Below are 56,659 nucleotides of genomic sequence, written 5' to 3'. Positions count from 1 at the left end.
CTGCTGCGCGAGAACCTGGAGGCGCATGCCTGGGATGGCCGCTGGTATCTGCGTGCCTGGTTCGACGATGGCAGCCCGCTCGGTTCCAGCCGGAGCGAGGCGTGCAGGATCGATTCGATCTCGCAGAGCTGGTCGGTGCTGTCCGGCGCGGCCGATCCCGCGCGTGCGCGGCAGGCGATGGACTCCCTGGACCGCCATCTGGTCAAGCGCGAGGCGGGTCTGATCCAGCTGCTCGAGCCGCCGTTCGACACGACGTCGAAGGATCCAGGCTACATCCGCGGATACGTCCCGGGCGTGCGCGAGAACGGCGGCCAGTACACCCACGCCGCGGTCTGGGCCGCGATGGCGTTCGCCCAGCAGGGCGATGCCGAACGGGCCTGGGAGCTGGCGCGCATGATCAATCCGATCCGGCACGCGCAGGACGCGAATGCGGTCGCCGTCTACAAGGTGGAGCCCTACGTGCTGGCGGCCGACGTGTACGCGGTGGCGCCGCACGTCGGGCGGGGCGGCTGGACCTGGTACACCGGCTCGGCCGGCTGGATGTATCGCCTGCTGACCGAATCGCTGCTGGGCCTGCAACGCAGGAGCAGCGAGCTGGTGCTGGCACCCTGCCTGCCGCGCGACTGGCCCGAGTACGAGCTGCGCTACCGCTTCGGTTCCAGCCTGTACGTGATCTGCGTGCGTCAGGTCGACGCCGGCACGGCGACGCTGCACCTGGATGGCGTCGAGCAGCCTGGCTTCGGTTTCACGCTGCGGGACGATGGCGACGTGCATCAGGTGCAGGCATGCTGGCCGCGAGCGCCGGCCTGAGCTCAGGCATGGCCGTCGAGGCGGGCACGGCGAGCGAGCGGCCGCGGTGCATGACGGCCGTCTCGAGCCGCGCCGAGACGGGATCCGCCTCGATCGCGACACCGCCGTTCGGTCGGGGCCGACCGGTGCGCCCGGCGCTCGGATGCGAGCGAGCCGGGATTTTCCGGGGCGGTTGGCCAGAGCCTCGCCGGTCGGCGTAGCATCGGCCCATGGCTTCGCTGCATCGACTTCCGATCGCGGCCCTGCGCGGCCTCGTCGCCTCGGTCTGGGCGCACGACCCGGGTCCGCCGCCCCTAGCGGCGGAGCGGCGACCCGTGCTCGAACATGTGCTGCCGACCGGTGCGACGCATATCGCCGTGCGTGTCGGCGGCGAGCCGCTGCGGATCTTCGACGATGCGGCCGACCGGCGCGGACATCGTCTCGGCCATGCGGTGGCCGGCGGCGCGCGCACGGCCTATCACCTGCGCGACATCTCGCAGCCGTCGGTCTCTGTCGGTGCCGTGCTGCGTCCCGGCGCGGCGGCCGGTCTGCTCGGTGCGCCGGAATCCGCATTGGCGGGGCACCATACGCCGCTGGAGTGTCTGCTGCCTGCCTACGAGGTCGATGCTCTGCTGTCGGCCTTGCATGCGTGCCGCGATGCGGCGGGGCGACTGGCCGTGTTCGAGCGCTGGTTGTGGGAGCGTGCCGGTGGCCGCGGCTCGGCCTTGCATCCGGCCCTGTCCGGCATCGTGCTGCGGACGGTCCGTCACGGCATGCGCGTCAGCGAACTCGTGCAGACGAGCGGACTCAGCCATCGGCATTGCATCTCGGTGTTCCGGCAGGCGACCGGGCTGGCGCCGGCCGAATGGCTGCGGCTGCAGCGGTTCTCGCATGCGCTGGATCTGGCGTGCGACCCGTCGCTGGGTTGGGCCGAGATCGCGGCCGCGAGCGGCTTCGCGGACCAGGCGCATCTGTCCAATACGTTTCGCGCCGCGGCGGGGCTGACTCCGTCGGCATGGCGGCTGCGGGCCGATCCGGCCACGCCGCGTCATGTGCCGCGCTGAGGCGGCTGATCGAGCCCCTGTAAGAAATTTCTTACACGAAGTCACCGCGATTTCGTATCGCGCGAGGAGGTGATCTCTGACGTAAGCTGCCGCGCAAGGTCAAATGGTTGAAGAGCGCCGCTTCCGATGGCAAGAATATACGTCGTGTGCCATGGAGACGCTCAATGAAGTGGTTGCCATTTTTTCTGGTGCTGTTGTCGCTACTGGCCGGCGCGCGAACACCCGCCGATGACGTGTCTGCCTTCTACCTGTGCGATACCTGCACGTCCGAGGATCAATTCAAGCGCTCGTTGATGGGGCAGGTGCCGGGTGAAGCGGGGCAGTTCTCGGTGTTCATCGGAAATACCAAGACCTGCGTCCTGTATCTGATCCACTATACCGCCGACGACAAGGCCGCCGCCGGCGACGCGCCGATTCGATTCGACCTGGTTGAACGTCAGGACGAAGCGACTGAAGCGCATTTCCGAGACTTGATTGAGGCAGGACGCGAGGCGGGCTAGTCCGTCCTTTCTTCTAGCCAAGGGGATCCAACGTGATCAAGTTAATCGGAACACTGCTGACTCTGTGTCTGCTGACCTCGGGTGCTGCACAGGCTGAAGAATGGGTATTCTGCGACGCGTGCGATGTCGCTGCGGACTTCAATGCCGCTGCCGTCGCCGAGGCGTCGAATGTTTCGGGCTATCAGGAATTCTGGGTCGGCAATACAATCTCGTTCAAGCTCTATCGGGTTCAGACCTATACCAGCCTCGACAACGAGGCGCCCGCATCTGGCGGTGGCGGCACACCGGTCACCAGCATTGTGTCGAGTTACCGTGAAACCGCTGCGACCGAAGAGCATTTCGGCGAGTTGATCACGCTTATTAAGGTCGAGGTGGAGGACCGTGGACGCCCCACGGTCCTGCCCATCAAGCAGGATGGCTTCGGATCGTTCGCAGGACGTGATCACTCCTTGCTGTCGGATTACCTGTGGAGCCGGTGGGGGCATCTCTACCAGAGACCGCAGTCGAACATTCCGCAGGCCGCTTTGGAAAAGCTGTTTCAGGCGGTATTTGGCGTCGCGAAGTTTCAAGTTTGCCTGATCTTTCAGAACGGTGATCTGGCCTGTTTCTATCTTCCGGCGACGGAGGACGCTGAGGCCGAGTACGTTGACGGCACCGCACGGGACAAGGACAACGTGCCGATTGGGACCACCGGCGGCACCGGTGGCAGGTACCACACGGTTCCCGTCACGCCGACCAACACGCGCTACGGCCCGATCGGCTACGCGTCCGACGGTTACCTCTATCTGTCCTGCACATTCGTCAACGGTAAGCTCGTGGAATGCACTGTCACCTGGCTACCGAACTGAACCTGCGCTCGTTGAGTAGGTCAGTGTGGAGCTCGAAGTCATACCGATGCCAACGAAGGCAGCGTCGGTAGGCCCGACTCGCGGCCACAAGCGGCTCAGCCGATCAGGCGCATCCGTCCGATACGCTTCGCGCCGCGGCGGGGCTGACGCCGTCCGCATGGCGGCTTGGGCCGATCCGGCCACGCCGCGCCACGTTCCGCGCTGAGGGACAGGTCAAATCGCTGCAAGACGGCGTCCGATCGGGACTTCACAATGACGCCTCGTCCAATGAGGAGTGCCCATGGCCGTCCATGAACTCTATGCCTATCTGTGCGTGCGCGATGCCGCGGCCGCGATCGATTTCTATGCGCGCGCGTTCGGCGCGCGCGAGCTGTTTCGCCTGACCGAGCCGGGCGGCCGCGTCGGTCATGCCGAGATCGATCTGGACGGCCACGTGCTGATGCTGTCGGAGGAGTATCCGGAGATGGGCGTGCGCAGTCCCGAGGGGCTCGGCGCGACGCCGGTCACGCTGCACTTGCACGTCGAGGATGCCGATGCGCTGGTCGCACGCGCCGTGGCGGCCGGCGGCACGCTCGAGCGCGGCCTGCAGGACCACTTCTACGGCGAGCGCTCCGGCACGGTGCGCGATCCGTTCGGTCACCGCTGGCTGATCGGGCATGCCATCGAGCAGGTGACGCCGGAGGAGATGCAGCGGCGCTACACGGCCCTGTTCGAATCGGCATCCTGACGACCTGGAGCCGGCGCGGAGGCCGGTTGCGACTCTGGCGTTCTTGCGGTGATCTGCGCGGCGCCCCGTCGGTGGCGGCGCCCCGATCATCGCAGTGGCCCGCTGCGGGATCGCGCGATGGCTCGTCCGCGCGGACGCCATGGCCGCGCCAGGCCACGCCTGTCCGCCGCGATGCGACCAGCGCCTCGCATTGATCGCGCGCATGCACGACACCGTGCGCGATCGCGCTGCCGGGGCCGGGCACCCGCGCCGTATGCTGCGGCGATGCAATCGGACGAATCCTCCGTGCGTTTGCGCGGCCAGCGTATGCAGGCGCGGCCAGCTGCGCTTCGTCTGCGGCTCGGCAGCGGCGCGGCCGGCATCGAGCGCCTGGAGGCGGCCTTCGTCGGACGGCCGTTCTCGCCGCATCGCCACGACACCTATGCGATCGGCATCACCTCGGCCGGCGTGCAGACCTTCGGCTATCGCGGCGCGCGCCGTCATTGCCGAGCAGGCGACGCGCACGTGCTGCATCCGGACGAATTGCACGACGGCGCCGCCGGCACGGAGGCCGGGTTCGGCTACCGGATTCTCTATGTCGATCCGGCCGCGATCCAGCAGGCGATCGGCGCGCGGCCGCTGCCGTTCGTTGCCGATCCGGTCATTCGCGCCGAGGCGGTCGACACCGCCTTGCGCGCCTGCCTGGCCGATCTCGACGCGCCGCTCGACGAACTCGACGCGACCCAGATGCTGGCCTCGATCGGCGACCTGCTGCTGTGCCATGCGCGCGTACAGCCGCTGCGGTCTGCGCCGCTGGCCTGGCCGGCGCTGCTGCGCGTGCGCGATCTGATCCTCGCCGATCCGCTCGCGCGACAGCCGATGGCCGTCTACGAGGCCGCCGCGGGCCTCGATCGCTGGACGATTGCGCGCCAGTTCCGCCTCGCGTTCGGCACCAGCTCGACCCGATTCCGCACGATGCGCCGGCTCGACCATGCCCGCCGCGCGATCGCCGCCGGCAGCCCGCTGCACGAGGCGGCGCTCGATGCCGGCTTCGCGGACCAGAGCCATCTGACGCGGCTGTTCAAGCGCGCCTACGGCCTGACGCCGGCGGCCTGGGCCGCGGCGCTCGCACCAGGCGGCCGTGCGGTCACAGCCCGCCGCTGACCGGCAGCACCGCGCCGGTGACGTAGGCGGCCTGCGCCGACATCAGCCAGGCAACGGCGGCGGCGATCTCGTCGGGCCGGGCGGCGCGGCCCATCGGGATCCGCGCGGCGACGCGCACGGCGCGATCGGGCATGCCGGCACGCGCGTGGATCGTCGTGTCGGCGGTGCCGGGCGCGACCGCGTTGACGCGGATGCGCTCGGCGGCGAGCTCGCGCGCCAGGCCGATGCTGAGCGTCTCGAGCGCGGCCTTGGTCGCGGCATAGGCGACGTATTCGTGCGGCGAGCCGGTGCGCGCCGCGACCGAGGACAGGTTGACGATCGCCGCGTCGAGGCCGCGGCCGCGCCAGTGCCGCGCCGCCTCGCGACACAGGCGGACCGTCGCGAGCAGGTTGACCGCCACGACACGCTGCAGATCCGCGTCGGTCAGGTCCGCGAACGCTCCGATGCGGCCGGTGATGCCGGCATTGTTGACCAGGCCGGTCACGCGGCCGAGCGCCTCGGCCGCGTCGAACAACCGCGATGCTGCGTCGTCGGTCGCGACGTCGACGCGTACGGCTTGCGCGACGAAGCCGGCCTCGTGCGGCGCGGTCTGGAGCGCGGCGGCTTCGTCGTCCGAGCGCGAATGCGCGAACACGACCGCATGGCCGTCGGCACAGAGCCGCTCGACGATGCAGCGGCCGATGCCGCGCGATCCGCCGGTGACGATCGTGACCGAGCATACGGGGGCGCTCACGACGGGCCTCCGCCCGCATGGTCGGTGCGCGCCTCGATCGCGCGGATCACCGCGGCCATGTCGGCCTCGCCATGGCCGAGCGCGAGCGTCTCGGCATACAGCGCGTGGCAGGCATCGAGCAGCGGCGAGGCGATCCGTGCGCCGCGGGCCGCTTCTGCGATCAGGCGATTGTTCTTGAGCACGTCACGGATCGCGGCCTGTACCGAATAGTCGCCGTCGACGAGCTTGGCGGTCTTGGCACGCGAGACGATGCTCGCCATCGGGCCGGCGTCGATCACCTCGGCGACCTGCCGCAGGTCCAGTCCCTGGCGCGCCGCGAAGTGCATCGCTTCGCACAGGCCGGTCACCTGCGTGATCAGGAACAGATTGACCGCGAGCTTCATCAGCGAGGCGCCCGGCACCGCGCCGCATGCCGTGGTCTGCCGGCAGATCGGCGCGAGCAGCGGCCGGACCGTGTCGACCGCCGCGGCGTCGCCGGCCAGCATCGCGATCAGCTCGCCGCGTTCGGCCGGACCGCGCGAGCCGGAGACCGGGGCCTCGACGTAGCGGCCTCCGGCGGCCTCGATCTCGGCGGCGAGCTCGCGCGAACGGTGCGGTGCGATCGTGCCCATCTGCACGATCGTGCGCCCGCCGACGCGTGCCGCGAATGCGGCCGAGCCACGCGCGAGCACCGCGTCGATCGCGGCCTCGTCGGCCAGCATCAGCAGTACGATGTCGGTGCGCGAGAGCACCTCGGCGGCATCGGCCGCGACCTCGGCGCCGGCCGCGCGCAGCGGTGCGCAGCGTTCCGGCGAGCGGTTCCAGACCAGCAGCGGCTGGCCGGCCTGCGCGAGGCGCAGGGCCATCGGCTGCCCCATGACGCCGAGTCCGATGAAGCCGATCAGCATGGTGGTCTCCTGTTCGGTATCGGGCGGGTGCCCGCGGCACGATCACGGTAGCCGGTACGCGGACGAGCGTCTTGAACGTTCGTGCAGCGCGCGCATGGCGCGCGGGTGGTCGCTCTCGACGCGGAATCCGCTGCGAGCGGTTCGGCTGCGTCGTGACCCGGAGTGTCCCGGCTACGGGGCGCGATCGGTCTGCGGGACGGCGACGGGCAGCCGGATCTCGACACTCAGACCGCGCCCGTCCAGCCCGATGCCGCAGCGCACCCGTCCGCCATGCGAGGCGACGACGCGCTCGACCAGCGACAGGCCCAGGCCGATGCCGTGGGTACGGCGGCCGTTCTCGGCGCGATAGAACCGTTCGAACACGCGCCCGGCTTCGCCGTCGGGAATGCCCGGGCCATCATCGGCGACGACCAGGACCGCGACCCGGCTGCGGCCCTCGTCCTCCAGGCGCGTCTCCACCCGTACGCGGGTGCCGGGCGCGCCATGGCGCAGGGCGTTGTCGAGCAGGTTGCGGACCAGGATGCCGAGCTCGTCGACGTCGCCGCGCACCGGCGCGTGCCGGTTCTCGATCTCGATCGTCCGGCCGGCACGCAGCGCGAGCAGCGCGAACTCGTCGGCGACCATGCCGGCGATCCAGGACAGATCCACGTCAGCGGAGCGGATCGCGGTGCCGCCGGCATCGATCCGGGCGGCATCGAGCAGCTGCTGCGCCAGCCGCGAGGCGCGCTCGATGCCGGCGATCAGATGCTCCAGTGCCTCGCGCGCCTCGTCGCGATCGCTGGCGTGCTCAAGCACCTGGGCCTGCGCGAGCAACGCCGCCAGCGGCGTGCGCAGCTCGTGCGCGGCCTCGCCGAGGAATTCGCGTTCGTGCTGTAGCGCGTGCGCCAGACGCGCCATCAGCTGATTGAACGCGCGCATCAGCGGCGTGAATTCGTCCGGCAGTCCGTGTTCCGGCAGCGGCGTCAGATCGAGCGGCGCGCGTGCGGCGAGCGACGCGCTGACCCGCGCCACCGGCCGCAGCGACCAGTGGATCACCAGCCAGATCGCGATGCCGATGCAGAGCAGGAGCGATATCGCCGTCGCCAGGCTGGTGTGGAACCAGCGCCGCAGCTCCGCCTGCAGGGCCGCCTCCGGTATGCCGACCTGGACCTGCACGCGACGCTGCGTGTCGCTGATCGCCACCGTCCGCCATGCTGCGCCGGCGATGCGGGTGTCCGCGAAGCCGTCCGCGAAGTCGGGGACCAGGGCGTGCTCCGGTGCCGGCCGCGACGACATCAGGCGGCGGCCCGATCCGCGCTCCCAGACCTGGAATCCGAGTGCGGAGAACTTGCCGCTCATCGGCCTCGCCTCGCCGTCGAGCGCGAACTGCCGCTGCGCACCCGCCGTCGCGATGTCGGTCGGCAGCGACTGCAGTATCTGTTCGGCGACATTGCGCAGCATGCCGTCGGCTTCGCCGTACTGGCGCGCCATCATCTCCAGATACTGGATCGTGAACCAGCCCGCCCAGGCCGTCAGCAGCACGGCCGCGAGTGCGATCAGCAGTCGGGTGCGCAGCGCGCGCATTCAGCTTTCGTCTCCGATGCGATAGCCGAAGCCGAGCTCGGTCACCACCACCTCGTCGCCGAGCTTGCGCCGCAGCTGGTGCACGTAGACCGCGACGGTGTTGCTGCCGATCTCGGCATCATTCCCGTACAGCCGGTCCTGCAACTGATCGCGGCTCAGCACGCGGCCGCCGGACTCCAGCAGCACGCGCAGGATGCGGAACTCGTTCGCGCTGAGGCCGACGCGGCGGCCGCCGCGCGTCACGGTGCGGGCGGCGGGATCGATCTCGACGTCCCGCCAGCGCAGCAGCGGCGTCACCGCGCCGCGGCTGCGACGCAGCACCGCGCGCAGCCGCGCCAGCATCTCGTCGCGCTGAAACGGCTTGACGATGTAGTCGTCGGCGCCGGCGTCCAGTCCGCGCACGCGATCGCTCAGCTGGTCGCGCGCGGTGATGATCAGTACCGGAGTCGGATCGTAGCGGGCGCGCATTGTCGCCAGCAGGTCCAGGCCGGAGCCGCCCGGCAGTCCAAGATCGAGCAGGACCGCGACGAAGGCGTGGTCGACCAGGGCCAGACGCGCCGCTCCTGCGTTCTCGCAATGGACGACCTGCCAGCCTTCCTGGCCGAGCGCGGCGGTCAGCGCACGGCCTAGCATCGGGTCGTCTTCGACTAGGAGGATCGCATCCACGGCATTGCACGCGAACAAGGAATGGCCGGCGATGTTCTCACGTCGCGATGAGGACCGGATTAAGACCTTCATCCGCGGCATGCGCGGTGCCGTGCGCCACACGATGTGCGCTTCGAGCGCCTTAAACGGGACTTAATCGGCCCGCCGAACACTGCGTCCGCATTCGGCGCCGAGCCGAGCGGAACGCAGCATCCGGCGGTCCGCTCACCGTGCGCCACATGCTCGAACGACCCTGCAAACGAGGAACGACGACCCATGAGCCGAGACGCCACACCGACGAGCGCTGGCCGGAATCTGCTGCGGACCGCACTGAACCTGCGTCGCGAGGAGGTCGGTCCGGTGCTGATCGCCGCGTCGTTCTTCTTCTGCGTGCTGACCGCGCTGATGCTGTTGCGGCCCGCGCGCGACGCGCTCGGCATGGAGCGCGGCATCGAGAGCATCCGCTGGCTGTTCGTCGGCACCGTACTGGTGACGCTGGCGGCCAATCCGCTGTTCGGATGGCTGGTCGCGCGCCTGAGGCGGCTTCAGGTCATCGCGGTGACCTACGGCTTCTTCGTACTGAGCCTGGTCGGGTTCTGGGTGCTGCTGAGATTCGCCCCCGCCGCGGTCGGCGAGCGCAGCGGACAGGTGTTCTACGTCTGGTTCAGCGTGTTCAATCTGTTCGTGACGATGGTGTTCTGGGCCCTGCTGGCCGACCGCTTCAGCCCCGATCAGGGCAAGCGCTGCTTCGCGCTGATCTCGGTTGGCGGCACGCTCGGTGCCATCGTCGGCCCCTGGCTCACCTCGCGGCTGGCCGAGCCGCTCGGTACGCCCAGCCTGCTGCTGGTCGCCGGCGGATTTCTGCTGCTGGCGCTGGTCGCGTCCAGGCTGCTCGTGCGGTTCACGCCGGATCGCGTCGATGGCGACGCCGAGGCAAGCGACGTCGACCCGGGCGCGGCCGATGAGACCCGCTCGATCGGCGGCAGCGCCTGGGCCGGCCTGTACGCGGTGTTCCGGTCGCGCTACCTGGCCGGCATCGCCGGCTACGTGCTGCTGATGACCGTGGTCGCCACCTTCATCTACTTCACGCGTCTGCAGATGGTCGCGGCCGCATCGGACGACCTGGACGCGCGTGCTGCGATCCTCGGCAGCATCGACCTGTGGACGCAGGTGGCGGTGCTGGTCCTGCAGCTCAGCCTGACCGGCAAGCTGATCCAGCGTTTCGGCTTCGGCTGGGCCCTGGCGCTGCTGCCGATCGCCACCGCCGCAGGCTTCATCGGTCTGGCCGTCTACGGCTCGTTCGTGGTGCTGATCGGGCTCGAGGCCGTCAATCGTGCCGTACAGCGCGGTATCGCCCGGCCGGCGCGGGAGGCGCTGTTCACCGTGGTCAATCGCGAGGAGAAGTACAAGGCCAAGGCCTTCATCGATACCTTCGTCTACCGCACCGGCGACGTCGTCGGCGCTCAGGTCGAGGGCGTCCTCGGGCGGCTTGGACTGGCCGTCGGCGGACTGGCCGGCGTGGTCGTTCCGATCGCACTGCTCTGGGCCGTGCTGGGTATCTGGCTCGGCCGCGCTCAGGCACGGCGTGCGTCCGGGACGGCGGCGGACGTGACGTCCGCGTCGCCCGCTGCCGAGCACGACGCCGCCGTTGCGCCCACGGTGCACCCCGCTTTCGCTTCCACACGGCGCGTCTGACCTCGCCCATCCGGGCGGCGGTCGCGCCGATCCCATTCCTCGCCACTGGACTGATCGAATGAATGCGACACCCCGCAGCATGTTCTCTAGGCTCGTTCTGCTCGCGCTTCCGCTCGGCGCGTCCGCTCAGGAGCCGGCGCCGCCGACCGGCATCGGGTCGGTTGGTATCGGCGCGGCCGTCATCGACAGCCCCTACGCCGGCGAAGGATCCCGGGTCCGGCCGTTTCCATGGGTCACCTACGAAGGAGAGCGCTTCTTCTTTCGCGGCATCTCCGGCGGAGCGCACCTGTATCGGGCCGGCGGGTTCACCATCGACGCGCTGGTCTCGGCGCGGCTGCAGGGATTCGACATCGACGACCTGGGCAGAGCCGAGCTGCTCGCCAATGGCCTGGACGCCGATCGCCTGAGCGACCGCGACGACGGTCTGGACGCCGGCTTCCGCGCGAGCTACGGCTCGACCTGGGGCACGATCGCGTTCGAGGCCGTACACGACGTGACCGACGCCAGCGGCGGCTACGAGCTCTCGCTGGACTATCGCTACACCTGGCGATTCGAGCGCACCGCGCTCACGGCCGAGGCGGGCGCGAGCTGGCTGTCCTCGGATCTGGCCGGCTACTACTTCGGAACGCTCGAGGAGGAAGTCGCGCGCGGTGTCACCGCGTACGCGCCGGGATCCGCGGTCGTACCCAACGTCGGCCTCACGGTGACGCATGCGATCGGATCGAGCCGATGGCAGTTCGTCGGCTCGGCGCAGTACCAGTTCCTGCCGAGCGAACTGGCCGACAGCCCGCTGCTGGAGCGCGATCGCGACGGGTTCGGCCGCGTGATGCTGGGCCTGAGCAGGCGTTTCTGAGCCGGCGGATCGCCGGTCATGCGGACGCCACCGTGACGGTGACGTCACGCAGCGGTGCCCGGCTCGCTCGCGAAGGCGGCCGGACACCTTTCTCGTCGAGACCGGCACGGTCGGTCTGCGACGTACTCCCCCAACCTGAGGACATGAAGATGATCGATGCATTGCCAACGAAGCACACGGCCGCGAACCGGCCCGGATCGCGCGGCCGCCTCGCCGCGTTCGGCATGCTGCTGAACGCAGCGATGGCTGCCAGCGGAGCACTGGCGCAGAACACGCCCAAGCCCGACTGGAGCGCCGCGGACATGCCGTCCCAGCGAGGACGCATCGTCCTGATCACCGGCGGCACCAGCGGCATGGGATTCGAGGATGCCAAGGCATTGGCGGCAGCCGGCGCCCGCGTCGTCATCGCGGCCCGCAATCCGCAACGCGGCCAGGACGCGATCGACCGCATCGAGGCGGCCGTACCCGAGGCCCGTGTCCAGTTCGAGCGCGTCGATCTGTCCGATCTGTCCTCGGTGCGTGCGCTGAGCCAGCGTCTGGCCGCGACGCTGCCCCGGCTCGACGTGTTGATCAACAACGCGGCGATCATGGCCCCGCCGGAGCGCGGCCTCTCCGTCGATGGTCTGGAAATGCAGTTCGCCACGAACTACGCGGGCCACTTCGTGCTGACCGCCGAGCTGCTGCCGCTGCTGCGCAAGTCCGCCTCGCCGCGCGTCGTCACGGTGTCCAGCATCGCCGTGCATCGCGGCGCGATCCACTTCGACGATCTGCAGTTCAAGCAGGCCTACGAACCGATGGCGGCCTATGCCCAGTCCAAGCTGGCCGGGCTGATGTTCGCGTTCGAGCTGCAGCGGCGCAGCGACGCGGCGGGCTGGGGTATCCGCAGCGTGGCGGCTCATCCCGGCGTGGCGGTGACCGAACTGGTCGCGCGCGGGCCGGGCCTGGACAGCGAGCAGGGACGCCAGTGGTCGGCCAATCGCGATCGTTTCCAGACTGCCGAGCAGGGCGCGGTTTCGACGCTCTATGCGGCCACCGCAGCCGATGCGCGTGGCGGCGCTTATTACGGGCCGACCGGCGAGCAGCAGGTCAGCGGGCCGCTCGGCCTGGCGATCGTGCCCGCTGCGGCCGGCGACGTCGCGGCTGCGGCTCGCCTGTGGGCGATCACCGAGGAGCTCACCGGCACGCGCTTCCCCGCAGACGCCGCCCGATCGGGTGCGGACCGGGCCGACTGACCCCGAGTGCCCGGCCGCAGCGTCGCGTCGCCGCGCGACGCGGCCGGGCGAACCCGCCGCGCAGCGGCGGGTTCGGTGTGCGTGACGGTGCCGCAGATGCGGGCGGCGCGCGTGGAGCGCAGCGACTGCGGTGATGAGGGCGCGATCGTCGCTGCGCAGGTCGGCAGGTGCCGGCCTGTTCATCATCGGGCTCGGCACGCGCCGCTGCGGTGTACGCGCCTCAGCCGGCCTTGCGGAACGTCAGATTGACGCGGCGGCTGCCGAGCAGCGGATGCGGCAGATCGCGCAGCGGCCGCACGCCGTGGAAGCGCAGGCGATCGACGCCGCCCCAGACCACGACGTCGCCGTGCGTCAGCGGCACCGGCATCGCGCGGTCGCCGCGGGCGTGGCCGCCGAACAGGAATACGGCGTCCATGCCGAGCGAGACCGAGACGATCGGCGCAGCGAAGTCGCGCTCGTCGCGGTCCTGGTGCAGGGCCAGCCGCGTGCCGGGCCGGTACTCGTTGATCAGGCAGGCGTCCGGCTCGAAGCCGGCAAAGCCGGCAGCCGCGGCGGCATCGCGCGCCAGCTCGCGAAACGGCGGCGGCAGCGGCGGCCAGGGCTGGCCGCTCAGCGGATCGACCGGTGCGTAGCGATAGCCGCGGCGGTCGGACGTCCAGCCGAGCGCGCCGCAGTTGGTCATCGCGACCGACATCGTATGGCCGCGGGACGTCTGCATGTGGCGCAGCGGCGCGCATTGCGCGACCGCCGCGACCGCCTCGAGCAGTGCGTCCGCACGGTTCCTTGCGAAGCCGCGCAGCACGAAGGCCTCGTCGCCGAGCCGGAGGCGGCCGCCGTCGTGGGTGCCGAACAGATCCTGCGTCATCGTGTCCTGCCGCGTGTTACGTCGCTGGCCGGCGGGCGGCTGCCGGGGAGCCGTTACAATGGCGCGTCCTCATCCGGAGACCCGCATGAAACCGTTCGGCACGCCGCATACCGATTCCGCCCTGCGCGTCATGCTGCTCGGCTCGGGCGAGCTCGGCAAGGAGGTGGCGATCGAGCTGCAGCGGTTCGCGGTCGAGGTGATCGCGGTGGATCGCTACGCCGACGCGCCGGCGATGCAGGTCGCGCATCGCGCGCACGTGATCGACATGCTCGACGGCGCCGCGCTGCGCGCCCTGATCGAGCAGGAGAAGCCGGACCTGATCGTGCCGGAGATCGAGGCGATCCACACGCCGACCCTGGTCGAACTCGAGCAGGAAGGCTTCACGGTGGTGCCGACCGCGCGCGCGACCTGGCTGACGATGAACCGCGAAGGCATCCGCCGCCTCGCTGCCGAGGAGCTCGGCCTGCCGACCTCACCGTACCGGTTCGTCGACACGGCCGAGGAGTACCGCGCAGCGATCGCCGAGATCGGCCTGCCGTTCGTGATCAAGCCGGTCATGAGCTCGTCGGGCAAGGGACAGAGCGTCGTGCGCGAGGCGGCCGACGCCGAGGCGGCCTGGGCCTATGCGCAGGCCGGCGGCCGTGCCGGCCGCGGCCGCTGCATCGTCGAGGGTTTCGTCGCGTTCGATTACGAAATCACGCTGCTGACGGTGCGCCACGTCGGCGGCACCGCGTTCTGCGCGCCGATCGGCCACCGCCAGGAGGACGGCGACTACCGCGAATCCTGGCAGCCCCAGCCGATGAGTGCGGTGGCACTGGCCGAGGCGCAGCGGCAGGCGGCGGCGGTCACCGCGGCGCTCGGCGGCCGCGGGCTGTTCGGCGTGGAATTCTTCGTGCGCGGCGACGAGGTGATCTTCTCCGAGGTCAGCCCGCGGCCGCACGATACCGGCCTGGTCACGCTGATCTCGCAACCGCTGTCGGAGTTCGCGCTGCATGCTCGCGCGATCCTCGGCCTGCCGATTCCGGGCATCGAGCTGGCCGGTCCGTCGGCCTCGTGCGCGGTGCTCGGCGAAGGCCACGGCCGCACGATCCGCTACCGCGGCGTCGCCGATGCGCTGACCGAGCCGGATACGATGCTGCGCATCTTCGGCAAACCCGAGGTGCAAGGACAGCGCCGCCTGGCGGTCACGCTGGCGCGTGCCGGGACGATCGAGGCGGCGCGCGCCAAGGCCGTCGCGGCGGCGGCCTGCCTGACGATCACGGTCGAGTAGCGTCCGGCGGAGCGTGCCCCGGCGCTGCGGGCGCCGCTGCGTCGGCGTCGATCCAGCGCCCGGCACGCAGGATCTGCAGCGGCCGGTAGCGCCGCTTGTAGTCCATCTTCGGATGGCCGTCGATCCAGAAACCCAGGTACAGGTGATCGAGGCCGCGCGCCCGCGCGATGCGGACCTGCTCGGTGATCGCGAACGTGCCGAGGCTGTGCGCATCCTCGCCGGGATCGAAATACGTATAGACGGCCGAGAGACCGGTCGTGCAGACGTCGGTGACCGCCACGGCGATCAGGCGGCCGTGCAGACGCCACTCGACGAAGCGCGTCGGGCTCCAGTCGGTGTACAGGAACCGCGCGAAGTCCTCGGGTGTGGCGTCGTCCATGCCGCCGTTGGGATGGCGCGAGCGCAGATAGTCGCAATACAGCGCGAAGCGCTCGTCGGTATAGCCGGCCGGCAGCACCTCGGCACGCAGATCGGCGTTGCGGCGGATGCAGCGGCGCTGGCTGCGGTCCGGCTCGAAACGCTCGACCGGAATGCGGCAGGCGACGCAGGCGCGGCAGCCGCTGCAATGCGGGAAGTAGACGTGGCCGCCGGCGCGCCGGTAGCCGCGGGTCAGGGCCAGGTCGTAGATCTGCGCCAGCTGCGGCACGCTCGGATCGACGACGAGGTTCTGCGCGTTGCGCGTCTCGAAATAGCCGCAACGGTGGGGCAGGGTCTGGAACAGCCGGACGACATCCGAGCGCATGCGCCGATTCTAAGCCGTTCGCCGTGCCGCGAAGGACACACCCGCTGCGGCCTTCAGCGCGCGTTCGCGCCGGGCGGCGTTCAGCGGCCGAGCTGGCTCAGCGCAATCAGCACGATGACGCCGCCGATCAGCGCCAGCAGGACCAGCTTCATGCGCTTGGACAGCGCATTGTGGCGGCCGGGTTCGACGATGCCGCGCGAGGCGGCCAGCTCGTCGGCGAAGCGCGTGGCCGGCTCCAGGCCCGAATCGCGCAGGATCTGGCGCGCGCGCACCTGGTCGTCGGAGCGCACGACCCAGACCTGCGGCCAGCTGTCGCGGCTCTGGCCGCCGGCGCTGTAGCTGAAGCGCTTCCAGCTGCCGCCGCGCCAGTCGCTGCGGTTGGTCGTGGTGGTCTCGATGCCGTGCGACTGGAGCAGCGCGACGACACGCTGGACGTTCTCGTGGCGGGGCGAGGTGTAGATCTGGCGCATCGGTCAGCCCTGCAGGCGGATCAGGCCTTCCTGCGCGGTCGAGGCGACCAGCCGGCCGTCGCGCGTGAACACCTGGCCGCGCGCCAGGCCGCGCGCGCTCTGCGCGGTCGGGCTGTCGCACGAATAGAGCAGCCAGTCGTCGGTTCGGAACGGCCGGTGGAACCACAGCGCGTGATCGAGGCTGGCGACGGTGACGTTCGGCTGCAGGTACGAGACGCCATGCGGAAACAGCGTCGTGCCGATCAGATGGAAGTCCGAGGCGTAGGCCAGCAGCGTGCGGTGCAGCACCGGGCTGTCGGCGACCGGTGCGATCAGGCGGAACCAGACCGGCTGGTACGGCGGGCGCCTGGGCGGATGCAGATCGCTGCGCGGATAGACCGGCCGGAACTCGAACGGACCCTGCCGCGTCAGCCAGCGCTGCACCTTGGCCGGCGCCTTGGCCAGCTCCTCGGGCGACGGCGACGGCGGCGGATCGAGATCGTCGGGGTCGGGCACGTCGGGCATCGAGGCCTGGTGCTCGACGCCGTCCTCGGCGATGTGGAACGAGACCGTGCCGTTCAGGATCGGCTTGCCGTGCTGGATCGCGACGACGCGGCGCACCGAGAAGCTGGCGCCGTCGCGCGTCGGCTCGACGTTGTAGACGATCGGCGCTTCCATGTCGCCGGGCCGCAGGAAATACGCGTGCAGCGAATGCGCGGCGCGGTCCGGCGCGACGGTCTGCTGCGCCGCCGACAGCGCCTGGCCGAGCACCTGGCCGCCGAACACGCAGCGCGTGCCGATGTCGCGGCTCTGGCCGCGGAACAGGTTGTCTTCCAGGCGTTCGAGCTGCAGCAGCTCGACGAGTTCGGCGACGACGGTATGGCTCATGAGCGATCGGGCAGCGGATGAGGCCCACGAGTATAGCGGCCGCGCCGGTCGCGCCGATGCGAACGCACCGGTGATCGGGGCCCGGTGACGGCTCGCGCGAGGCATGGCCGATCGGCTGCGGTCGGGAGCAGGCGCTGGGCGTGGCTCGTCGGTCGCGTCGCGACCGGCGGGGTGCACCGGCCGCACGCGTGCTAGTCGCCGTACCAGCGCGGCAGCCCGGTCGCCGCGAGCACCGCGTCCCACGGAAACAGCGGGCCGGGATCGCGGCGGCGCGGCAGATCGATCGCCGGGTCGTCGCTGGCCGGTTCGAGGCGCCGGTCCAGATCCTCGTGGCCGGCGATGCGGCGCAGGTTCGGCAGCGTGCGCTTGAGGTCTTCGAGCAGGCCGATCAGCGCCTCGATCTGCGCGGCGGGGTAGGGCTCCTCGAAGCGCTGATGGCGCGAATCGGCCCAGTGCGGATAGCGGCCGAGATTGATCAGCTCGATGCCGATCGAGCGTTCGTTGAGGCCGGCGACGTGATGGGCGATCCGCGTCGGCTCGACGAAGCGCCAGCAGCGGCCGTCGCGGTCCACGTAGTCGTGGCCGCAGGCGCCGGTGCCGCTGTCCGGATAGCGGATGCGCTCGCCGAACGCGCGCGCCATCGCGATGTCCGGCAGCTCGGTGCAGTGGATCACGACGAGGTCGACCGCCTCGGCCGGCCGCGTGGCGAGCCGCGTGCGATACGGAATCGGCCAGTCTTCGACGAGCGGGGCGGGCATCGGGCGGCAGGTCGGGGATGCATCCGGGGCGAGGATGCTGCGGGTGTTAGCATGCCCGACTTTGCACGCGGCGACAGCGATGAAAGGTACCGTCGTTCTTTCCCATGGCCTGGACAGCGGGCCGCAGGCCAGCAAGGTCACGGCCCTGGCCGAGGTCGCCGAGGCGCTCGGCTGGGCCAGCGTCCGGCCCGATTACCGCGACCTGGACGCCACGCGCGATCCGATGGCGATCGACGAGCGCATCGCGCGCGCGCTGGCCAATGCGCCCGCGAATGGACCGGTCGTGTTCGCCGGCTCGAGCATGGGCGCTTTCACGTCCGGCTTCGCCTCGTGCCGGCGGCCGGCCGAGGCCCTGTTCCTGATGGCGCTGCCGCTGTCGATCCCGGACTATCCGCGGCCGTTCGAGGCCGCGCGCGTGCCGACCGTGCTGGTGCACGCCTGGGACGACGAGCTGTGCCCGGTCGAGGCCGCGATCGCATTCGCGCGCTCGCGCGGCGACACGCTGCATCTGGTGCCGGACGATCACCGCCTCGGCGCGCACGTGGCCTATTGCGCCGAGGCGTTCGCGCGCCTGCTGCACGGGCTCGAGCGTCGATGAGGGCGTACTTCGCGACCTGTCCGAAGGGTCTGGAATACCTGCTGCGCGACGAACTGGCCGCGCTCGGTGCCAGCGAGGTGCGCGAGGCGCTGGCCGGCGTGCATTTTCACGGCACGCTGGAAACGGCCTATCGCGCCTGCCTGTGGTCGCGGCTGGCCAGCCGCATCCTGATGCCGCTGGCCGAGTTCGACGCGGCCGACGAGGACGCGCTCTACGACGGCGTCGCGCAGATCGACTGGTCCGGACACCTGGCCGTCGACGGTACGCTGGCGGTCGACGCGCACGGCGGCAGCGAGGCGCTGCGTCACACGCGCTATCTCGCGCAGCGCGTCAAGGACGCGGTGGTCGATCAGTTCCGCGACCGCGATGGCGCGCGGCCCAGCGTCGACACGCGCGAACCCTCGATACGTCTGAATCTGCTGCTGCGCAAGCAGCGCGCGATGCTGGCGCTGGATCTGTCCGGTACGCCGCTGCACCGGCGCGGCTACCGCGTCGGCCAGGGCGAGGCGCCGCTGAAGGAGAACCTCGCCTGCGCCTTGCTGCTGCGCGCCGGCTGGCCGGCGATCTTCGCCGCCGGCGGCGCGCTGGTCGATCCGATGTGCGGATCGGGCACGCTGCTGATCGAGGCGGCCTGGATCGCGGCCGACGTCGCGCCGGGCCTGCAGCGCCGCTATTACGGCTTTCTCGGCTGGAAAGCCCACGACGGCGAAGCCTGGGCCGGGCTGCTGGCCGAGGCGAAGGCCAGGGCGCAGGCCGGCCTGACCGCACTGCCGGCACGGTTCTTCGGCTACGACCACGATCCGCGCGTGCTCGAGGAGGCCAAGCGCAATGCGCAGCAGGCCGGCGTTGCCGGCTTCGTGCAGCTGGCGCGCCGCGACGTCGCGCATCTGGAGCGGCCGGCCGGCTGCGATGCACCGGGTCTGGTGATCACCAATCCGCCATACGGCGAGCGCATCGGCCGTCAGGAGGGCCTGGTGCCGGTCTATCGCGCGCTCGGCGCGCGTGCGACCGCGGAGTTCGACGGCTGGCGCCTCGCCCTGATCACGTCCGACGAGGGCCTGGCGCGCGCCACCGGTCTGCGCGCCGACAAGCGCTACGCGCTGTTCAACGGCGCGCTCGAGTGCCGGCTCTACACGTTCGCGCTCGGCCGCGAACCGGCACACCGGCCGCCGAGCGACGCCCCCTTGTCGCCGGGCGCCGAGGCCGTCGCCAACCGCATCACCAAGACCGCGCGCCATCTGCGCAAGCGGCTCGAGCGCGAGGCGGTCGGCTGCTGGCGCGTCTACGACGCCGATCTGCCCGAATACGCCGCCGCGATCGACCTCTATACCGGTCATCCCGAAGACGCCGGCGGCCCGGACGTGACGTATCTGCACGTGCAGGAATACGCGCCGCCGCGCGAGATCCCCGAGGCGGTCGCGCGCACCCGCCTCAACGAACTGGTCCGCGGTGCCGGCCAGGCGCTCGGCGTGCCTCGCGAGCGGATCGCGATCAAGACCCGCTACCGTGCCAAGGGCGGCAGTCAGTACGGCCGCCACGACGTGCGCGGCGAGTTCCTCCTCGTCGAGGAGGGCGGCCTGCGCCTGCGCGTCAACCTGCACGACTACCTCGACACCGGCCTGTTCCTCGACCACCGGCCGATCCGGCTGCGCATCGGCCAGTCTCCCCGCGGGCTGCGCTTCCTCAATCTGTTCTGCTACACGGCCTCGGCCAGCGTGCACGCCGCAGCCGGCGGCGCGGCGGCGACGACCAGCGTCGACCTGTCGGCGACGTATCTGGACTGGGCGGCGCGCAATTTCGCGCTCAACGGCATCGGCGGACCGGCACACCGGCTGCTGCAGGCCGATTCGATGCAATGGCTCGAACACGATCGCGGCGTCTACGACCTGATCTTCGTCGATCCGCCGACGTTCTCCAATTCCAAGCGCGCCGACGACTTCGACGTGCAGCGCGACCACGTGCGCCTGCTGCAGCTGTGCGCGCGGCGCCTGGCGCCGGACGGACTGATCGTGTTCTCGAACAACAACCGCCGCTTCCGCCTCGACGCCACAGCCCTGCCGGATCTGGCGGTACGCGACATCACCGCATCGACGGTGCCGTTCGACTTCGCGCGCAATCCGCGCATCCACCAGTGTTTCGAGCTGCGCACGGCCGCTGCCGTGGAGGCCGCCGGCTGATACGACAACGCGCTGATTCCGAACGCCGATTCTGAACGCTAATACTCAGTGCGCATTCAGCGCGCCGACCCCAGCATCCGCTCCGTTGCAGACGTCGGATGGAGAGCGGTCATGGTATCGAAGGTGTCGAAGCGGTCGCGCTGGGCGTGGGTGGCGATCGCGCTGGCCGGTTTCCTGATCGGCGTGCCCGCGGCCCAGGCCGGCGGCCGTCACCACCATCATCATGGCGGAGGCTGGGGCGTCAGCATCGGCTTCCCGGGCATCGGCCTGAGCTACGTCGACGGCCATCGCGGCGGCTACTGGGGCGGCTACGTCAATGCCTACCCGCGCCCGTATTACGGCGGGCGGTATCGCTCCGCGTATTACGACTATCCGCCGCCGCGCTACTACGGCGGCTACTACCCGAGCTATGGTGTGGTCTATCACGAGCGACCGGTCGTGCGCCGCGTCGTGCGCACCGTCTACGTCGATGACGACCGCCGTGATCGCCATTACGACCGCTACGAGCGTGACGAGGACTACGGCGGCCGGCGCGCGCGCTACTACGACCGCTGAGCGGGCCGCTGAGCGGGCGGAGCCCGCATGCGGCAGGCTCGGCGCCACGATTTCTTTCGATCGTGCAGCTTCAAGGTTCAACGTCGGACGGCTCCTCCCCCTTCTGCCGTCCGGCGTTCGGCCCCGCGACGATTTCCCCTGATCGTCGCGGGGCCTTCTTTTGTTCTCCCAGCCGTACCCTCTTGCGTTGCAGCCGAGCCTGGACGTTATGATGCGGCCTTCGCCCTGCCGGTATCGTCCATGAGCCATTTCCGCCGAAAGGCCACGGCGGCGACCTGCGAGTCGCCGGTTGCCTGGACGTTCTTCCGGCAATGGCTCAAGAATCCGCTGTCGATGGCGGCGTTTTCGCCGTCGGGCAAGCAGCTGGCGAGGGCGATGGTCTCGCAGCTGCCGGCCGGCGCACGGCGCGTGATCGAGCTCGGCGGCGGCACCGGCGTGTTCACGCGGGCCCTGCTCGAACACGGCATCGCGCCCGCCGATCTGATGGTCGTGGAGCTCAACGAGGCTCTGCACCGCCTGCTGCAGCACCGCTTCCCGGGCGTGCAGGTGGTCCGCGGCGACGCGCGCGAACTGGCCGATCTGGCGACGCAGACGCATTTCCTCGATCACGGACCGGCCGATGCGATCGTCAGCGGACTCGGCCTGCTGTCGATGTCGCGCGGCATGCAGCGCGACATCCTGCGTTCGGCGTTCTCGGTGCTGGCGCCGCACGGGCGCCTGATCCAGTTTACCTACGGGCCGGCCAGTCCGGTCTCGCGCGAACTGTTGACCGAGCTGGGCTTGAGCGCGCGGCGCGGGTCGGTCGCCTGGATCAACGTGCCGCCGGCGACCGTCTACACCTACACGCGCAACCGCTCCACCGCGATCCCGGCGCGTACGCCGGTCCCGCGCTGAAACCCCTCGTCACGGCGCCGCTGCTCGCGGCGGGGCGTGGCTCGGCCGGCGGCGATCCTGCGCCGTGCCGCGCCGGCGCGATCGCGCCGATCCGGATCGACCGATACGCGCCGCGAACGGCTCAGCCGGCGATGTAGCGCTGCAACTGCTCGATCTCCTCGGCCTGCTCGCTGATCACGGCCTTGACGAGATCGCCGATCGAAAGCACGCCGAGGATCGCGCCGCCGTCAACCACCGGCAGGTGGCGGACGTGGCTGCGCGTGCACACCTGCATGCAGTGGTCGACCGTATCGCTCGAGGACACGGTGATCGCCGGCGCGGACATGATCGCCGAGACCGGGGTATCGGCCGACGAACGGCCCATGAGGATGACCTTCCGCGTGTAGTCGCGTTCGGACACGATGCCGACCAGCGCGCCGGCATCGAGTACGAGCAGGGCGCCGACGTTGCGCTCGGCCATCGTGCGGATCGCCTCGAGCACCGGCGCGCCGGGCGCGGTCGAGTAGATCGCATCGCCTTTTTCGTTCAGAAGTTGCCTGACCAGGATCATGGGCCCTCCTCGTTGCGCGACCGGAACAGACGGTCAGTCTACTCCGGAGCGGTTGCCGTGCCCGGCGCCGCGGCGGCCGCCGCCTGCGGCGGATGCCAGGCGTCGATGAAATAGAGCGGGCGCTGCTTGGCCTCGACGTAGAGCCGGCCGATGTATTCGCCGAGCACGCCCAGCGCCATCAGCTGGACGCCGCCGAGGAACAGGATCACCACCATCAGCGACGGGTAGCCCTGCACCGGGTCGCCGTAGAGGATCGCCTTGCACAGCACCCAGATGCCGAACAGGAACGCGATCAGCGCGACCGTGAAGCCGAAGTAGGTCGCGATCTTCAGCGGCGCGCTCGAGAACGAGGTGATGCCGTCGATCGCGAAGTTCCACAGCCGCCAGTAGTTCCACTTGCTCTGGCCGGCGAAGCGCGGATCGCGGTCGTAGACGACCGCCTTCTGCCGGTAGCCGACCCAGGTGAACAAGCCCTTCATGAAGCGCTGGCGCTCGCGCACCTGCGACAGCGCCTGCAGCGCGCGCCGCGACAGCAGGCGGAAATCGCCGGTGTCGCGCGGGATCGGCGTCTGGCTGAGGCGGTCCATGACGCGGTAGAACGCCGAGGACGTCAGCTTCTTGAGGCCGGTCTCGCCGGCGCGCGAGGCGCGCGTGCCGTAGACGACGTCGTAGCCTTCGTTCCAGTACGTGATGAAGGTCGGGATCAGCTCCGGCGGATCCTGCAGGTCGGCGTCGATGACGACGACGGCATCGGCCTCGACGTGGTCGAGGCCGGCGGTCAGCGCCAGCTCCTTGCCGAAGTTGCGCGACAGCCGCAGCGTCGCCACGCGGGCGTCGCGCATGCGCAGCGCCTCCATGACCTGCCAGGTGTCGTCGCGGCTGCCGTCGTCGACGTAGAGGACCGAGCAGGCCAGACCGTCGAGACCGTCGAAGACCGCGGCGAGGCGGTCGTGGAACGTGTTGAGGCCTTCGCTTTCGTTGTAGGCGGGGACGACGACGGCCAGGGAGCGCATGGGCGGTATCGCGGCGGGGATGCGCGCATCCTAGCCGACCGCCGGTTGCGGGGGAATGTCGGTCCCGATGCGGCCGCGGCAGCGATTCAGCCGCCGCGGCCGGCCGGTCACTTGACCGTGACGCGCTTGCGGTTGTCCTCGGAGCTGCGGTCGACCAGCTTGTTGTACGGGTCGATGCCGGCCTCGTACGGCAGTTCGTCGACGATCAGCTCCAGCGTGGTGTCCTGCTCGGTGACGTGATGCTTCTGGAGATACAGCACGCGCTCGTCGGACTCCTTGCCACCGGGCGGTCGCGCGAACACGCCGATGTCGACCCACTGGTCGAGCGGCGCCTCGGTCTCGGCGCCCTTGCCGTCGGTCTGCAGCATCGCCGAGCGCAGCTTCAGCGTGACCGCGTACTTGCCGTCCTCGCGCTTGACCGCATCGGCCTCGACCGCGCGGTTGTCCCAGAACGTGATCTTCTCGAACAAGTTCTCGATGAACCGGTGGACCTTCGGATCGGTGCCCTCGCGCAGGTAGCTGAGGAACTCGCGCGTGGTCGTGTACGGCGGCTGCTGGAAGCCCTTGTCCTTGAGGAAGCGCGCCAGCACCGCGTTCAGCGTGTCCTCGCCGATCATGTCGCGCAGCGCGTAGAACACGACCGAGCCCTTGCGGTAGTGGATGTAGTCCTGGTTCTCGTTGAGTGCCAGCGGCAGCTCCTCGACGCGCTCGGTCGCGCGGCTCATCAGATAGCGGTCGAGCTCGTACTTGAGGAACTTGCGCATCTTCTGCGGGCCGTACTCGTGCTCCATGACCATCAGCGCCGAGTACTGCGCGAGCGATTCGGACAGCATCGTGGCGCCCTGCACGTTGGCGCCGATCACCTGATGCGCCCACCACTGGTGCGCGGCCTCGTGCGCGGTCACGTAGAACACGTAGTCGATGTCCTCCTGGTCGCGCAGGTCGGCGATGAAGCCGATCGATTCCGAATACGGGATCGTGCCGGCGAACGCCTGCGCGAAGCTCGAGTAGCCCGGGAATTCCAGGATCCGGAACTGCCGGAACTGGTACGGCGAGAAGTTGCGCGTGAAGTAGTCGAGCGACTTCTTCGTCGATTCGATCATGCGATCGACGTTGTAGGGGTGCTTGGCGTCGTAGTAGACCTCGATCGGGATGTCGTTCCAGGTGTCGCGCTTGACCTCCCAGCGCGCCGACAGCCACGAGAAGAACGGCAGCAGCTTGGCCTCGGACTTGTAGTGGAAGTAGCGGCGGCCGTTCTCGGTCCATTCGCGCTGCAGATAGCCCGGCGCCAGCGCGATCTGGTCCGGCGCGGTCGACACGACCGTCTCGAAGTCGACCCAGTCGGCGCTGTCGCTGATGTAGGTGTTGGCGCGCGCGGCCTCGTCGTCGATCTTCGGCATGCGCGGCAGGTCCGGCAGGCCGTACTTGCGGCGGTCGTTGCGGTCGGTCAGCTGGCGCCCCTCGCTGTAGCCGAACTGCGGCAGCGCCATGTTGTTGAAGAACGTGCCGTTGTGGACCACCTGGGTATCGCCGCCGTCGAGCGGGAATCCGTGCGGCTCGAAGCGCAGGTCGAACGCGAAATCCATCGCCGCGCCCGGCGCCATCGGCGTGTCGAGGCGGTAGATCGTGTAGCCGTGCACGTCGTCGGTCTTGACGACGCCGTGCGGCGCGAACTCGAGCCGGTCGACCTGCACGCTGGGGTCGATCGCCACGTGCAGTTCGGCGATCGGTCCGGCGGTCTCGTTGACGAGACGGTAATGGCCGCGGATCGCGACGCTGCGCTCGGCCGGATCGATGTCGACGTCGGCGCGGATCGCGGTGATGCGCGGCTTGGGCAGGTCCTTGAACGGGCGGTAGGTCTTCTCGTACTCGGCGCTGCGCTCCTTGGCGAGATCGCCGGGCACGTAGCGGTTCAGCACGTTGGTGTTGTAGAAGATCCAGCCGCCGAGCGCGACGAACGCGACCAGGCTGCCGGCCAGCACGAAGCGGCCCGGGCCGCGGCGCAGGCGCGCGCGCGCCTCGCGCACGCGGTCGCGGAACGCCAGCGAGGTGCCGCGCGGCCAGAACGCCGCCGCCAGCGCCAGCAGCGCGACCGCGAACGCGGCCCAGTACGCGCGGAACCACAGATGCGGGCCGATGAAGTGGCCGTAGCCGTTCATGTCCGAGTACGGCGTGCGCGAGGCGCTGCCGTAGCGGTAGAGCAGGTGGTCGAAGTCGTACATCGTCATCGCGAAACGGCTGACGAGGTAGACGATCATCAGCAGATAGCCGACGAACTTGTTGCCGCTGACCACCTGCAGGAACACCGCCAGCACCGCCATCAGCACGAACGGCACGATCTCCAGCGCGATGCCCTTGACGTAGAGCAGCGGCTCGATCGTCGTGTAGCCGCTGGCGATCTGGTAGCCGATCGTGAACAGCGCGCCGGCCGCGAACAGCACGACGATCAGACCGAGCAGCGCGGTCAGCTTGCCGGCCAGCGGCACCCAGTTCGGCGCCGGGAAGGCGTCGGTCGCCTCCGATACGCGCATCGAGCGCTCGCGCCAGATCAGCTCGCCCGCGTAGAACGTGACGACGATGACCAGGAACAGGTTGAGGCTGCCGCTCAGCGTCGACAGCATCTGCCGCGTGACCGGGTACAGCTCGGTGCCGTACATCACGCCGCTGAACTTGAGCACGCTGAAAGTCAGCAGCAGGCCGAGCAGCAGCATCACGATGAACGGCGCGCCGGTCACCGCGCCGCGCAGGTCGAACGCGGCCTGGTGAAGGTACTGCTTCCACTGCGCGGCGCGGTCGGTGCGCAGCGCGACCGGCACCAGCGGCACACGCGCGGCGGCGGCCGGCGCGGCGGCCTCGGCCTGCTTGCGCCGGCGCAGCACCAGGCCTTCGCGGTCGGCGCGGAACAGAGCGAACGCGCCGATCAGCAGCAGCGCGGTGATACCGAGCCACAGCGCGCGGTTGGCCAGCAGCAGGCCGGTCAGCTCGGGCAGGCGCGAGTTGAGCTCGGCGCTGGACCAGTAGCGCATGTGGTCGTAGATCGCGTTGCTGCCGGACGGATCGACCAGGGCGGCGATCCAGCGCGAATCGAGGTCGCGCGTGAGGAAGTCCGACATCTGCCACAGCACGAAGAACGCGATCGCGCCGAGGTAGGTGTAGAGCATCGAACGGGTCGCCGTCGCGAGCAGGAACATCAGCGCCGAGACGAACAGCAGGTTCGGGATCACCAGCACGACGAACGACCACAGATACGCGGTCCACGGCGTCGGGCCCAGCCGCGTCGCGTCCAGCCACGGCATCATCGAGCCGATCCAAAGACCGAGCGCGAGCATCAGCATGATGCCGATCGCCGCGAGCAGACCGCCGCCGAAGCGGCCGAGCAGGTAGTCCCGCTTCTTCATCGGCGTGACGAAGAACAGCTCGGCCGTGCGCTGCTCGAAGTCGCGCAGCGCGATGCCGCCGACGAAGATCGTCGCCAGCAGCACGCTGATCACGCTGAACGCGCCGAGCAGCGTGACGACCACGGCCGGGGCGTTGCGCAGCACGTTGCCGACGCCGCCGCCGAAGCTGACGTTGTCCGACGCCATGGCGCCGAAGCCGATCGCGCCGTAGACCAGGGCGACGATCCAGAACAGGCCGCTGCCGAGCAGCAGGCGGCGTTCGAAACGCAGGAGATGTCCGAGCATCGGCGCGTCCTCAGGCCGCGGCCGCGACCGGCGCGGCCTGGCGGCGCAACTCGCCGAAGTAGACGTCTTCCAGATCCGGCGCGACCGCCTCGAAGCCGTCGCCCGGATAGGCGTCGCTGAGCACGTGGATCACCGGCTGGCCGCCGACCAGGCGCGTGGACAACACGACATGGCTGGCCTGGATCGCTTCCAGCTCCTGCTTGCGCACGGTCTTGCGCCAGACCCGGCCGTCGAGCGAGCGGATCGTCTCGTGCGGCTCGCCGGTCAGGCGCACCTGGCCGCCGGCGATGATCGCCATGCGCGGACACAGATCGGTGACGTCCTCGACGATGTGCGTGGACAGGATCACCACGACCTTCTCGCCGATCTCGGCGAGCAGGTTCAGGAAGCGGTTGCGCTCCTCCGGATCGAGGCCTGCGGTCGGCTCGTCGACGATGATCAGGCTCGGCTGGCCGATCAGCGCCTGGGCGATGCCGAAGCGCTGGCGCATGCCGCCGGAGAAGCCGCCGAGCTTGCGTGCACGGGCGTCCCAGAGGTTGACCTGCTTGAGCAGGCCCTGCACGACTTCCTTGCGCTGCTTGCGGTCGACCACGCCCTTGAGGATCGCGAAATGATCGAGCATGTCCTCGGCGCGCACCTTCGGGTAGACGCCGAATTCCTGCGGCAGGTAGCCCAGGCGCCGCCGTGCCTCGTCCTTCTCGACGAGCACGTCGAGGCCGTCGAGATGGACGCTGCCGCTGTCGGCGTCCTGCAGCGTGGCGATCGTGCGCATCAGCGTCGATTTGCCGGCGCCGTTGGGACCGAGCAGGCCGTACATGCCCTTGGGGATGTCGAGCGCGACGCTCTTGAGCGCCTGGACGCCGTTCGCGTAGGTCTTGGACAGGTCGCGGATCTCGAGCATGGCGCAGGTCTCCTTGGGTGGCACCATGACGATAGCGGCTTGGCCGCGCAACGGCAGGGGCCGGACGTCATGGCCGCGGCGCGACGCGCTGGACTGGTCGCGCGCGCCGTCCAGCGTATGCGCCGTCGCGCGCAGGCGCCAGGGCGGAACGGCGCGGTCTCGCGCGGGCAGCGCAGCAGCGCGGCCGATCCGGGCGGCCGGCAGCGGCGAATCGGCCGGCGCCGCGGCAGCGGCCGCCGCTCGCGGTTGGCGGGATCGCGCTTCGGCGCCACAATAGCCCGATTGCAACGCCGAGCGGGCCCGTGTCGGCGATCATCCGGAGCAGCTTGATGGCCAGCCAAGAAGTCAAAGTCCCCGACATCGGCAACTACACCGACATTCCCGTCATCGAGCTGCTGGTCAAGCCGGGCGACAGCGTGCGCAAGGACCAGGGCCTGGTCACGCTGGAATCGGACAAGGCGACGATGGAGGTGCCGTCCTCGGCCGGCGGCGTCGTCAAGGAACTGCGCGTGAAGATCGGCGACACCGTCAGCGAAGGCTCGGTCGTCGCGATCGTCGAGGCCGGCGATGCGCCGGCTGCCGAGGCCAGGCCCGCCGCGGCGGCCGCGCCCGCCGAGGCGGCGGAGCCGGCGAAGGCAGCCGAGCCGCCGCCCGCCGCCGCCAAACCGGCCGACAAGTCCGAGAAGGCGACCGTCGACACGAGCCGGCCGGCCGCGCTGAGCGAGCTGCAGACCGCCGCGGTCGCGCCCGACCTCGACCCGGAGGCGTCCGGCCCGCGCACGCCGCCGGTGGCATTCGGCGCCGATACCGTGTTGCCGGAGAAGGTGCCGCATGCGAGCCCGGCGGTGCGCCTGTTCGCGCGCGAGCTCGGCGTCGATCTGCGCAAGGTCAGCGGCAGCGCACGCGGCGGCCGTATCGTCCGCGAGGACGTGCAGGCCTACGTCAAGAAGGCGCTGGCCGGTGGCGCGACGGGCGCGGCGCCCATGGGCGGCGGCCTGCAGCTGCTGCCGTGGCCGCAGATCGATTTCTCGAAGTTCGGCCCGGTCGAGCAGCAGCCGCTGTCGAAGATCAAGAAGATCTCCGGCGCCAACCTGGCGCGCAACTGGGCGATGATTCCGCACGTCACGCAGCACGACCACGCCGACGTGACCGACCTGGAGGCGCTGCGCGTCGCGCTCAACAAGGAGAACGAGAAGGCTGGCATCAAGCTGACGATGCTGGCGTTCCTGATCAAGGCGGTGGTCGCCGCGCTCAGGAAGTTTCCGGAATTCAACGCCTCGCTCGACCCGGCCGGCGACACGCTGATCCTCAAGCAGTACTTCCATATCGGCTTCGCCGCCGACACGCCGAACGGCCTGGTCGTGCCGGTCTTGCGCGACGCCGACCGCAAGGGCGTGCTCGAGATCGCGGCCGAGACCGGTGCGCTGGCCAAGAAGGCGCGCGATGGCAAGCTTGGGCCGGCCGACATGTCCGGCGGCTGCTTCTCGATCTCGAGCCTCGGCGGCATCGGCGGCACCGCGTTCACGCCGATCATCAACGCGCCGGAGGTGGCGATCCTCGGCGTGTCCAAGAGCCAGACGCTGCCGGTCTGGAACGGCAAGGACTTCGAGCCGCGCCTGATGCTGCCGCTGTCGCTGAGCTACGACCATCGCGTCATCGACGGCGCCTCGGCGGCGCGCTTCACGACGTATCTCGGCCAGGTGCTGGCGGACATGCGGCGAGTGCTGCTCTAAGGTGCCCGCAATGCCGGCCCGCTCCGTTCCGCTGCACGGCATCGCCGCCGCTACGGTCGCGGCGCTGCTGTCCGTGTGCATGCCGGGCCATGCGTCGGTCGCGGCCGGCGTGGTACCGCGCCTCGCGCCGGACTCCGCTGAGCTCGAGCAGCCGCTGGCGGCCGATCGCGGGACCGCCGCGGCGATGGCGGTCGAGGTCGGACCTGACGGGCGCACGATCGCACGCGTCGATGCCGTGGAGACGCCACCGATCGCCACGCCGCGCGGCGACGCCGAGCTGCCGTTCGGCGACGCGCCGGACTGGCAGAACACGCTGCGCATCCAGGTCGGCGGGCTTGCGGCCGGCGATCTGAACGGCGACGGCCGGCCCGATCTCGCCGCCGTGTGCTACCAGTCCTCGAGCTTTCCGCCGTACGAGGACTGGCGCAACTTCGTCTATTTCAACGACGGCGCCGGCCTCGCCGCCGAGGCCGGCTGGATCTCGGCCGATCAGGTCCACTCCGGCGATGCCGCGATCGCCGACATCGACGGTGACGGCTACCACGATCTGGTCGTCGCCAACGGCGGCAGCGCGTACGCGCCCAATTCGATCTACTTCGGCAGTGCGGCGGGCCTGGCGACGACGCCGGGCTGGCAGAGCGCGCAGCCGGCCTGGGCGGTCGGCATGAAGCTGGTCGACATCGACGGCGACGGCGATCTGGACCTGGTCACCGCGAACCAGGGCCGCGGCCAGCCCGACGTGCATCGCCCGGCGTATCTGTTCCGCAACGACGGCGGCCAGCTGACGACGACGCCGGTCTGGCAGTCGGCCGAGGCCTCGATCCAGAACAGCGTCGCCGCCGGCGATCTGGACGGCGACGGCCGGCCCGAGATCGGCCTGGCCAAGTGGGTCGGCTTCACCAGCGGCGTGCACCTCAATGCCGGCACGCTGCCGGCGCCTGCGCCGGCGCTGACGTTCGGCAGCGGGCAGGGCGATCGCGGCATCGCATTCGCCGACATGGACGGCGACGGCGATCTGGACGTCGTGATCGGCCTCGACGAGCGCCTGCACGTGTTCCTCAACGACGGCGCCGGCGGCTTCGCCGACGCCTGGACGTCCGGCCGCGATTCGAGCCATCAGGATCTGCTGGTCGCCGATCTCGACGGCGACCAACTGCCCGACATCGTCGACATCGACTTCTCGACCGGCCGCGCCGATCTGTACCGGAACCGGCCCGGCCTGCCGGCGGCGCTGCCGGACTGGAGCTACGACGCCGCCGCCTCGGGCACCGCGCTGGCCGCAGCCGACTTCGACGGCGACGGCATGCTCGATCTGGCGATCGGCTACTCGGGCCAGCCCTCGGTCGTCGTCTTCTTCAATCGCCTGAGCGTCGAGGACCGCCTCTTCGCCGACGGGTTCGAGCCGGAGGGCCTGCGCTGACGCGTCCGCCGGCATCACACCGTTTCCACCGCCAGGACGGCCGTTCCGCTGACCCGATCGACCCATACGACGAGGAGTGCAGGCATGAAGAGGCTACATCCGATGGCGGTTTCCGTTTCAGGAGCCCTGTTCGGCGCGGTCGCGCTGCTGGCCACGGCCGCACCGGCCGGCGACGAGAACGATCCGATCTTCGCCGACGGCTTCGACCCGCCGCCGCAGGTGACCTGCGGCTGGGATACCGCGCTCGGCACGCCGGGCGGTTCGCTCAACGGCATCGGCCGCTGGGGCGCCGACGCCTATGCCGGCGGCTCGTCCGGCTCGCCGTTCAACGGCGTCAGCAACGGCGTGGCGCGCATCGATCTGGCCGCCGGCACCACGCATCCACTCGGCACGACCAGCCTCAGCGACGGCTTCGTGACCGACTTCGTATCGTTCGATCCGGGTGACGGCGAAAAGCTCTATATCGTCGGCAGCCAGAACGGCATCAGCTTCGGCGGCGCCGACGTACCCAATACCAACCTCGTCTTCAGCTGGGACGGCACGACCGCCGGCGCGCTGGCCGGCGCCAGTTTCCCGGGCCTGACGTTCGGCTGGTCCGGCCTGGTCTACAAGGGCCGTCTGGCGATCGGCGGCACCACCGGCATTCCGCAGTTTCCGCTGCTGGCGCTGTGGGACGGCAGCAGCTGGGAGACGCACAGCGAAGGCTTCGAGGGCCTGGTCGCGCCGATCATCATGACGATGGCCGAGTACCGCGGCGACCTCTACGTCGGCGGCCGCTTCGACCGGATCCGCCTGCCCGACGGCAGCGGCGGCGAGATCGTGATCGAGTCCAAGAACGTCATGGGTTTCGACGGCAGCGGCTTCTTCTCGGTCGGCGGCGGCGTCAAGCGCGCGACCAGCAACATCTCGCAGGTGCAGGCCCTGGCCGTGTTCGAGGACGCGCTCTACATCGGCGGCCGCTTCGACGCCTCGGCGACCGGCAACGTGCCGATGTTCGCGGTCGCGCGCTGGGACGGCACCACGCTGTCGGCGGTCGGCCACGGCTTCCCGATGCCGAGCGAGGTGCGCGACTTCGAGGTCTACGACGACGGCAGCGGCCCGGCGCTGTATGCGGTCGGCACGTTCACCGCCGATACGCAAGGCACGGCGATCCGGCGCTTCGCCAAGCTGCAGGACGGCGACTGGGTCGAGGTGGCCGGCGGCACCGGAGACAACCCGAACAAGGCGATGACGCTGCCGGACGGCCGGCTCGCGATCGCCGGCAGCTTCAGCGAAGTCGGCGCCGCCGGCGTCACCGGCACCGGCCCCGCCTCGGGGCTCGCGGTGCTGACCTGCCAGCCCGACCCGCAGCGCTGATCCGGCGCTGCGTTCACTCCATTCCTTTCCGACGATTCCCGACATGGCCACGACCCGCGAAATCAAAGTCCCCGACATCGGCAACTACAGCGACATCCCGGTCATCGAACTGCTGGTGCAGGTCGGCGATACGGTCAGGAAGGACCAGGGCCTGGTCACGCTGGAGTCGGACAAGGCGACGATGGAAGTCCCGGCCAGCGCGGGCGGCATCGTCAAGGAACTGCGCGTGAAGGTCGGCGACACGGTCAGCGAGGGCAGCGTGGTCGCGATCGTCGAGGAGGCCGGCGCGGATGCCTCGGCGAAACCGGCTGCCGAGGCGCCGAAACCGGCGGCGGCCGAGACGCCGAAAGCTGCCGCGCCGGCCGCATCCGCCGCTGCGGCAGCCGGCACCGCCGCGGCGCCGAAGGCGGCCGCCGCGAGCGGCCGCACGCCCGACGTCAGCTGCCAGGTCGTCGTGCTCGGTTCGGGCCCGGGCGGCTATACGGCCGCGTTCCGCGCGGCCGACCTCGGCCAGGACACGGTCCTGGTCGAGCGCTACGCCTCGCTCGGCGGCGTCTGCCTCAACGTCGGCTGCATTCCGTCCAAGGCGCTGCTGCACGCCGCGCGCGTGATCGACGAGGCCGCGCACGCGGCCGACATCGGCCTGGATTTCGGCGCGCCGAAGATCGATCTGGACAAGCTGCGCGGCCACAAGGACAAGACCGTCGGCCAGATGGTCAAGGGCCTGTCCGGCATGGCCAAGCAGCGCAAGGTCACGGTACTGCAGGGCAGCGGCCGCTTCGTCTCGCCGAACGAGCTGGAAGTGGAGGGCGCCGACGGTACCAAGCTGGTGCGCTTCGAGAAGGCGATCATCGCGGCCGGTTCGCAGGCCGTGAAGCTGCCGGGCTTCCCGTGGGACGACCCGCGCATGATGGACTCCACCGACGCGCTGGACCTCGCCGACGTGCCGAACAAGCTGCTGGTCGTCGGCGGCGGCATCATCGGCCTGGAGATGGCCTGCGTCTACGACGCGCTCGGCAGCGAGGTCACGGTCGTCGAGCTGATGGACCAGCTGATGCCCGGCGCCGACGCCGACCTCGTCAAGCCGCTGCAGCAGCGCCTGTCCAAGCGCTACGGCGGCATCCATCTGAAGGTCAAGGTGACCGGCATCGCCGCGGGCGAGCAGGGCCTGACCGCGACGTTCGAAGGCGAGGGCGCGCCGGCGCCGACCACCTACGACCGCATCCTGGTCGCGGTCGGCCGCGCGCCGAACGGCGGCAAGGTCGACGCCGACAAGGCCGGCGTGACCGTGACCGATCGCGGCTTCATTCCGGTCGACCGCCAGATGCGCACCAACGTGCCGCACATCTTCGCGATCGGCGATCTGGTCGGCCAGCCGATGCTCGCGCACAAGGCCACGCACGAGGGCAAGGTCGCCGCCGAGGTCGCGGCCGGCCAGAAGAGCGAGTTCGTCGCGCGCGTGATCCCGAGCGTGGCCTACACCGATCCGGAAATCGCCTGGGTCGGCATGACCGAGGGCGAGGCGAAGAAAGCCGGCATCGCCTACGGCGTCGGCAAGTTTCCGCACATCGCCTCGGCGCGCGCGGTCGGCATCGGCCGCACCGAAGGCTTCACGAAGCTGATCTTCGAGGAGGCCACGCACCGCCTGATCGGCGCCGGCATCGTCGCGCCGAACGCCGGCGACCTGATCGCCGAGCTGGCCCTGGCGATCGAGATGGGCTGCGAGGCGGCCGACATCGGCCTGACCGTGCATCCCCATCCGACGCTGAGCGAGTCGGTAGGCCTGGCCGCCGAGGTCTACGAAGGCACGATCACCGACCTCTACCTGCCGAAGAAGCGCAGCTGAGCGGCGCCGCGGCTCGCGGCAGGGCTGGCCGCCGCGCCGGTCCGATCGACGGCGCCGCGCCGGTCATGCGGAACGTACCAGCGGCAGGGACGATGGAGCGAAGGCTGCGCGCATGATCGGTTCGCGCAGCGCGTTGCGTCCGTGACGGGACGAGGTGAGGCCCGATTCCGGTTCGTTGCGGACCGGGCGCGCCTCACCGCCATCCTCGCGCGCCGCCGCCGGCGCGCTGCCAGGGAGTCACGATGCCGATCCCACTGTTTCCGACTGTCCGCCGCGCCGTGCCGCTCGCGGCCGGCCTGCTACTGGCGGGCGTCGCGCTGGCCGGTCCGCCGGCGCCGCGTGACGGCGACCTCGATCCGCGCTTCGGCCAGGACGGCACGGCCTTCTTGGCCTCGTCCAACCCGAACGATCGCCTGCGTCCGGCGGTCGTGCTGACCCAGCCCGACGGCAAGCTGCTGATGGCCGGTTCGCGCGATCGCTTCACTCCGAGCTCGCCGTTCGATCCGCACGTGCTCGGCCTGGTCGCCCGCGTCGATGCGGCCGGCCGTCCCGATGCCTCGTTCGGCGGCGATCCGGCCGCTCCGGGTCTCGTCGTGCTGCCGGATCTGATGCCCGGTACCGCGCAGCAGGAAGTCGAGGCGATGCAGCGGCTCGCCGACGGGTCGATCCTGCTGGCCGGCACCGCGCAGGCTTTCGGTCCGCTGACCGGTTTCGTCGTCAAGCTCGACGCTGCCGGCGCCATCGACCGCAGCTTCGGCGACGCCGGTGTCGTGCGCGTCGGCACGGCACGATTCCACGCGCTGGAGATCGACAGCCGCGGCCGGATCGTGGTCGCCGGGGAGCTGATCGGCGAGGGTGTCGTCGGTCGCGCGATCGTCGCGCGCTACACGGCCCAGGGTGTGCCGGATGCCGGCTTCGGCGACGGCCAGGGCCATGTCCTGCTCGGTACGGCGCAGCCCGAGCGCGCCGGCTATCTGCACGCGCTGCGGATACTGCCCGGCGATGCCGTGCTCGCGGCCGGCTCCTGGGCCGAGGTCGACTTCCTCGGCACCGAGTTCTGGATCCATCGTCTCGACGCCGCCGGCCGTCCCGATCCGGGTTTCGGCGACAGCGGCAGCCGCGCGTTCCGGCTGCCCGGCAGCGATTCGACGCTCAACGGCATCGGTCATCTGCTGGTCGAGCCGGACGGGCGGATCGTCTTCGCCGGTCATCACGAGACCGTTGACGGTACCGGCCTGCTGTTCGGCCGCCTGATCGCCGACGGCCGCACCGATGCGAGCTTCGGCGACGGCGTGCATCCGGGCTATCAGCAGGTCGACATCGCGCCTCAGGCCTGGAACCGCTATCCGAGCGGCCTGGTCCGGCAGAGCGACGGCCGGCTGGTCGCCAGCGCGTACTACGCGACCGGCTGGCGCTCGCAGTTCGTCGCGCTGCGCCTCGATGCCGACGGCGTGCCCGACCCGACGTTCGGCGACGGCGGCGTGGCCAGCTTCGATCTGGCCCCCGAAGGCGTCTTCAGCGACGCGACCGCGCTGACGCTGCAGGCCGGCCAGCCGGTGATCGCCGGCGCGGTGATGCGCTCGACCGAGCGGACGGTCGATCTGGCGCTGATCCGGCTGCACAACGATCGTGTGTTCACCGGCGCGTTCGACCAGGGGCCGCCTGGCCCGGAGACCGTCACGATCGGCTACGACACGCTCGCCGAAGGTTTCCGCGGTGCGGTCTTCGCGCATGCCGGCGTCGTCCACGAGGACGTCAACGGTGTCGACGGCGTCTATCCGGACGGCGTGCCGTTCACCGCCGGCGAACTCGGCAGCGAGGTCGTCGTCGAGAACGCCGCGATGCTGTTCGAGGATTTTCCGCAGATCGGCAGTGCGCCGAACCTGCTGACGTTCGGCCGGACCTTCATCGGCGGCCCCAACTTCACGATCGGCCCGCTCGCCAACCTGCGCCTGACGCTCGATGCGCCGGCGACCGGCGTCGGTGTCAATCTCGTGCACTACGAGAACGGCCCGTGGGGCGGCATCGAGGTGCGCCTGGAGGCCTACCGCGCCGATGCGCTCGTCGGCAGCGCGAGCTTCACGATCGACGGCTCGCAGCCGGGCCGCGACAACATCGCGATGCGGACGCTGACGCTCGACGGCGTCGAGTTCGACGCGCTGCGCATCAGCAGCCGGCTCGACGGCCGCTACACCGCAGCGCGGGTCATGCTCGACGATCTGCGGCTGACGCGCGCGCCGGTGCGCTGACGCGGTTGCACGCCGCCGCGGCGGCAGCAGGCGAGGTTTTCGGCGTCATCCGCATCGGCGACAATCGGCGGCCGCCGCGACGCCGGCGCAGCACGACGACGACTGCCGAATCCGCATGCACGCCGTTCCGATCGTCCCGCGACTCGCCGCCGCCGCGCTCGGTCTGGGCCTGCTGCTGGCGACCTGGCGCTGGCACATCCCGCTGATGCTGTGGGACCACCTGGATCTGGTGCCGATCTATCGTGCCTGGCAGGACGGCGCGCTCGCGCAGTCGGACTTCTGGCGCTTCCACGGCGGCCATCTGCACAGCGCCGCCTACGCGCTGCTGCTGGTGACGACCGCGCTTTCCGGCGGGCAGCCGTGGCTGGACTGTCTGGTCAGCCTGGCGCTGCTGTTCGCCTACGCCGCGCTGGTACTGGCGATCGCGCGCGACAGTCTGGCCGCGACCGCGCCGCGCACGTGGTGGCTGGTGGTCGGCTTCGCGCTGTATCCGGGGCATCTGGCCAATCTGCAATGGGGCTGGCAGGTCGCGGTGTTCCTGTGCCTGCTCGGCGTCGCGGTCGCGATCCGTGCCTTGAGTGCCGGCAGTCTGAACGGGCGGCGCCAGGCGATCGCGCTGGCCGGTGCGGCGATCGCCTATATGAGCTTCGCGACCGCGATCGCGCTGATTCCGGCTGCGCTGACCGTGATCGCCCTGCGCGGCGAGCTGTCCTGGCGGCAGCGCCTTGCGCATGCGGCGCCGTGGCTGGTCGCGGCCGCCGCGGTCGCGCTGCAGTATCGGCTGGCCGGACCGACCGGCAGCGCCGGCGCCGCGCCCGGCGTCGCGCTGCACTACCTGCTGAACTTCCTCGGCGCCGGCATCGCGCGCTTCGCGACCGATCTGGCGCCGCTGGCCGGTGCGGCCGGTCTGGTCAGCGGCCTGGTCGCGATGGTGCGCACGCGCGACCGCCGCGCCAGCCTGCCGTGGTGCGGCCTGTTCGTGTTCGGCCTGGTCGCCGCCGCGCTCGCGGCCGCCGGACGCGCCGGCGACTACGGCGCCGATCAGGCGTTCTCGAGCCGCTAGGTCAGCTTCTCGTCGGTGTTCTGGCTCGGCTGGGCCGGCCTCGTCGCGCTGGCACTGCCGCTGCGCGAGGGCGTGCCGCGCCGGCTCGGTACGATCGCCTGGGCTGCCGTCGCGGTGCTGGCCGCGATCAATGCCGTGCACCTGGGCAAGCGCGCCGCGCAACTCGCGGCGCAGACGCAGCGGATCGCCGAGACGATCCGCACGACGCATCCGGACGTCGACACGGCCCTGTTGCGCGAAATCTACTTCGACGAGGCCGCCGTCGCCGCCGAGCGGCTCTCGGCCTTGCGCGCGCTCGGCTTCGCGCCGTTCAGCGGCCTGCCGGCCGAGCACGCTGCGGGCGTGCAGCGATGAGCCCGCGCCTGCGCCGCGGCTGCGCAAGGATGCTCCGCTGCGGCGTGCTGCTGGCGCTGCTGGCCGCACTGCTCGGTGCCTGTGCCGCGATCCGCGGCCCCGAAGCCGCGCCTTCCGATCCGGTGATCCTGGTCTCGCTCGACGGGTTCCGGCCGGCCGATCTTCGCCGCGGCCTGACGCCGGCGCTGGACCGCCTGCTGATCGAGGGCGCGCATGCGGCCTCGATGCAGCCCTCGTTCCCGTCGCTGACGTTTCCGAACCACTACACCCTGGTCACCGGCCTGCGGCCCGATCGCAACGGCGTCATCCACAACACGATGACCGATCCGGATCTGCCCGGGCAGCGCTTCGCGACGTCCAATCGGGCCGCGGTGCAGGATGCGCGCTGGTGGGCGCAGGCCGAGCCGATCTGGACGCGCGTGCAGCGCTCCGGGCGGCGCGCCGCGACGATGTACTGGCCGGGGTCCGAAGCGCCGGTGCACGGCGCTTATCCGGATGACTGGGCCGCGTTCGACCCGGAGGTGACGCCCGAGCAGCGCGTCGACACCGTGCTCGGCTGGCTCGACCGGCCCGCCGCGCGGCGGCCGGTGTTCATATCGCTGTACTTCGAGCACGTCGACAAGGCCGCGCATCACGACGGTCCGGATTCGCCGCAGGCCGCCGCGGCGGTGCGCCGCGTCGATGCCGCGATCGCGCGCCTGGTCGCCGGCATCGCCGCGCGCGGCCTCGACGACCGCGTCCATCTGCTGATCGTCTCCGATCACGGCATGGCGACCGTGGTGCCGGGACAGGTGACGTATCTGGAGGATCTGATCGACGAGGCCGACGCCGACATCGTGACCACCGGCGTGCTGGCCGGCCTGCGTCCGCAGCCGGGGCGCAGCGCCGCGGTGGAGCGTGCGCTGCTCGGCCGCCATGCGCACATGGAGTGCTGGCGCAAGCAGGCATTGCCGGCGCGCTTCCGCTACGGCACGCACCGGCGCGTGCCGCCGCTGCTGTGCCTGGCCGACGAAGGCTGGGTCGTGTCGACGCGGGCGCGGATGGCGGCGCTGGCACACGTCTCGCGCGGCGAGCACGGCTACGATCCGGCACTGCCGAGCATGCAGGCGATCTTCATCGCCCGCGGCCCGGCCTTCGTCCCGGGCGCGCAGGTGCCGCCGATCGACAACGTCGACGTCTACCCGCTGCTGGCGCATCTGCTCGGCCTCGTGCCCGGGCCGCACGACGGCAGTCTGCAGCCGCTACGTCCGCTGCTGAAACCGGACCGGGCACCGCCGCCGGTTGCACCGGTGCAGCCCCTGCCCTTAAGGTGATGCGCGGACGACCGTCCTGCCTGGGCGGGCGCCGATCGGCGGCACGCGCACCTGCGGCCGCCGCCACGAAACGGATCGGGACGACGGCGCGTGAGTGAGGCGTATCGGCAGCTGGTGCGGACGATTCCCGAGCGGCACGCGCCGCCGGCGGGCGCCGCGCTCGACCCGCGCGCGCTGCGCAACTGGCTGGCCGGCCTGCCGCTGGCCAGCGTCGCGTCGACCTCGCGCCAGGTCGTCGAGCGCCTGCAGCAGATGAACCAGCAGCGCGCCGCCGCGCTCGAACGGCTCGACGCGCTCGAGGCGATCCGGCCGGTCGCGCAGCAGCTGATCGACATGATCGAGCAGCAGACGGCCGCCGCGGCGCTGCCGCTGCAGCCGCAAAGGGCGGAGCTCGCCGCGCGCGTGGAGGAGATCCATCAGGCGCTCGCGCTCGGCTACCTGGAGGCGCTCTACGACGCCTGCGCACCGGCAGGCACCGTGCCGATGCTCAAGGGCGGCCGCGTCGCGCTGGCCGGACTGCGCGCGCTGCAGCACGGCGGCGAGCGCCTGCAGCGCGCCTATGCGGCGTATCGCGTACCGGCCTCCGGCGCCTGGCAGCTGATGCACGGCGTACACCGGTTCCTGGCCTCGGTGAAGCTCGACGAGCGCGGCGCCGACGAGGGCGCCCACGTCGCGCTGCGCAGTCCGCGCCTGGTCTACCAGCACGCGCTGCTGCTGGCGCTGGCCAATCCGTATCGCTATTCGCGGCGCGAGCTGCCGGCCGTGGTCGCGCTGACGCGTGCCCTGGCCTCGTATTGCGATCTGCGCGACGGCGAGGTCGAGGGCCTGCGCACGGTCGACATGCTCGGCGATCGCGAGCCCGGCCATGCCGCCGACGATGGCGAGCGCGGCCGGCAGGCGCGCATCGCGATCGATCCGGCACGGCTGCTCGCCTACGTCGAGAGCTGCATCGTCGCGCTGCCGCCGGGCGCGCACCGAGTCGCGCTGCGCGCGCCGGCCGGGCCCAGCGTCGAGGTCGACATCGACGTCGTGCGCCGCATGGTCGTCAGCCTCGCCGACAGCAGCGCGCGCGACCACGCACGCATGCCCGGCGGCCAGCCGCTCGACGCCGTGATCGGCCTGCACGACCTGCATCGCGCGCTGGCCGGCGGCCTGGACTTCGACAGCTTCCTGCAGGACGCGCTCGGCATCGCCGTCGCCAGCCACGACCGGCCGGCGGCCTGGACGCAGGGCGGCGCCGATCTGCTGCGCGTGCTGCCCGGTGCCGCGCGCGTGCTCGACCAGAGCGCGGCCGGCTATCGCCTGTGCTGGAACCACGGCGCCGACAGCGACCTGGTGCGCATGAAGGTCGGCGACGCGATCGGCCTCAGTCTGCCCGCGCCGGCGGCCGACCAGGCCGACTGGATGGTCGGCGTGGTGCGCTGGATGCGCATCGACGACGGCGGCCGCGTCGAGGCCGGCGTCGAACTGCTCGCACGGCGCGCCCTGCCGGTCGCGGTGCGCAGCCTCGACGGCGGCGCCCAGGGCCGGCCGCCGCTGCGCGGCATCCTGCTCGAATCGCTGCAGCCCGAGCACGGCAGCGGCTACACCTCGCTGCTGACGCCGGTTCTGCTCGACCGCGCGCCGGAGCGGCTCGAGCTGTCGGTGCCGACCGACCCCTGGGCCTGGTGGATCCCCGCCGGCACGCGGCAGGTGCACGGTCCCGGCGTGATCGACCGCACCGGCTCGCATCTGCACCTGGCGCTGCCGCCGGCCGAGGCGGTCGAGCAGGAGACCTCGGCCGCCGCCTGAGTGCGCCGCGCCGGATCGAGGCCGATGCGCGGGGCGGCGGCCGGTCGCGCCACCCGCTGCAGCGTCACGCGCCGCAGCGCCGTCTTCGGATCGGCGACGGCTGCGATCTCCCAATCGCTGACCGGCCGGAGCGCCGACGCACCCGGGTGTGACAGAACCGCCGCGCGAAGCCCGCGCAATCCCGATCGGCAGTGCCATCCTCGCGCCCGCACGCGGCGTCACGCTCCGATTTCAGGTCGTGGCCGACGAAGGCTTGTACCGCCGGCCGGAGTTCGCTACAGTTCGCGCCCCTTTTGGGGCGGTTAGCTCAGCGGTAGAGCACTACCTTGACATGGTAGGGGTCACAGGTTCGATCCCTGTACCGCCCACCACTTCGGAAGAAGACGGCGCGAACCACCCGGTTCGCGCCGTTTTTCGTTGCAGGTCCGTCATGCCGTCGCCGGATCGCGCACGGGGCCGATTCGGCACCGTACTTCGTTGCGCGCCCCCGGCGCGAGGGGACAGCGCCTGGCATCCCGGGTAGACTGCGCACCCGCGTCCGCCGGCCGGCCCGTCCCCGCCGGGCGCCGCCATTGCCCGCACGCGATCCCATGAGCACCGAGCCCACGCCCACTCCCGCCTCCGGTCCCGCCGGACGCCGTCCCAGCGTTGCCGTGCGCGTCGGCTCGGTCCAGGTCGGCGGCGACGCGCCGGTCATCGTGCAGTCGATGACCAATACCGACACCACCGACGTCGTCGGCACCGCCAAGCAGATCGCCGAGCTGGCACGTGCCGGCTCGGAGCTGGTGCGGCTGACCGTCAACACGCTCGAGGCCGCCGCGGCGGTGCCGCGGATCCGCGACCGCCTGGCGATGATGGGCTGCGCGGTGCCGCTGATCGGCGATTTCCACTACAACGGCCACCAGCTGCTCGAGCGCGAGCCGGCCTGCGCCGAGGCGCTGGCCAAGTACCGCATCAATCCCGGCAATGTCGGCTTCGGCAAGAAGAAGGACACGCAGTTCGCCGCGATCATCGAGGCGGCGCTGCGCTACGGCAAGCCGGTCCGGATCGGCGCCAACTGGGGCTCGATCGACCAGTCCCTGGTCGCCGCGCAGATGGACGAGAACAGCCGCCGCGACGTGCCGTGGGACGCCGCGCGCGTGGCGCGCGAGGCGTTGATCCGTTCGGCGCTCGACTCGGCCGCGCGCGCCGAGGAACTGGGCCTGCCGCGCGAGCGCATTCTGCTCTCGTGCAAGGTCTCCGGCGTGCAGGAGCTGATCGCGGTCTATCGCGACCTCGGCGCGCGCTGCGACTACGCGCTGCATCTGGGCCTGACCGAGGCCGGCATGGGCTCCAAGGGCATCGTCGCCTCGACCGCGGCGCTCGCGGTACTGCTGCAGGAAGGCATCGGCGACACGATCCGCATCTCGCTGACGCCGGAGCCGGGCGAATCGCGCACGCGCGAGGTCATCGTCGCGCAGGAACTGCTGCAGACGATGGGCCTGCGCGCGTTCACGCCGCTGGTGACGGCCTGCCCGGGCTGTGGCCGCACGACCAGCACGTTCTTCCAGGAGCTGGCGCGGACCGTGCAGGACCACGTGCGCGCGAAGATGCCCGAGTGGCGCATCCGGTACGACGGCGTCGAGAACATGACGCTGGCAGTGATGGGCTGCGTCGTCAACGGGCCGGGCGAGTCGCGCTACGCGAACATCGGCATCTCGCTGCCCGGTACCGGCGAGGCACCGTCCGCGCCGGTCTTCATCGACGGCGAGAAGGCGATGACGCTGCGCGGCGAGACGATCGCGCAGGAATTCGTCGGCGTCATCGACGACTACGTCGCACGCCGCTACGCGCCGCGCAGCTGAGCGCGGGGGCACCCGGCTTCAGCTTCGTTCGGTTCACGCAGGCGGCGTCCAGCCCGGCCGCGACGGCCTCGTGCATAGCGGCAGACTGCGCTGTCGGCATCCCACGGTGCTGCGATCCGGCATCCACGATTCCCGCCTGAGCCGGCTTCGATCGCCTGTGCAGGGGGCGCGCTCGTCCTGCGGCCGGCGCCGCGATCGGCCGCCGCTCAGGCCTGCGGTTCGGAGCGCACGACGACCGGCTCCTCGCGGCGCTGGCGTGCCAGCGAGGCCTCGCGCCGCGCGATGTAGAGGCTGGCGCCGATGATGATCGCCGCGCCGAGCGCGGTGTAGCGGTCGACCTGCTCGCCGAACAGCGCCCAGGCCAGCACCGCGACGACCAGCAGCTGCAGATAGCTCAGCGGTGCCAGCAGCGAGGCGTCGGCCAGCTTCAGCGCGCGCGTCCAGCAGTAGTGGCCGCCGGTGCCGAGCGCGCCGGCCGCGACCAGCCACGGCCAGATGCCGGCCTGTGGCCACTGCCAGACCGTCAGCGCCGGGCCGAGCGACAGCGGTACCCAAAGCATCGTCGTCAGCAGCACGATGCGGTCCGGCGGCTCCGAGCGCGACAGGAACTTGATGCTGATCGTGACCATGCCGCTCATCGCCGCGGCGAGGATCGCGACCAGGCTGTCGACCGCGAAGCTCTCGCCGTTCGGCCGCATGATGACCAGCACGCCGACGAAGCCGGCGACCACCGCGCTCCAGCGGCGCAGCCGCACCACCTCGCCGAGGAACAGCACGGCGCCGATCGTCACGAACAGCGGCGTCGAATACGACAGCGCGATCGCCTGCGCCAGCGGCAGGTGCACCATCGCCCAGAAGCCGGCCAGCATCGACAGCATGCCGATCAGGCAACGCGCGACGTAGAAGCCCAGCTTGTCGGTGCGCAGGATGCCGATGCCGTGCACGCGCAGCAGCGGCAGCGCGAACAGCGCGCCGAACAGGCAGCGGAAGAACGCGATCTCGAACGGATGCAGCTGCGCGGACGCGTAGCGGATCGACACCGCCATCAGGCCGAACAGGCAGGCGCTGGCGGCCATCAGCAGCGCCGCGCGCAATGGCAGCGGCGAGGTCGGGGCAGGGGTGTTCACGTGAGGATCGGTGCGGCAGCGGGCGGGGAGCGCGCGGTATGGTAGCGGCCGGTGCGGTCCGGGTCAGGTGCGCAGGGCGGCGCCGGTCGGGCGGCGTTCACGCGGACGGACTGTCGCTCCCGGTTCGGGTCGATTACGCTGCGGGGGTCGCAAGGGGGCGACGGCGGTATCGCTGCGTCGCGACGCAGCGCAATCGCGGCCGGCCGTCGCGCCGGCAGCCGATGACGGACGCCGCCGGCCCCTGCCGATCGTGTTTCCCGCTCTTTGTCCGGAGTGTCGGTCTTCGCACATGGAATCCCAGTCCGTTCCGTTCGTCGTCGCGATTCCCGCCCGCTACGCCTCGACCCGCCTGCCGGGCAAGCCGCTGCTGCCGATCGGCGGCGTGCCGATGATCGTGCACGTCGCGCGGCGCGCGCTGGCCGCCGGCGCGGCCGAGGTCGTCGTCGCGACCGACGCGCCGCGCATCGCCGAGGCGCTGGCCGGCAGCGGCGTCGAGGTCGTGATGACCGATGCCGGCCATGCCTCGGGCAGCGACCGCCTCGCCGAGTGCGCGACGCGGCGCGCCTGGCCGGACGAGACGATCGTCGTCAATCTGCAGGGCGACGAGCCGCTGGCGCCGGCCAGCGGCATCCGCGCGGTCGCCACGACGCTGGCCGCCGGCGCCGCGCCGATGGCGACGCTGGCGACGCCGATCGGATCGGTCGAGGAGCTGTTCGACCCCAACTGCGTCAAGCTGGTGCGCGGCGCCGACGGCCGCGCGCTGTACTTCAGCCGCGCGCCGCTGCCGTGGCCGCGCGATGCGTTCGCGGCGGACCGCACCCGTCTGCCCGACGGCGTGCCGTTCCTGCGCCACATCGGCATCTACGCCTATCGCGCCGGCTTCCTGCGCGCGTTCGCGCGGCTCGCGCGCACGCCGCTCGAACAGGCCGAGTCGCTGGAGCAGCTGCGCGCGCTCGAGCACGGCCACGCGATCGCGGTCGGCATCGCGCCGGAGCCGTTCCCGCCCGGCGTCGACACGCCGGAGGATCTGGCTCGCGCCGAGCGGCTGCTGGCCGGAGCGGCGCGGTGACGCGCGTCCTGTTCGTCTGCATGGGCAACATCTGCCGTTCGCCGACGGTGGAGGCGGTCGCGCGTGTCGAGCTGGCGCGCGCCGGCCTTGCCGCGACGGTCGCCTCGGCCGGCACCGAGGACTACCACGTCGGCGCACCGGCCGACCGCCGCGCGGTCGCGGTCGCCGAGGCGGCCGGCTATCCGATGGCGGCGCATCGCGCACGTCAGGTCGGCGCGGCCGACTTCGCCGACTACGACCACGTGCTGGGGATGGACACGATCAATCTGCGCGCGCTCGAGCGCGTCTGCCCGGCCGCCTCGCGCGATCGCGTCGCGCTGTTCCTGCCGTTCGCGGGCTTCGATGCGCACCGCGATGTGCCCGATCCGTACTACGGCTCGCAACGCGATTTCGAGCAGGTGCTGCGCCTCGCGCGCGAGGGCGTCGCGGCACTGGCCGAGCGGCTGCGGCGCGAGGACGGATCGCGCCGATGAGCCCGATCCGTCCACAGGCGCCCGAGCTGCCGTCCGGCCTGGCCTGGGTCAATACCGACGATCCGCCGCGGCTGGCGACGCTGCGCGGCCGCGTCGTGCTGGTCTGGTTCTGGACCGGCGACAGCACGCAGTGCGCGGCGATGGTGCCGGACCTGGCGGCGCTGCAGGCGCGCCACCACGACGGGCTTTGCGTGATCGGCATCCACTGCCCCAAGTACGCCGCGCAATGCGCGCCCGCTGCGGTGCGGCGCGCGGTCAATCGCCTGCGCATCGAGCATCCGGTCGCCAGCGACCCAGCCTTCGCGGTCTGGCGCGACTACGGCGTCAGCGCCTGGCCGACCGTCGCGGTCATCGACGCCGAAGGGCGGCTGGCCGCGCGCGTGGCCGGCGCCGGTTCAATGGATCCGCTCGACGATCTGGTCGCCGCGCTGCTCGACGAGGCGGCCGGACACGGCCTGCGCGTGTTCGAGAGCGCGCTGCCGGCGATCCGTCCCGAGCCGCGCGCGAGCCTGCGCTTCCCCGGCAAGCTGCTGGCGACCGAGCGCCTGCTCTACGTCGCCGACAGCGGCCACGACCGCGTGCTCGAATGCGATCACCACGGCCGCGTGCTGCGCTGCTTCGGCTCGGGCCACGCCGGCTTCGCCGACGGCAGCGGCGAGGACACCGCGTTCAGCGATCCGCAGGGACTGGCCCTGCACCGCGACCAGCTCTACGTTGCCGACCGCGGCAACCACGCGGTGCGCAGCGTCGATCTCGCCGACGGCGGCATCCGCACGCTGCTCGGCACCGGCGTGCCCGGCTACCGGCGCCCGCGCGACAGCGACCTGCACGGTCTGGCGGCCTGCGCGCCGGCCGATCTGGCGATCGTCGGCGACCATCTCTACGTCGCGATGGCCGGCCTCAACCAGATCTGGCAGGTGGACCTGATCGGCCGCCGCGCCGGCGTGCTCGCCGGCAGCGGCGCGCTCGACCGGATCGACGGCGCCGGCGTGCAGGCCGCGCTGGCCCAGCCGAGCGGCCTGGCGGTCAGCGCCGGCCAGCTGGTCGTCGCCGACGCGGCCGCCTCGGCGGTGCGCCTGGTGCGGCTCGCCGACGGCCGCGTGACGACCGTGGTCGGCGCCGGCCTCTACCAGTTCGGCGATGCGGTCGGCCCCTGCGCGGCCGCGCGGCTGCAGCATCCGCTGGCGGTCGCGGCCGGGCCGCGCGGCTCGGTATTCGTCGCCGACACCTACAACGACGCGATCAAGCTGATCAACCTCGCCGCGGCCAAGGTGCACCGGCCCGGCATCGGCTACCGGCTGAACGAGCCCTCGGGGCTGTCGGTCGCCGCCGGCGCGTTGTGGATCGCCAATACCGGCGGCCACGAGATCGTGCGCGTGGACCTGACCGACGGATCGGCCCGGCGCGTCGGCGTGGCGGACTGAACGCGCCGTTGCGGACTAAAATGGGCCGATGATCCCACCCGAGGACCGCGCCGGCTTCGACGGCAAGGTATACGTCAGCACGCTCAGCGGCGCACCCGGCGTCTACCGCATGTTCGACGCCGCCGGCGACCTGCTCTACGTCGGCAAGGCCGGCAACCTGCGCAAGCGCGTCGGCAGCTACTTCCTGAAGCCGCGGCTGGAACCGCGCATCGCCTCGATGGTCTCGCAGATCGCGCGCATCGAGGTCACGCTGACGCGCACCGAGGCCGAGGCCCTGCTGCTCGAATCGCAGCTGATCAAGTCGCTCAAGCCGCGCTACAACATCCTGCTGCGCGACGACAAGAGCTACCCGTACATCCATCTGACCGCCGGCGAATGGCCGCGCCTGGCGTTCCACCGCGGTGCGCGCAACGAGGGCGGCCGCTATTTCGGGCCGTATCCAAGTGCCGCCGCAGTGCGCGAGAGCATCGGCCTGCTGCAAAAGCTCTTTCGGCTGCGCAACTGCGAGGACAGCTATTTCCGCAACCGCTCGCGGCCGTGCCTGCAGCACCAGATCGGCCGCTGCACGGCGCCGTGCGTCGGCCTGGTCGAAGCGGCCGACTACCAGGACAGCGTGCGCCACGCGACGCTGTTCCTCGAAGGGCGCTCCAAGCTGGTCCAGGACGAGCTGGTCGCGACGATGGAACGTGCCAGCGCGGCGCTCGCGTTCGAGCGCGCCGCGGCCGTGCGCGACCGGATCACCGCCTTGCAGCGCATCCAGGCGCGCCATTACGTGCAGGGCGCCAGCGCCGACATGGACGTGATCGCCTGCGCGATCCGCAACGGCATCGCCTGCATCAGCGTGCTGTTCTTCCGCAACGGCGTCAGCCTGGGCTCGCGCGACTTCTTTCCGCGGCTCGGCGGCGATGCCGAGCCGCCGGCGGTGATCGCCTCGTTCATCGTGCAGTACTACCTGGAGCGGCCGCTGCCCGAGGAACTGATCGTCAGCCATCTGCCCGAGGAGGCCGAGCTGATCGCCGAGGCGCTCGGCGGGCAGGCCGGACACGCGGTCGAAATCAAGGCGCGCGTGCGCGCCGAGCGCGCGCGCTTCCTCGAGCTCGCGCTCAAGAACGCGCAGGCCGCGCTCGATGCGCGCCTGGCCAGCCGGCAGACGCTGGCGACGCGGTTCGAGGCGCTGCGCGACCTGCTCGGCCTCGAGGAGACGCCACGCCGCATCGAGTGCTTCGACATCAGCCACACGATGGGCGAGGCCACCGTCGCCTCGTGCGTCGTGTTCGGCCCCGAGGGCGCCGAGAAGTCGCAGTACCGGCGCTTCAACATCACCGGCATCACGCCCGGCGACGACTACGCGGCGATGGGTCAGGCCCTGCTGCGGCGCTACCGGCGCATCCGCGACGGCGAGGGCGTGCTGCCGGACGTGCTGTTGATCGACGGCGGCAAAGGCCAGGTGCGCCAGGCGCTGGACGTGCTGGCCGAACTCGGCGTCGAAGGGCTCAACGTGGTCGGCGTCGCCAAAGGCGAGGCGCGCCGCGCCGGCGAGGAAACCTTGATCTTGGGCGACACAGGCCGCACCCTCTGGCCCGGGCCCGAATCGCCGGCCTCGCATCTGATCCAGGCGGTCCGCGACGAGGCGCATCGTTTCGCGATCACCGGCCATCGCGGCCGCCGCGAGAAGGCGCGCGAGGCGAGCACGCTGGAGGAGATCGCCGGCATCGGGGCCAAGCGCCGCGCGGCGCTGCTCAAGCACTTCGGCGGCCGGACCGGACTCGCGGCGGCCGGCGTGGAGGAAATCATGCAGGTCAAAGGCATCCACCGCGACCTGGCCGAACGCATCTACGCCGTGTTCCACGGCTGAGGGACCCGCTCCATGACCTTGACCGTGCCGACGATCCTCACGCTGTTCCGCATCGTGCTGCTGCCGGTCATCATCGTCGTCTTCTATCTGCCCGAATACTTCCCGCGCACCGCCACCTGGTCGAACATCGCCGCGGCCGGCGTGTTCGTGCTGGCGGCGCTGACCGACTGGCTCGACGGCTGGATCGCGCGTCGCTACGACTTGACCTCGGCGTTCGGCGCGTTCCTCGACCCGGTCGCCGACAAACTGATGGTCGCGGTGGCGCTGTTCCTGCTGGTGCAGCAGAACCCGACGCCGCTGATGGCGGTCGCCAGCGCGATCATCGTCGGCCGCGAGATCAGCATCTCGGCGCTGCGCGAATGGATGGCCGAGATCGGCCAGCGCGCCAAGGTCGGCGTGGCCTGGATCGGCAAGCTCAAGACGACGATGCAGATCGTCGCGATCGTGGTCTGCCTGCATCAGCGCGACGTGCCCGAACTGCGCCTGTACCGCATCGGCGAGGCGCTGCTGGTGGTGGCGGCGGTGCTGACGATCTGGTCCGCGCTGATCTACGTGCGCGCGGCCTGGCCGGCGCTGCGCGACAACGACAGCGGCCGCGTCTGAGCGGCGGCCGGGAAGCGGGCCCGTCCGGCTCCTCGATCGAACGCTGAGCGTAGCTCGCGGCCGTTCTCCCTGGACAGCCGCTCGCGCGATCGATTCCGCGGCGGTTCCTTTCCGGATCGCGCCGGCGGCCGTTCACCGACCGCCTGCCAGCGGCTCGGCGAAAGATTTTTCATGCGATCGCGGCAGTTTCTGTTGACACTCTCACGCCATTCCGTAATATGCGCGTCCCGGGCGGGAATAGCTCAGTTGGTAGAGCACGACCTTGCCAAGGTCGGGGTCGCGAGTTCGAGTCTCGTTTCCCGCTCCAGGCTTTCCACCAAAACCTCGGCCCGCCGAGGTTTTGTTGTTTAAGGGGCCGGCGCCGTCCGCGGCGTTTTCCCTCAGGATGTGGTGTCGCGCCATCGGCCTGATGGCAGAGTGGTCATGCAGCGGCCTGCAAAGCCGTGTACGCCGGTTCGATTCCGACTCAGGCCTCCAAGAAATTCAAACACTTAGCCCGCCGATGCGGGCTTTTTGTTGCGTGAAATCCCGGCTTTCCCGGGTTAAATCCAGTGCCTGACACGCGTTTTCGTGTGTCAAACTCAGTGATAGTGGTACTGTTTGCCGTGTACGCGAGTTTCGCTGGGGAGCGAGCATGGCGACGAAACGGCTGCGCAACGGATCTTGGTACTACGTGGTGCGTCGCGCGCTGTTGCCGCGGCCGCTCTATCTGACGTTTCGCGACCAGGCCGAGGGAGACGAGTACGTGCGCCGCCTCGAGGCGCAGCTCGATCGCGGACTGATCCCGCATGAGCTGATTGAGGCCGAGGCGGCGGCCACGCTGCGCAGCCACGTCGTCCGATACATGCGCGAGCAGCACGTCAGCGCCGGCGATCAGGCGTGCCTCAACATCGTGGTCGCGCGGTTGCCGTCGACGCTCGAGCTCAAGGCGCTGACGTTCGCGTGGGCGCAGTCGTGGATCACGCGGATGAAGCGCGAGGACAACCTCTCGCCCGTGACGATCCGGCACCACGTCGGCGCGCTCGCGCGATGCCTCGACTGGCTGGCCGCGAGCGGCGACGTGCCGTTCAACCCGCTGCGATCGCTACCGAAAGGGTATGCCGTCTACACGGCCGAGGACACCCGCCAGGCGATCGCCAACGACGGCCAAGCCAAGACCGCCAAGGAGCGCGATCGACGTCTCGAGCCGGGCGAGGAGGCACGGATCCGCGAGATCCTCGCCGGCGAGAAGCCGGAGGGCCGTCAGCGCGCGCTGGCGCTGCCAGAGGCTGCGGCGCTGACGGCCATGTTCGACCTGGCACTCGAGTCGGGGATGCGCATGCGCGAGATGTTCACGCTCGACGTGCGCCAGGTCGACCTGGCTCGCCGAACGATCTTCCTCGATCGAACCAAAAACGGCAGCAAGCGGCAGGTGCCGTTGACGAGCGTCGCGCGCAAGGTGCTGACCAAGTACCTGCGCAAGCATCCCGGTGGCCAGCTGTTTCCGTGGTGGGACGGCAAGCCGCAGGCGAAATCTCTCGCGCGCACGACGTCGCAGCTGTCGCGTCAGTACAAGAGGATATTCCTCGCGGCCGGCTGTGAGGACCTCAATTTCCACGACCTGCGGCACGAGGCGACGAGCCGGCTGTTTGAGCGCACACAGCTGAGCGAAATGGAGATCGCCAAGATCACCGGGCACAAGGACCTTCGGTCGCTCGCGCGCTATGCCAACCTGCGCGGCTCGAAGCTGGCCGCGCGTCTTTGGTAGGCACGTGATGGCGCTGTCGTGCGGCGCGCGAGCTCGACGAGCCAGGCGGCGAATGCCGGCGGCGTTGCTTCGCGCTCGGCCTTGCGCAGTTGCGGCCGGTATCCGGGCATGCCGGCGCGCAGGCCACGCCACGGCGACACGACGTAGGCAGGCTCATCGATGCGGATCGGTAGCGGCGGTATGTCGCGCGGATCGCAGCCGACGATGTAGAGCGCTGTGCGCTTTTCCGCGCGGTGCCCCCACCAATCCTGATCCACGACCAATGTCCAGCCGCCCTAGGCATCGCGCTTCCCAGGCGCCGGCAAGCGCATCACCGGCCACAGCTTCGACGCTACGGGGTGTTCCAGCACGCCGCCATTGCGGCGGATGTGCAGTACCGACCATATCGCGAGTTTGCGCTCGCCGTATCTCGGCTTTGCGAAGTAGCTCAACCGTCCCCACGCCCGGCACGGCGGATGCGCAATGATCGGCGCGCCGCCGCGGTACGTCAGCGCATTGCGCTCGGCGTCGTAGACATCGCAACCGGGCATGGTCTTGTAGATGCTATCGGCCCGGGCGAAAAGGACGGCGACGTCGGTCACGCGCCGCGGCGCGCGAACATCTGCCGGTGCCGGTGGCGGCGATAGTCGTGCTGCGTCGCGCGGCGGATGAAGTCTGCGAGAGCTTCATCGAGCGCCCAGCCCCGACTCGGCACGACACAGCCTCGGAAGTCGACTCTCAGGTTGGTCTCGATATCCGGATACTCGCGGAGCATGCGGATCAATTTGCCGCGGATGCGCGCACCGTCGAGCGTCACGCTCCCGGCACGCTGGATCGCCGCCTGCAGTTTGTTATTGCGCATTGCCGCCTCCAATGACCCGCGCGGCGCGCCGGGCAGCAAGACGATTGAAAGCGCGTCGCACCGCGTAGCCGCGCAGCACGGATAACACGGTGTAGATGCACGTGATGCCGAAGGCAGGGCCTGCGGTGACCGCATGGCCGAAGAGAGGGAGCACGATCAGTGTCGCGCACCAGGAAACGACGAAGCCGATCGCCGTCGAAACTGCGGTCTCGAGTAGGGATCCGGAACGTGACTGACGCACTAGGGAACCTCCGTGGTTAGAGTAGGCGACGCTCGTTGGCGTCGAGATCCGGCTTCGGCATGCCGCGGCGCGTGCGGCGCGCGCGGGGCGAAGCCACCGCGCGATCCGCCGGCAGAACGCCATGTCGGCGCTCCTCGGCCTGGCGGCGCGCGGTCTCGTGGATCCATGCGTCGAGGTCGCTGCGCAGGAAGAGGGTGTGCTTCTGGTTGAGCGAAACCCCGGGTACAAGGCCCTGCTCGAACAGGGCCTGCATCGCTTCGTAGCCGAGCTTGAGATAGCGGGCGGCCTCGGTGAGGTTGAGAGTTTCGGGAGCCATGCTTACGCCTCCGACCGAAACCCGATGACCCAGGTCCACGGGTTGGCGTCCCACGAGCCGGGGCCGTGGATCGATGTCCACAGCTCGCGCCACGCATCGAATGGATCGACCCAGTTCTTGGGGTGCGGCTCGTCCCGAAGCGCGCTGTAGTAGTGCTCGCCGTCACCGTGATGGATTCGATTGATGCCCTCGGCGAGATACCGGCTCTCGAAACCGGTCTCACCTTCGCCGTCCTGCACCCGCTCGACGCGCACGTCTGTGACCTCGAGCAGGATGCGGCTTGCCCAGCGGGGCATGGCGATGGGAGAGCGCCAGCGCGGTGGCGTGTGGCCATCCTCTGAGAAGTCGCGTCGCCATTGCTCCGCAAGATCCCGGCTTGGCGCAGCCACACGCTCTTCGGCCGAGTCCGCACGATAGATGACGGACACTCGTGGGCCAGCGGCATCGTCCGCATCGTGTTCGTAGCCCGGCATCCAGATCTCGCGACCGAACAGCCGATCGCCTGGCTTGCCGTAGGGGCAGTGCGCGCGGCCGCTGTCGAAGTCAATCTTGATGGCGTCGCCGGCCAGATCGGTATCAGCAAGGCGGATACGGTAGGGCCTGCCCTCATACGGGTCGAAGATCAGGTCCTTGACGGGCCGCCGCAGCTGCGTCTGCCTCCCGTCCAGAATTCCGGGCACCTCGTGCCTGCGCAGATTGATGGGGCGCTCGGTCATTGCGGCGCACCTCCGCGCACGGCGAGCAGCGCACGGCGAGCACGCTTTCCGCCGTCTGCCGCTAGCGTCTCTCGGCATGCGTCCCCGGAAGTTCCGAGCCGTCGGCAGCCCTCGACTAGTCCCGCGTACCACTCCATCGTGGCGGTCAGCTCGGTGATGGCCGCATCCCGGGCGCGGCGCTCGGTTGCCACCGGCAGCGCCGATCCGGCCGGCTTCGCTGCCTGCTTCTCCCGGATCTGGTCGATCTTGATCCAGATGCGGACCAGTTCCGCTTCTCCAGCCGCGTGCATGTTGCATCCAGTGGCAAGGCAGAGAGCGGCAAGCGTCACCATCACCCCGCCGACCTCCTGTTCCGGCCCACCCTTCGGGCGCCCGTAGACGTAATCGACCAGCGCATGCGCGCGCTCGGCTGAATGTCCGAGCGACTGAGTCAACTCGATCGCTTCCTCGACGAACCGATCGCAGCGTTCGACGACATCGGACGCGATCGCATCGCCGAAGCACGCCGCCATCCACGGCGCCACGCGCGACTGGAACGATGCGACCGCATCGCGCGCCCGGCGCGCGATCAGCTCGTCCAGTATCGCGATGACGCTGGGGTCACCGCCTTGCCGCCGGTCCACCCACTCAGAGTCGTGGTAGTGGCCGCCTGGTCCGTATTCGCTTGGCGTGCCGGGAGGCGCATTGCTCCAGCGCCCCGGCGCATCCATGCTGTATCCGGGGCGCTCTGGATTGTCCACCCTCCCGCCACAAGCCCAGCGGGTTGGCTGACCGCCACCGATCGCGGCAATCGACAGCTCTCCGCCGCACACGCGGCAAGGGGGGACGATCGTGGGCCTATACCGCTCGCGCAGCGCCTCGAGATCCACCGGCTTCTGAAGCATGCTGGCGGCCTCTTCAAGAGAGAGTCCGCGCGCAGCTCGCGCGGCCTTGACCATTTCGCCGAGCGCGCTCATCGCGTCAGCCTCCGAGTCGGCACGCAGTAGTGCGACACGCTGCCGTCGTAGCGCTTGATCGACTCGCGCGTGACGATCTCGGCACCGCACGCGCAACAGCCGAGGCCGAGCAGCGCGAGCACGACATCGGCCTGCAGCTCCTCGCCCGGCTTGTAGGGGATCGGTGGCCCGAACAGCGGCTCGCCGCTGCTTCCGTCCGCGCGATGTGGCAGCGCGAGGACCGGCCGAGCGAACCAGGCGACCGCCTCGCTGTCTTCCGTGTCGAAGATCGTGACGAGGCGCCATCCTTGACCGGCCGGCGGCTGCGGATCGAACCAAAGCACGTTCTCGGCATCGAACGGCATCTCCTCGCTCACGGAATGGATATCGAACCCAAGGCCATCAAGAAGTGCACGGAACCTTGAGCCGTCGATTTCGTCGTCGTCGTGACCGATAACGAGCGACAGGTCAGGGTGCGTCACCAGGCCGAACTCGTCTCGAGCGGGAAGCCGCGCCGGATCGAACCACTCATCGATCGGGAGCGGTCCGGTCGAAGCCTCGAGGATCGCCTCGCCCCGGTCGTGCAGGAACATGCAGAAGTTGGCGACATCGCGCGGGTCGCCCTTCTCCACAGACTGCCGCAGCAGGTTTGAAAGGTGCTCCTGGGTGCAGTCAGCCTTGTCGTCCCATCCGCCGCGTCCCTTCGCGCGCGCGGCCGCAAGCTTGTCCTTCATCGCGCGCGCGAACCGGTCGACTGCGAGATCGTCCGAGTGCACGTCGGAGCGCCGCGCGTCGTACCACCGCCGGATCTCGTCCGCGATCGCCTGCGGGTCGCAGATGCTGCCGCCCGGCACGCACGCCTCGAGCATCTGCTCGACGTCGACGTCCACCGTCGGCGGTGTGTAGTAGTACGGGATCGCGCGGAGCGGGCGACTGCCGTTGATTTCGCGCCCGCCTCCGTCGGTGCGAATCACTTCGCCGTCGGCCGTGGCGTAGACGTAGTGATGGCCGTCCGGCGCGACGCGGGCCGCGACTGCCGCCGCGCGATCGACCATGCTCAGCGGGAACCAGCTCGGCGCCTGGCGGCGCTCCGGCGTCATGTCGCAGTCGAGTACGACGCGGCCGGTCGACGGGTGCCACCACGCGATGGCGACGACGGTGGGGTTCGAGGGCATCATGCCTTGCCTCCCTTCTTCGCGGGCTTCTTCGCGGCCGGCGGGGCGGATTTCTTGGCGGCCGGCTTGGTCGCCGTCTTGACCGCCTTCGCGGCCTTGGGCTTGGCCGGCGTCTTGCTCGAGTTGCCGACCGCCTTGCCCTTCTTCGCGGCGGGCTTTGTCGCGCCAGCCCGCGCGCCCGATCCGTTGCTGTTGACCGGCGCCTTCGCCTTGGCGTTGGGCTTGAGAGTCGGCGTGACGTTGTCCGCCGGGACGCGCGGCGACGCGAAGCGCATCAGCTTCGGCAGCCAGCGCGAGTTGGCGACCATCTGCTCCGCGGATTCGGCCGCCTCCGCCTTCTTAAGTCCGGACAGCCGCGACAGTGAGAGGTCGCCGGCGAGCTCGCCGACGAGCTCCTCGAGCGCGCCGCGCGGGATGTGATCGAGGAGCGTGGCGCGGGTCGGCTGCCAGTAGTCGGCGAAATCGATGCCGGCCGCGGCGACGACGGTCTTGATCGTGCGCTCACGCTCCGCGCCGTCGTCACCGGAGGTCAGCAACGTGTCGACCGACATCGCGATGCAGTCGGCGAGGAGCTGCGTAAGCCGCTCGAGCGGCTGCGCGATCAGCCAGCCGAGCAGCTCGGTCGCCGGCGGCAGCGTCTCCTGCATCGCGTTGAGCTGGTCGTTACGATCGATCCAGTGGCGCGCGCTGGCCAGCTCGCCGGCGTGCTGCTCGAGCGGCACGAGCTCCGGCGCGCGCAGGCGGAGGATCGACCACTCCCGGGTGCCGCGGTAGCAATAGTCTTTGAGCAGCGCGAACGCGAGCAGCGCGAGTGCCAGGTGCGGCCGTGCCGCCACGGCGCCCTGCAGGATGGCCGTACGATGCGCGCTGAGGCGCAGCGTCAGGCGCGCAGACAGATCCTCGACCGGCTTGCTCGTCGCCTTCGTGCCCGCCACTGTGCTCGCCCCCGCGCCCCGCCTGGGCTTGAGTGCCGCAGCGTCGTTGGGTCGCACGAGGCCCCGGTGAATAAGGAGGGCTCCTCCGGAGCCGATGGTCGCGATCGCGCCCGCCTTCGCGAGCTGCTCGGGCGACCAGCGGTGCTGGCGCGACTCGATCTCCTCGATCTCGATGTCGAGCGCTTCCATGCGGTCGGCATCCGTGTCGAGG

52 protein-coding genes, 3 tRNA genes and 1 pseudogene (1 of these 56 cut by a window edge) are annotated in these 56,659 nt (G+C 70.5%); 33 read left to right on the top strand and 23 right to left on the bottom strand.

The window, feature by feature from the left end; all coding sequences use genetic code 11:
* The 6 genes from VMR06_RS08645 to VMR06_RS08620 all read left to right on the top strand — a co-directional run.
* Positions 1–810 carry the end of a GH36-type glycosyl hydrolase domain-containing protein gene (locus tag VMR06_RS08645; protein ID WP_325375209.1) on the top strand. The gene continues 7,884 nt to the left of window position 1, outside the view, so 810 of the gene's 8,694 nt are visible here — the last part of the coding sequence; its start codon lies off the left edge, out of view; the stop codon is at positions 808–810.
* Positions 811–1,019: 209 nt separating this feature from the next.
* Complete coding sequence (locus tag VMR06_RS08640; RefSeq protein ID WP_325375207.1) at positions 1,020–1,853, top strand: AraC family transcriptional regulator; 834 nt, start codon at positions 1,020–1,022, stop codon at positions 1,851–1,853.
* A 164-nt stretch (positions 1,854–2,017) separates the two neighbouring features.
* Positions 2,018–2,353 (top strand): hypothetical protein, encoded by a 336-nt coding sequence (locus tag VMR06_RS08635; RefSeq protein WP_325375204.1) that lies wholly within the window; start codon positions 2,018–2,020, stop codon positions 2,351–2,353.
* Positions 2,354–2,385: 32 nt separating this feature from the next.
* Complete coding sequence (locus tag VMR06_RS08630) at positions 2,386–3,201, top strand: hypothetical protein (RefSeq protein WP_325375202.1); 816 nt, start codon at positions 2,386–2,388, stop codon at positions 3,199–3,201.
* A 280-nt stretch (positions 3,202–3,481) separates the two neighbouring features.
* On the top strand, positions 3,482–3,928 hold the full coding sequence (locus VMR06_RS08625; protein WP_325375200.1) for a VOC family protein: 447 nt from the start codon (positions 3,482–3,484) through the stop codon (positions 3,926–3,928).
* Between the two features lie 285 nt (positions 3,929–4,213).
* On the top strand, positions 4,214–5,071 hold the full coding sequence (locus tag VMR06_RS08620; RefSeq protein WP_325375198.1) for an AraC family transcriptional regulator: 858 nt from the start codon (positions 4,214–4,216) through the stop codon (positions 5,069–5,071).
* On the opposite strand, the gene VMR06_RS08615 is transcribed toward VMR06_RS08620, so the two are convergent.
* The 4 genes from VMR06_RS08615 to VMR06_RS08600 form a co-directional block, all read right to left on the bottom strand.
* Entirely contained in the window at positions 5,055–5,804 is a 750-nt protein-coding gene (locus VMR06_RS08615; protein WP_325375196.1) for an SDR family NAD(P)-dependent oxidoreductase, read from the bottom strand. The genes VMR06_RS08620 and VMR06_RS08615 overlap by 17 nt on opposite strands.
* Complete coding sequence (locus VMR06_RS08610) at positions 5,801–6,691, bottom strand: NAD(P)-dependent oxidoreductase (RefSeq protein ID WP_325375194.1); 891 nt, start codon at positions 6,689–6,691, stop codon at positions 5,801–5,803. Before VMR06_RS08610 ends, VMR06_RS08615 begins: the two co-directional genes overlap by 4 nt.
* A gap of 171 nt (positions 6,692–6,862) precedes the next feature.
* Complete coding sequence (locus tag VMR06_RS08605) at positions 6,863–8,254, bottom strand: sensor histidine kinase (RefSeq protein ID WP_325375192.1); 1,392 nt, start codon at positions 8,252–8,254, stop codon at positions 6,863–6,865.
* Positions 8,255–8,911 (bottom strand): response regulator transcription factor, encoded by a 657-nt coding sequence (locus VMR06_RS08600; protein WP_325375236.1) that lies wholly within the window; start codon positions 8,909–8,911, stop codon positions 8,255–8,257.
* 264 nt (positions 8,912–9,175) lie between these two features.
* Between VMR06_RS08600 and VMR06_RS08595 the strand changes: the two genes are divergently transcribed.
* The 3 genes from VMR06_RS08595 to VMR06_RS08585 all read left to right on the top strand — a co-directional run bounded on the left by VMR06_RS08595 (position 9,176) and on the right by VMR06_RS08585 (position 12,679).
* On the top strand, positions 9,176–10,594 hold the full coding sequence (locus tag VMR06_RS08595) for an NTP/NDP exchange transporter (RefSeq protein ID WP_325375190.1): 1,419 nt from the start codon (positions 9,176–9,178) through the stop codon (positions 10,592–10,594).
* 58 nt (positions 10,595–10,652) lie between these two features.
* Positions 10,653–11,447: a MipA/OmpV family protein gene (locus tag VMR06_RS08590; RefSeq protein ID WP_325375188.1), complete on the top strand. Its 795-nt coding sequence runs from the start codon at positions 10,653–10,655 to the stop codon at positions 11,445–11,447.
* A gap of 143 nt (positions 11,448–11,590) precedes the next feature.
* Positions 11,591–12,679 carry an SDR family oxidoreductase gene (locus VMR06_RS08585; RefSeq protein ID WP_325375233.1) on the top strand — a complete coding sequence of 363 codons (1,089 nt, stop codon included), beginning with the start codon at positions 11,591–11,593 and terminating at the stop codon, positions 12,677–12,679.
* A 220-nt stretch (positions 12,680–12,899) separates the two neighbouring features.
* On the opposite strand, the gene alkB is transcribed toward VMR06_RS08585, so the two are convergent.
* Positions 12,900–13,544, bottom strand: coding sequence for a DNA oxidative demethylase AlkB (gene alkB, locus VMR06_RS08580; RefSeq protein ID WP_325375186.1), 645 nt, complete (start codon positions 13,542–13,544; stop codon positions 12,900–12,902).
* Between the two features lie 85 nt (positions 13,545–13,629).
* On the opposite strand from alkB, the gene purT reads away from it, so the two are divergent.
* Positions 13,630–14,814, top strand: a complete 1,185-nt coding sequence (gene purT, locus VMR06_RS08575; protein ID WP_325375184.1) for a formate-dependent phosphoribosylglycinamide formyltransferase — start codon at positions 13,630–13,632, stop codon at positions 14,812–14,814.
* On the opposite strand, the gene VMR06_RS08570 is transcribed toward purT, so the two are convergent.
* The 4 genes from VMR06_RS08570 to VMR06_RS08555 form a co-directional block, all read right to left on the bottom strand.
* Positions 14,801–15,556, bottom strand: coding sequence for an arginyltransferase (locus VMR06_RS08570; RefSeq protein ID WP_325375182.1), 756 nt, complete (start codon positions 15,554–15,556; stop codon positions 14,801–14,803). The genes purT and VMR06_RS08570 overlap by 14 nt on opposite strands.
* 80 nt (positions 15,557–15,636) lie before the next feature.
* Complete coding sequence (locus VMR06_RS08565) at positions 15,637–16,026, bottom strand: hypothetical protein (protein ID WP_325375180.1); 390 nt, start codon at positions 16,024–16,026, stop codon at positions 15,637–15,639.
* A gap of 3 nt (positions 16,027–16,029) precedes the next feature.
* Positions 16,030–16,893, bottom strand: a complete 864-nt coding sequence (locus VMR06_RS08560) for an acyl-CoA thioesterase II (protein ID WP_325375178.1) — start codon at positions 16,891–16,893, stop codon at positions 16,030–16,032.
* A gap of 191 nt (positions 16,894–17,084) precedes the next feature.
* On the bottom strand, positions 17,085–17,651 hold the full coding sequence (locus tag VMR06_RS08555) for an N-acetylmuramoyl-L-alanine amidase (RefSeq protein ID WP_325375176.1): 567 nt from the start codon (positions 17,649–17,651) through the stop codon (positions 17,085–17,087).
* 79 nt (positions 17,652–17,730) lie between these two features.
* Between VMR06_RS08555 and VMR06_RS08550 the strand changes: the two genes are divergently transcribed.
* The 4 genes from VMR06_RS08550 (at position 17,731) to VMR06_RS08535 (ending at position 21,875) form a co-directional block, all read left to right on the top strand.
* The gene (locus tag VMR06_RS08550) at positions 17,731–18,249 is read left to right on the top strand and encodes a hypothetical protein (RefSeq protein ID WP_325375174.1); all 519 of its coding nucleotides are present in this window, start codon (positions 17,731–17,733) and stop codon (positions 18,247–18,249) included.
* Positions 18,246–20,426 carry a bifunctional 23S rRNA (guanine(2069)-N(7))-methyltransferase RlmK/23S rRNA (guanine(2445)-N(2))-methyltransferase RlmL gene (gene rlmKL, locus VMR06_RS08545; RefSeq protein ID WP_325375172.1) on the top strand — a complete coding sequence of 727 codons (2,181 nt, stop codon included), beginning with the start codon at positions 18,246–18,248 and terminating at the stop codon, positions 20,424–20,426. Before VMR06_RS08550 ends, rlmKL begins: the two co-directional genes overlap by 4 nt.
* Before the next feature lie 111 nt (positions 20,427–20,537).
* Entirely contained in the window at positions 20,538–20,981 is a 444-nt protein-coding gene (locus VMR06_RS08540; RefSeq protein ID WP_325375169.1) for a hypothetical protein, read from the top strand.
* A 240-nt stretch (positions 20,982–21,221) separates the two neighbouring features.
* Positions 21,222–21,875: a class I SAM-dependent methyltransferase gene (locus tag VMR06_RS08535; RefSeq protein WP_325375167.1), complete on the top strand. Its 654-nt coding sequence runs from the start codon at positions 21,222–21,224 to the stop codon at positions 21,873–21,875.
* Positions 21,876–21,996: 121 nt separating this feature from the next.
* Here the strand turns inward: VMR06_RS08535 and VMR06_RS08530 are convergent, their stop codons facing one another.
* The 4 genes from VMR06_RS08530 to VMR06_RS08515 form a co-directional block, all read right to left on the bottom strand.
* Positions 21,997–22,425, bottom strand: a complete 429-nt coding sequence (locus VMR06_RS08530; RefSeq protein WP_325375165.1) for a CBS domain-containing protein — start codon at positions 22,423–22,425, stop codon at positions 21,997–21,999.
* Between the two features lie 38 nt (positions 22,426–22,463).
* Positions 22,464–23,438 carry a glycosyltransferase family 2 protein gene (locus VMR06_RS08525; protein WP_325375163.1) on the bottom strand — a complete coding sequence of 325 codons (975 nt, stop codon included), beginning with the start codon at positions 23,436–23,438 and terminating at the stop codon, positions 22,464–22,466.
* Between the two features lie 107 nt (positions 23,439–23,545).
* Positions 23,546–27,121, bottom strand: a complete 3,576-nt coding sequence (locus VMR06_RS08520; protein WP_325375161.1) for an ABC transporter permease/M1 family aminopeptidase — start codon at positions 27,119–27,121, stop codon at positions 23,546–23,548.
* A 10-nt stretch (positions 27,122–27,131) separates the two neighbouring features.
* Entirely contained in the window at positions 27,132–28,022 is an 891-nt protein-coding gene (locus VMR06_RS08515) for an ABC transporter ATP-binding protein (protein WP_325375231.1), read from the bottom strand.
* Between the two features lie 329 nt (positions 28,023–28,351).
* Here VMR06_RS08515 and VMR06_RS08510 point away from each other — a divergent pair, with 329 nt between their 5' ends.
* The 11 genes from VMR06_RS08510 (at position 28,352) to ispG (ending at position 42,991) form a co-directional block, all read left to right on the top strand.
* A complete protein-coding gene (locus VMR06_RS08510; RefSeq protein ID WP_325375159.1) occupies positions 28,352–29,755 on the top strand; it encodes a dihydrolipoyllysine-residue acetyltransferase in 1,404 nt (467 codons plus the stop codon).
* A 10-nt stretch (positions 29,756–29,765) separates the two neighbouring features.
* Positions 29,766–31,175: a VCBS repeat-containing protein gene (locus tag VMR06_RS08505; protein ID WP_325375157.1), complete on the top strand. Its 1,410-nt coding sequence runs from the start codon at positions 29,766–29,768 to the stop codon at positions 31,173–31,175.
* Between the two features lie 84 nt (positions 31,176–31,259).
* Positions 31,260–32,531 carry a hypothetical protein gene (locus VMR06_RS08500; protein WP_325375155.1) on the top strand — a complete coding sequence of 424 codons (1,272 nt, stop codon included), beginning with the start codon at positions 31,260–31,262 and terminating at the stop codon, positions 32,529–32,531.
* A 43-nt stretch (positions 32,532–32,574) separates the two neighbouring features.
* Positions 32,575–34,377 carry a dihydrolipoyl dehydrogenase gene (gene lpdA, locus VMR06_RS08495; protein WP_325375152.1) on the top strand — a complete coding sequence of 601 codons (1,803 nt, stop codon included), beginning with the start codon at positions 32,575–32,577 and terminating at the stop codon, positions 34,375–34,377.
* Positions 34,378–34,619: 242 nt separating this feature from the next.
* Positions 34,620–36,626, top strand: coding sequence for a hypothetical protein (locus VMR06_RS08490; protein WP_325375149.1), 2,007 nt, complete (start codon positions 34,620–34,622; stop codon positions 36,624–36,626).
* A gap of 115 nt (positions 36,627–36,741) precedes the next feature.
* Positions 36,742–37,689: a hypothetical protein gene (locus tag VMR06_RS08485; protein WP_325375146.1), complete on the top strand. Its 948-nt coding sequence runs from the start codon at positions 36,742–36,744 to the stop codon at positions 37,687–37,689.
* A gap of 15 nt (positions 37,690–37,704) precedes the next feature.
* Positions 37,705–38,043, top strand: a complete 339-nt coding sequence (locus tag VMR06_RS08480; protein WP_325375141.1) for a hypothetical protein — start codon at positions 37,705–37,707, stop codon at positions 38,041–38,043.
* Positions 38,040–39,356 (top strand): ectonucleotide pyrophosphatase/phosphodiesterase, encoded by a 1,317-nt coding sequence (locus tag VMR06_RS08475; protein WP_325375138.1) that lies wholly within the window; start codon positions 38,040–38,042, stop codon positions 39,354–39,356. Before VMR06_RS08480 ends, VMR06_RS08475 begins: the two co-directional genes overlap by 4 nt.
* A 90-nt stretch (positions 39,357–39,446) precedes the next feature.
* Positions 39,447–41,147, top strand: a complete 1,701-nt coding sequence (locus VMR06_RS08470; protein ID WP_325375134.1) for a hypothetical protein — start codon at positions 39,447–39,449, stop codon at positions 41,145–41,147.
* 296 nt (positions 41,148–41,443) lie between these two features.
* A tRNA-Val gene (locus VMR06_RS08465) sits at positions 41,444–41,518 on the top strand.
* A 219-nt stretch (positions 41,519–41,737) separates the two neighbouring features.
* A complete protein-coding gene (gene ispG / locus VMR06_RS08460; protein WP_325375130.1) occupies positions 41,738–42,991 on the top strand; it encodes a flavodoxin-dependent (E)-4-hydroxy-3-methylbut-2-enyl-diphosphate synthase in 1,254 nt (417 codons plus the stop codon).
* 206 nt (positions 42,992–43,197) lie between these two features.
* On the opposite strand, the gene VMR06_RS08455 is transcribed toward ispG, so the two are convergent.
* The gene (locus VMR06_RS08455; protein ID WP_325375128.1) at positions 43,198–44,118 is read right to left on the bottom strand and encodes a DMT family transporter; all 921 of its coding nucleotides are present in this window, start codon (positions 44,116–44,118) and stop codon (positions 43,198–43,200) included.
* Positions 44,119–44,407: 289 nt separating this feature from the next.
* Here VMR06_RS08455 and kdsB point away from each other — a divergent pair, with 289 nt between their 5' ends.
* The 8 genes from kdsB to VMR06_RS08415 all read left to right on the top strand — a co-directional run bounded on the left by kdsB (position 44,408) and on the right by VMR06_RS08415 (position 51,289).
* On the top strand, positions 44,408–45,187 hold the full coding sequence (gene kdsB, locus VMR06_RS08450) for a 3-deoxy-manno-octulosonate cytidylyltransferase (RefSeq protein WP_325375125.1): 780 nt from the start codon (positions 44,408–44,410) through the stop codon (positions 45,185–45,187).
* Positions 45,184–45,660 (top strand): low molecular weight protein-tyrosine-phosphatase, encoded by a 477-nt coding sequence (locus VMR06_RS08445; protein WP_325375122.1) that lies wholly within the window; start codon positions 45,184–45,186, stop codon positions 45,658–45,660. Before kdsB ends, VMR06_RS08445 begins: the two co-directional genes overlap by 4 nt.
* Positions 45,657–47,084, top strand: a complete 1,428-nt coding sequence (locus tag VMR06_RS08440; protein ID WP_325375119.1) for a redoxin family protein — start codon at positions 45,657–45,659, stop codon at positions 47,082–47,084. The genes VMR06_RS08445 and VMR06_RS08440 overlap by 4 nt, the downstream gene beginning before the upstream one ends.
* A gap of 28 nt (positions 47,085–47,112) precedes the next feature.
* Positions 47,113–48,939, top strand: coding sequence for an excinuclease ABC subunit UvrC (gene uvrC / locus VMR06_RS08435; RefSeq protein ID WP_325375116.1), 1,827 nt, complete (start codon positions 47,113–47,115; stop codon positions 48,937–48,939).
* 12 nt (positions 48,940–48,951) lie between these two features.
* Positions 48,952–49,542: a CDP-diacylglycerol--glycerol-3-phosphate 3-phosphatidyltransferase gene (gene pgsA / locus VMR06_RS08430; protein ID WP_325375113.1), complete on the top strand. Its 591-nt coding sequence runs from the start codon at positions 48,952–48,954 to the stop codon at positions 49,540–49,542.
* A gap of 231 nt (positions 49,543–49,773) precedes the next feature.
* Positions 49,774–49,849 (top strand) — tRNA-Gly (locus tag VMR06_RS08425).
* 96 nt (positions 49,850–49,945) lie between these two features.
* A tRNA-Cys gene (locus VMR06_RS08420) sits at positions 49,946–50,019 on the top strand.
* A 157-nt stretch (positions 50,020–50,176) separates the two neighbouring features.
* Positions 50,177–51,289 (top strand): site-specific integrase, encoded by a 1,113-nt coding sequence (locus tag VMR06_RS08415; RefSeq protein ID WP_325375109.1) that lies wholly within the window; start codon positions 50,177–50,179, stop codon positions 51,287–51,289.
* Here the strand turns inward: VMR06_RS08415 and VMR06_RS08410 are convergent.
* The 9 genes and pseudogenes from VMR06_RS08410 to VMR06_RS08370 form a co-directional block, all read right to left on the bottom strand.
* The gene (locus tag VMR06_RS08410) at positions 51,244–51,546 is read right to left on the bottom strand and encodes a hypothetical protein (protein WP_325375105.1); all 303 of its coding nucleotides are present in this window, start codon (positions 51,544–51,546) and stop codon (positions 51,244–51,246) included. The two genes, VMR06_RS08415 and VMR06_RS08410, sit on opposite strands and share 46 nt — an antisense overlap.
* An 18-nt stretch (positions 51,547–51,564) precedes the next feature.
* The gene (locus tag VMR06_RS08405; protein WP_325375103.1) at positions 51,565–51,870 is read right to left on the bottom strand and encodes a hypothetical protein; all 306 of its coding nucleotides are present in this window, start codon (positions 51,868–51,870) and stop codon (positions 51,565–51,567) included.
* A complete protein-coding gene (locus VMR06_RS08400; protein WP_325375101.1) occupies positions 51,867–52,130 on the bottom strand; it encodes a hypothetical protein in 264 nt (87 codons plus the stop codon). The genes VMR06_RS08405 and VMR06_RS08400 overlap by 4 nt, the downstream gene beginning before the upstream one ends.
* A complete protein-coding gene (locus VMR06_RS08395; protein WP_325375098.1) occupies positions 52,120–52,371 on the bottom strand; it encodes a DUF7220 family protein in 252 nt (83 codons plus the stop codon). Before VMR06_RS08395 ends, VMR06_RS08400 begins: the two co-directional genes overlap by 11 nt.
* 16 nt (positions 52,372–52,387) lie before the next feature.
* Positions 52,388–52,687: a helix-turn-helix domain-containing protein gene (locus VMR06_RS08390; protein ID WP_325375096.1), complete on the bottom strand. Its 300-nt coding sequence runs from the start codon at positions 52,685–52,687 to the stop codon at positions 52,388–52,390.
* A gap of 2 nt (positions 52,688–52,689) precedes the next feature.
* Positions 52,690–53,403, bottom strand: a complete 714-nt coding sequence (locus VMR06_RS08385) for a hypothetical protein (RefSeq protein ID WP_325375094.1) — start codon at positions 53,401–53,403, stop codon at positions 52,690–52,692.
* Positions 53,400–54,359, bottom strand: coding sequence for a hypothetical protein (locus tag VMR06_RS08380; RefSeq protein ID WP_325375093.1), 960 nt, complete (start codon positions 54,357–54,359; stop codon positions 53,400–53,402). The genes VMR06_RS08385 and VMR06_RS08380 overlap by 4 nt, the downstream gene beginning before the upstream one ends.
* Positions 54,356–55,516, bottom strand: a complete 1,161-nt coding sequence (locus VMR06_RS08375) for a hypothetical protein (RefSeq protein WP_325375091.1) — start codon at positions 55,514–55,516, stop codon at positions 54,356–54,358. The genes VMR06_RS08380 and VMR06_RS08375 overlap by 4 nt, the downstream gene beginning before the upstream one ends.
* Positions 55,513–56,659: pseudogene (locus VMR06_RS08370) on the bottom strand (hypothetical protein); the annotation flags it as partial. The gene VMR06_RS08375 and the pseudogene VMR06_RS08370, both read right to left, overlap by 4 nt.

This window comes from Dokdonella sp. (genome assembly GCF_035511235.1).
Lineage (GTDB): Bacteria > Pseudomonadota > Gammaproteobacteria > Xanthomonadales > Rhodanobacteraceae > Dokdonella.
Note: the sequence above shows the minus strand (reverse complement) of the source record. Positions and strands in the feature narration are given on the sequence as shown.

Bases quoted from the DNA above. Each gene is read 5' to 3' on its own strand.
- VMR06_RS08500 (WP_325375155.1), top strand. From the start codon at position 31,260: ATGAAGAGGCTACATCCGATGGCGGTTTCCGTTTCAGGAGCCCTGTTC.
- VMR06_RS08590 (WP_325375188.1), top strand. From the start codon at position 10,653: ATGAATGCGACACCCCGCAGCATGTTCTCTAGGCTCGTTCTGCTCGCG.
- VMR06_RS08605 (WP_325375192.1), bottom strand. From the start codon at position 8,254: ATGCGCGCGCTGCGCACCCGACTGCTGATCGCACTCGCGGCCGTGCTG.
- VMR06_RS08610 (WP_325375194.1), bottom strand. From the start codon at position 6,691: ATGCTGATCGGCTTCATCGGACTCGGCGTCATGGGGCAGCCGATGGCC.
- VMR06_RS08440 (WP_325375119.1), top strand. From the start codon at position 45,657: ATGAGCCCGATCCGTCCACAGGCGCCCGAGCTGCCGTCCGGCCTGGCC.
- VMR06_RS08640 (WP_325375207.1), top strand. From the start codon at position 1,020: ATGGCTTCGCTGCATCGACTTCCGATCGCGGCCCTGCGCGGCCTCGTC.
- uvrC (WP_325375116.1), top strand. From the start codon at position 47,113: ATGATCCCACCCGAGGACCGCGCCGGCTTCGACGGCAAGGTATACGTC.
- VMR06_RS08415 (WP_325375109.1), top strand. From the start codon at position 50,177: ATGGCGACGAAACGGCTGCGCAACGGATCTTGGTACTACGTGGTGCGT.
- VMR06_RS08540 (WP_325375169.1), top strand. From the start codon at position 20,538: ATGGTATCGAAGGTGTCGAAGCGGTCGCGCTGGGCGTGGGTGGCGATC.
- VMR06_RS08635 (WP_325375204.1), top strand. From the start codon at position 2,018: ATGAAGTGGTTGCCATTTTTTCTGGTGCTGTTGTCGCTACTGGCCGGC.
- ispG (WP_325375130.1), top strand. From the start codon at position 41,738: ATGAGCACCGAGCCCACGCCCACTCCCGCCTCCGGTCCCGCCGGACGC.
- VMR06_RS08505 (WP_325375157.1), top strand. From the start codon at position 29,766: ATGCCGGCCCGCTCCGTTCCGCTGCACGGCATCGCCGCCGCTACGGTC.
- VMR06_RS08485 (WP_325375146.1), top strand. From the start codon at position 36,742: ATGCACGCCGTTCCGATCGTCCCGCGACTCGCCGCCGCCGCGCTCGGT.
- VMR06_RS08570 (WP_325375182.1), bottom strand. From the start codon at position 15,556: ATGCGCTCGGATGTCGTCCGGCTGTTCCAGACCCTGCCCCACCGTTGC.
- VMR06_RS08560 (WP_325375178.1), bottom strand. From the start codon at position 16,893: ATGAGCCATACCGTCGTCGCCGAACTCGTCGAGCTGCTGCAGCTCGAA.
- VMR06_RS08385 (WP_325375094.1), bottom strand. From the start codon at position 53,403: ATGACCGAGCGCCCCATCAATCTGCGCAGGCACGAGGTGCCCGGAATT.
- VMR06_RS08380 (WP_325375093.1), bottom strand. From the start codon at position 54,359: ATGAGCGCGCTCGGCGAAATGGTCAAGGCCGCGCGAGCTGCGCGCGGA.
- VMR06_RS08375 (WP_325375091.1), bottom strand. From the start codon at position 55,516: ATGATGCCCTCGAACCCCACCGTCGTCGCCATCGCGTGGTGGCACCCG.
- VMR06_RS08520 (WP_325375161.1), bottom strand. From the start codon at position 27,121: ATGCTCGGACATCTCCTGCGTTTCGAACGCCGCCTGCTGCTCGGCAGC.
- pgsA (WP_325375113.1), top strand. From the start codon at position 48,952: ATGACCTTGACCGTGCCGACGATCCTCACGCTGTTCCGCATCGTGCTG.
- VMR06_RS08390 (WP_325375096.1), bottom strand. From the start codon at position 52,687: ATGGCTCCCGAAACTCTCAACCTCACCGAGGCCGCCCGCTATCTCAAG.
- lpdA (WP_325375152.1), top strand. From the start codon at position 32,575: ATGGCCACGACCCGCGAAATCAAAGTCCCCGACATCGGCAACTACAGC.
- alkB (WP_325375186.1), bottom strand. From the start codon at position 13,544: ATGACGCAGGATCTGTTCGGCACCCACGACGGCGGCCGCCTCCGGCTC.
- VMR06_RS08595 (WP_325375190.1), top strand. From the start codon at position 9,176: ATGAGCCGAGACGCCACACCGACGAGCGCTGGCCGGAATCTGCTGCGG.
- VMR06_RS08400 (WP_325375101.1), bottom strand. From the start codon at position 52,130: ATGCGCAATAACAAACTGCAGGCGGCGATCCAGCGTGCCGGGAGCGTG.
- VMR06_RS08475 (WP_325375138.1), top strand. From the start codon at position 38,040: ATGAGCCCGCGCCTGCGCCGCGGCTGCGCAAGGATGCTCCGCTGCGGC.
- VMR06_RS08535 (WP_325375167.1), top strand. From the start codon at position 21,222: ATGAGCCATTTCCGCCGAAAGGCCACGGCGGCGACCTGCGAGTCGCCG.
- purT (WP_325375184.1), top strand. From the start codon at position 13,630: ATGAAACCGTTCGGCACGCCGCATACCGATTCCGCCCTGCGCGTCATG.
- VMR06_RS08515 (WP_325375231.1), bottom strand. From the start codon at position 28,022: ATGCTCGAGATCCGCGACCTGTCCAAGACCTACGCGAACGGCGTCCAG.
- VMR06_RS08555 (WP_325375176.1), bottom strand. From the start codon at position 17,651: ATGCCCGCCCCGCTCGTCGAAGACTGGCCGATTCCGTATCGCACGCGG.
- rlmKL (WP_325375172.1), top strand. From the start codon at position 18,246: ATGAGGGCGTACTTCGCGACCTGTCCGAAGGGTCTGGAATACCTGCTG.
- VMR06_RS08530 (WP_325375165.1), bottom strand. From the start codon at position 22,425: ATGATCCTGGTCAGGCAACTTCTGAACGAAAAAGGCGATGCGATCTAC.
- VMR06_RS08490 (WP_325375149.1), top strand. From the start codon at position 34,620: ATGCCGATCCCACTGTTTCCGACTGTCCGCCGCGCCGTGCCGCTCGCG.
- VMR06_RS08550 (WP_325375174.1), top strand. From the start codon at position 17,731: ATGAAAGGTACCGTCGTTCTTTCCCATGGCCTGGACAGCGGGCCGCAG.
- VMR06_RS08585 (WP_325375233.1), top strand. From the start codon at position 11,591: ATGAAGATGATCGATGCATTGCCAACGAAGCACACGGCCGCGAACCGG.
- VMR06_RS08625 (WP_325375200.1), top strand. From the start codon at position 3,482: ATGGCCGTCCATGAACTCTATGCCTATCTGTGCGTGCGCGATGCCGCG.
- VMR06_RS08525 (WP_325375163.1), bottom strand. From the start codon at position 23,438: ATGCGCTCCCTGGCCGTCGTCGTCCCCGCCTACAACGAAAGCGAAGGC.
- VMR06_RS08565 (WP_325375180.1), bottom strand. From the start codon at position 16,026: ATGCGCCAGATCTACACCTCGCCCCGCCACGAGAACGTCCAGCGTGTC.
- kdsB (WP_325375125.1), top strand. From the start codon at position 44,408: ATGGAATCCCAGTCCGTTCCGTTCGTCGTCGCGATTCCCGCCCGCTAC.
- VMR06_RS08510 (WP_325375159.1), top strand. From the start codon at position 28,352: ATGGCCAGCCAAGAAGTCAAAGTCCCCGACATCGGCAACTACACCGAC.